The organism is Kribbella sp. NPDC051587 (genome assembly GCF_044453945.1).
Taxonomy (GTDB): domain Bacteria; phylum Actinomycetota; class Actinomycetes; order Propionibacteriales; family Kribbellaceae; genus Kribbella.
This window is the reverse complement of record NZ_JBITDE010000022.1, coordinates 9,178-66,848: the sequence shown is the minus strand read 5'-3', so window position 1 is coordinate 66,848 and position 57,671 is coordinate 9,178. Positions and strand designations below refer to the sequence as shown.

42 protein-coding genes (1 of these 42 running past the window's edge) are annotated in these 57,671 nt (G+C 67.4%); 28 read left to right on the top strand and 14 right to left on the bottom strand.

Translation table 11 applies throughout. The features are described 5' to 3' along the window. The 7 genes from ACIA49_RS40955 to ACIA49_RS40925 all read left to right on the top strand — a co-directional run. Positions 1-567 carry the final stretch of a LamG-like jellyroll fold domain-containing protein gene (locus tag ACIA49_RS40955; protein ID WP_396383763.1) on the top strand. It extends 2,916 nt beyond the left edge of the window, so only the last 567 of its 3,483 coding nucleotides appear in the window; the start codon falls outside the window, past its left edge; it ends in the stop codon at positions 565-567. A 15-nt stretch (positions 568-582) separates the two neighbouring features. Further along, a complete protein-coding gene (locus ACIA49_RS40950) occupies positions 583-7,410 on the top strand; it encodes a polymorphic toxin-type HINT domain-containing protein (RefSeq protein WP_396383762.1) in 6,828 nt (2,275 codons plus the stop codon). A gap of 12 nt (positions 7,411-7,422) precedes the next feature. Continuing rightward, entirely contained in the window at positions 7,423-7,848 is a 426-nt protein-coding gene (locus ACIA49_RS40945; RefSeq protein ID WP_396383761.1) for a hypothetical protein, read from the top strand. 133 nt (positions 7,849-7,981) lie between these two features. Continuing rightward, on the top strand, positions 7,982-9,772 hold the full coding sequence (locus ACIA49_RS40940) for a LamG-like jellyroll fold domain-containing protein (protein WP_396383760.1): 1,791 nt from the start codon (positions 7,982-7,984) through the stop codon (positions 9,770-9,772). A 106-nt stretch (positions 9,773-9,878) separates the two neighbouring features. Then, complete coding sequence (locus tag ACIA49_RS40935) at positions 9,879-13,391, top strand: LamG-like jellyroll fold domain-containing protein (protein ID WP_396383759.1); 3,513 nt, start codon at positions 9,879-9,881, stop codon at positions 13,389-13,391. Between the two features lie 36 nt (positions 13,392-13,427). Continuing rightward, positions 13,428-20,129 carry a polymorphic toxin-type HINT domain-containing protein gene (locus ACIA49_RS40930; RefSeq protein WP_396383758.1) on the top strand — a complete coding sequence of 2,234 codons (6,702 nt, stop codon included), beginning with the start codon at positions 13,428-13,430 and terminating at the stop codon, positions 20,127-20,129. Then, a complete protein-coding gene (locus tag ACIA49_RS40925) occupies positions 20,107-20,568 on the top strand; it encodes a hypothetical protein (RefSeq protein ID WP_396383757.1) in 462 nt (153 codons plus the stop codon). The genes ACIA49_RS40930 and ACIA49_RS40925 overlap by 23 nt, the downstream gene beginning before the upstream one ends. 394 nt (positions 20,569-20,962) lie before the next feature. On the opposite strand, the gene ACIA49_RS40920 is transcribed toward ACIA49_RS40925, so the two are convergent. After that, the gene (locus ACIA49_RS40920) at positions 20,963-21,463 is read right to left on the bottom strand and encodes a DUF402 domain-containing protein (protein ID WP_396383756.1); all 501 of its coding nucleotides are present in this window, start codon (positions 21,461-21,463) and stop codon (positions 20,963-20,965) included. Positions 21,464-21,610: 147 nt separating this feature from the next. Here ACIA49_RS40920 and dxs point away from each other — a divergent pair, with 147 nt between their 5' ends. From dxs to ACIA49_RS40895, 5 genes are all read left to right on the top strand, one after another. Next, positions 21,611-23,491, top strand: a complete 1,881-nt coding sequence (gene dxs / locus ACIA49_RS40915) for a 1-deoxy-D-xylulose-5-phosphate synthase (RefSeq protein ID WP_396383755.1) — start codon at positions 21,611-21,613, stop codon at positions 23,489-23,491. Positions 23,492-23,504: 13 nt separating this feature from the next. Beyond that, positions 23,505-24,842 (top strand): hypothetical protein, encoded by a 1,338-nt coding sequence (locus ACIA49_RS40910; RefSeq protein ID WP_396383754.1) that lies wholly within the window; start codon positions 23,505-23,507, stop codon positions 24,840-24,842. 83 nt (positions 24,843-24,925) lie between these two features. Further along, the gene (locus ACIA49_RS40905; RefSeq protein WP_396383753.1) at positions 24,926-26,281 is read left to right on the top strand and encodes a hypothetical protein; all 1,356 of its coding nucleotides are present in this window, start codon (positions 24,926-24,928) and stop codon (positions 26,279-26,281) included. Positions 26,282-26,367: 86 nt separating this feature from the next. Further along, positions 26,368-27,849 (top strand): APC family permease, encoded by a 1,482-nt coding sequence (locus ACIA49_RS40900; protein ID WP_396383752.1) that lies wholly within the window; start codon positions 26,368-26,370, stop codon positions 27,847-27,849. Positions 27,850-27,921: 72 nt separating this feature from the next. Beyond that, positions 27,922-29,217: a peptidase MA family metallohydrolase gene (locus ACIA49_RS40895; RefSeq protein WP_396383751.1), complete on the top strand. Its 1,296-nt coding sequence runs from the start codon at positions 27,922-27,924 to the stop codon at positions 29,215-29,217. Here the strand turns inward: ACIA49_RS40895 and ACIA49_RS40890 are convergent. Together ACIA49_RS40890 and ACIA49_RS40885 are read right to left on the bottom strand one after the other, a co-directional pair. Continuing rightward, on the bottom strand, positions 29,207-31,318 hold the full coding sequence (locus tag ACIA49_RS40890) for a 3-hydroxyacyl-CoA dehydrogenase NAD-binding domain-containing protein (protein WP_396383750.1): 2,112 nt from the start codon (positions 31,316-31,318) through the stop codon (positions 29,207-29,209). The genes ACIA49_RS40895 and ACIA49_RS40890 overlap by 11 nt on opposite strands. Further along, entirely contained in the window at positions 31,315-32,517 is a 1,203-nt protein-coding gene (locus ACIA49_RS40885) for a thiolase family protein (RefSeq protein WP_396383749.1), read from the bottom strand. The genes ACIA49_RS40890 and ACIA49_RS40885 overlap by 4 nt, the downstream gene beginning before the upstream one ends. A gap of 134 nt (positions 32,518-32,651) precedes the next feature. Here ACIA49_RS40885 and ACIA49_RS40880 point away from each other — a divergent pair, with 134 nt between their 5' ends. From ACIA49_RS40880 to ACIA49_RS40865, 4 genes are all read left to right on the top strand, one after another. Next, positions 32,652-33,314 (top strand): hypothetical protein, encoded by a 663-nt coding sequence (locus ACIA49_RS40880; protein WP_396383748.1) that lies wholly within the window; start codon positions 32,652-32,654, stop codon positions 33,312-33,314. After that, positions 33,311-33,994 (top strand): dienelactone hydrolase family protein, encoded by a 684-nt coding sequence (locus tag ACIA49_RS40875; RefSeq protein WP_396383747.1) that lies wholly within the window; start codon positions 33,311-33,313, stop codon positions 33,992-33,994. The genes ACIA49_RS40880 and ACIA49_RS40875 overlap by 4 nt, the downstream gene beginning before the upstream one ends. Further along, entirely contained in the window at positions 33,991-34,479 is a 489-nt protein-coding gene (locus ACIA49_RS40870) for a glutathione peroxidase (protein WP_396383746.1), read from the top strand. Before ACIA49_RS40875 ends, ACIA49_RS40870 begins: the two co-directional genes overlap by 4 nt. A 62-nt stretch (positions 34,480-34,541) precedes the next feature. Then, a complete protein-coding gene (locus ACIA49_RS40865; RefSeq protein WP_396383745.1) occupies positions 34,542-35,024 on the top strand; it encodes a VOC family protein in 483 nt (160 codons plus the stop codon). On the opposite strand, the gene ACIA49_RS40860 is transcribed toward ACIA49_RS40865, so the two are convergent. Both ACIA49_RS40860 and ACIA49_RS40855 read right to left on the bottom strand, forming a co-directional pair. Next, positions 35,021-36,283, bottom strand: a complete 1,263-nt coding sequence (locus ACIA49_RS40860) for an HRDC domain-containing protein (RefSeq protein ID WP_396383744.1) — start codon at positions 36,281-36,283, stop codon at positions 35,021-35,023. The two genes, ACIA49_RS40865 and ACIA49_RS40860, sit on opposite strands and share 4 nt — an antisense overlap. After that, positions 36,280-36,882, bottom strand: coding sequence for a DUF3000 domain-containing protein (locus tag ACIA49_RS40855; RefSeq protein WP_391541662.1), 603 nt, complete (start codon positions 36,880-36,882; stop codon positions 36,280-36,282). Before ACIA49_RS40855 ends, ACIA49_RS40860 begins: the two co-directional genes overlap by 4 nt. A 131-nt stretch (positions 36,883-37,013) precedes the next feature. On the opposite strand from ACIA49_RS40855, the gene hemE reads away from it, so the two are divergent. From hemE to ACIA49_RS40830, 5 genes are read left to right on the top strand one after another with little or no spacing between them, the layout of a single operon-like run. After that, positions 37,014-38,060, top strand: a complete 1,047-nt coding sequence (hemE, locus tag ACIA49_RS40850) for a uroporphyrinogen decarboxylase (RefSeq protein WP_396383743.1) — start codon at positions 37,014-37,016, stop codon at positions 38,058-38,060. Then, the gene (locus ACIA49_RS40845; RefSeq protein WP_396383742.1) at positions 38,047-38,550 is read left to right on the top strand and encodes a GNAT family N-acetyltransferase; all 504 of its coding nucleotides are present in this window, start codon (positions 38,047-38,049) and stop codon (positions 38,548-38,550) included. Before hemE ends, ACIA49_RS40845 begins: the two co-directional genes overlap by 14 nt. Beyond that, positions 38,547-39,956: a protoporphyrinogen oxidase gene (gene hemG, locus ACIA49_RS40840; protein ID WP_396383741.1), complete on the top strand. Its 1,410-nt coding sequence runs from the start codon at positions 38,547-38,549 to the stop codon at positions 39,954-39,956. Before ACIA49_RS40845 ends, hemG begins: the two co-directional genes overlap by 4 nt. Beyond that, complete coding sequence (gene hemQ / locus ACIA49_RS40835) at positions 39,953-40,648, top strand: hydrogen peroxide-dependent heme synthase (RefSeq protein WP_396383740.1); 696 nt, start codon at positions 39,953-39,955, stop codon at positions 40,646-40,648. The genes hemG and hemQ overlap by 4 nt, the downstream gene beginning before the upstream one ends. 29 nt (positions 40,649-40,677) lie before the next feature. Next, positions 40,678-41,025, top strand: a complete 348-nt coding sequence (locus tag ACIA49_RS40830; RefSeq protein ID WP_396383739.1) for a VOC family protein — start codon at positions 40,678-40,680, stop codon at positions 41,023-41,025. Positions 41,026-41,079: 54 nt separating this feature from the next. Here the strand turns inward: ACIA49_RS40830 and ACIA49_RS40825 are convergent, their stop codons facing one another. From ACIA49_RS40825 to ACIA49_RS40810, 4 genes are all read right to left on the bottom strand, one after another. Then, on the bottom strand, positions 41,080-43,053 hold the full coding sequence (locus ACIA49_RS40825) for an AAA family ATPase (RefSeq protein ID WP_396383738.1): 1,974 nt from the start codon (positions 43,051-43,053) through the stop codon (positions 41,080-41,082). Positions 43,054-43,081: 28 nt separating this feature from the next. Continuing rightward, complete coding sequence (msrB, locus tag ACIA49_RS40820) at positions 43,082-43,498, bottom strand: peptide-methionine (R)-S-oxide reductase MsrB (RefSeq protein WP_396383737.1); 417 nt, start codon at positions 43,496-43,498, stop codon at positions 43,082-43,084. A gap of 65 nt (positions 43,499-43,563) precedes the next feature. Beyond that, the gene (locus ACIA49_RS40815; protein ID WP_396383736.1) at positions 43,564-45,954 is read right to left on the bottom strand and encodes a lamin tail domain-containing protein; all 2,391 of its coding nucleotides are present in this window, start codon (positions 45,952-45,954) and stop codon (positions 43,564-43,566) included. 136 nt (positions 45,955-46,090) lie between these two features. Then, positions 46,091-47,686, bottom strand: a complete 1,596-nt coding sequence (locus ACIA49_RS40810) for a M4 family metallopeptidase (protein WP_396383735.1) — start codon at positions 47,684-47,686, stop codon at positions 46,091-46,093. Positions 47,687-47,847: 161 nt separating this feature from the next. Between ACIA49_RS40810 and ligD the strand changes: the two genes are divergently transcribed. Then, positions 47,848-48,909 carry a non-homologous end-joining DNA ligase gene (gene ligD, locus ACIA49_RS40805; protein ID WP_391541651.1) on the top strand — a complete coding sequence of 354 codons (1,062 nt, stop codon included), beginning with the start codon at positions 47,848-47,850 and terminating at the stop codon, positions 48,907-48,909. On the opposite strand, the gene ACIA49_RS40800 is transcribed toward ligD, so the two are convergent. From ACIA49_RS40800 to ACIA49_RS40790, 3 genes are all read right to left on the bottom strand, one after another. Next, positions 48,906-49,307 carry a hypothetical protein gene (locus ACIA49_RS40800; RefSeq protein WP_396383734.1) on the bottom strand — a complete coding sequence of 134 codons (402 nt, stop codon included), beginning with the start codon at positions 49,305-49,307 and terminating at the stop codon, positions 48,906-48,908. The genes ligD and ACIA49_RS40800 overlap by 4 nt on opposite strands. Before the next feature lie 99 nt (positions 49,308-49,406). After that, positions 49,407-50,162: an SDR family oxidoreductase gene (locus tag ACIA49_RS40795; RefSeq protein ID WP_396383733.1), complete on the bottom strand. Its 756-nt coding sequence runs from the start codon at positions 50,160-50,162 to the stop codon at positions 49,407-49,409. Between the two features lie 71 nt (positions 50,163-50,233). Continuing rightward, a complete protein-coding gene (locus tag ACIA49_RS40790; protein WP_396383732.1) occupies positions 50,234-51,016 on the bottom strand; it encodes an SURF1 family protein in 783 nt (260 codons plus the stop codon). Positions 51,017-51,073: 57 nt separating this feature from the next. Between ACIA49_RS40790 and moaA the strand changes: the two genes are divergently transcribed. Continuing rightward, on the top strand, positions 51,074-52,093 hold the full coding sequence (gene moaA, locus ACIA49_RS40785) for a GTP 3',8-cyclase MoaA (protein ID WP_396383731.1): 1,020 nt from the start codon (positions 51,074-51,076) through the stop codon (positions 52,091-52,093). A gap of 54 nt (positions 52,094-52,147) precedes the next feature. On the opposite strand, the gene ACIA49_RS40780 is transcribed toward moaA, so the two are convergent. Both ACIA49_RS40780 and ACIA49_RS40775 read right to left on the bottom strand, forming a co-directional pair. Next, positions 52,148-52,345 carry a hypothetical protein gene (locus ACIA49_RS40780; protein ID WP_396383730.1) on the bottom strand — a complete coding sequence of 66 codons (198 nt, stop codon included), beginning with the start codon at positions 52,343-52,345 and terminating at the stop codon, positions 52,148-52,150. A 186-nt stretch (positions 52,346-52,531) separates the two neighbouring features. Beyond that, positions 52,532-52,891, bottom strand: a complete 360-nt coding sequence (locus ACIA49_RS40775) for a DUF3099 domain-containing protein (RefSeq protein ID WP_396383729.1) — start codon at positions 52,889-52,891, stop codon at positions 52,532-52,534. A 155-nt stretch (positions 52,892-53,046) separates the two neighbouring features. Between ACIA49_RS40775 and ACIA49_RS40770 the strand changes: the two genes are divergently transcribed. From ACIA49_RS40770 to ACIA49_RS40750, 5 genes are read left to right on the top strand one after another with little or no spacing between them, the layout of a single operon-like run. Then, positions 53,047-53,259: a dodecin gene (locus tag ACIA49_RS40770; RefSeq protein WP_396383728.1), complete on the top strand. Its 213-nt coding sequence runs from the start codon at positions 53,047-53,049 to the stop codon at positions 53,257-53,259. A gap of 42 nt (positions 53,260-53,301) precedes the next feature. Next, entirely contained in the window at positions 53,302-54,006 is a 705-nt protein-coding gene (gene fabG, locus ACIA49_RS40765; protein ID WP_396383727.1) for a 3-oxoacyl-[acyl-carrier-protein] reductase, read from the top strand. Between the two features lie 35 nt (positions 54,007-54,041). Further along, complete coding sequence (gene fabI / locus ACIA49_RS40760) at positions 54,042-54,812, top strand: enoyl-ACP reductase FabI (RefSeq protein ID WP_396383726.1); 771 nt, start codon at positions 54,042-54,044, stop codon at positions 54,810-54,812. Continuing rightward, entirely contained in the window at positions 54,812-56,497 is a 1,686-nt protein-coding gene (locus tag ACIA49_RS40755; protein ID WP_396383725.1) for a Mur ligase family protein, read from the top strand. Before fabI ends, ACIA49_RS40755 begins: the two co-directional genes overlap by 1 nt. 38 nt (positions 56,498-56,535) lie before the next feature. After that, a complete protein-coding gene (locus ACIA49_RS40750; RefSeq protein ID WP_396383724.1) occupies positions 56,536-57,399 on the top strand; it encodes a hypothetical protein in 864 nt (287 codons plus the stop codon). Positions 57,400-57,671 lie beyond the last annotated feature (272 nt).

Genomic DNA, 57,671 nt, shown 5'->3' with positions numbered 1-57,671 from the left:
TTCACCGGCGCCGCCAGCGAGGCGCTGACGCTGCCGAGGCCGGTGGTCGATGCCGGTACGACCTTCTCGGCGGCCGTCTGGGTGAAACTGACCGACGCGACCAAGCCGGCGGTGATCGCTCGCCAGGCCGGCACCGATCGAGATGCCTGGCGCCTGGCCTGGGAACCGCTGGACGCGCTCGGCGGCCAATGGGTCTTCTCCAGAGCACGCGCGAACGGCACCGGCGAGGATCGTGCGATCTTCCCGGAGGACAACGACGCTGCGGTCAGCAACTGGCGGCTGCTGGTCGGGACGTACGACGCCAACGCCGCCGGCGCGACCAACCAGGATCCGCTGGGTGACATCGAGCTGACCGTCGACAAGACCCCGATGGACGGCGGGTCGGCTGCACACACCTCGCCGTACCGGCTGGGCAGCACGGTCGTCGGCAAGGGCCGCACCACCGGTAGCGAGTTCGCCGGCCTGATCGACGACTTCCGGCTGTACGTCGGCCCGCTGGTGGACAACGCGGTCTGTGTCGAATTCCCCGAACTGGGCGACGGCGTCTGCCCGCCGCCGGCCGGCTGACAGGAGAGCAGCAGCATGTCGAAGCGACTCGGTGGTCTCGTCACGCTCGTCGCCGCGAGCGCAATCCTGGCCGGCAGTCTCGTCAGCCAGGGCTCGACCGCGGCGACAGCGGCACCGGCATCCAAGATGCCGCCGCTGCCGGCCAGGCACGATGCGAAGGTCGGGGCGGCCGACCCGGCCGCCGCCAAGAAGTCCGATGCGGAGCGAGCGGCCGCGATGCGGCCCGCGGCCGCGCCACGCCCGGCGACCTGGCCGGTGCCGGGGGAGCGGGTCGTCCAGTTGACCGGCGCCTCGGCGGCGGCCAAGACGGCTCAGGCCGCCGACAGCGCGATTCGTCTCGTGCCTCGGGCTGGACGTACTGCCAAGACCGGCGCTCCGGCAGCGTCGGCGGCGCGCCTGCGTGTTCTCGATCCCGCGCAGGCGCAGGCCGCCGATGTGTCCGGCTTCCTCTTGACCATCGGTCGTGCGGACGGCGGCGCCGGTGACTCGCCGGCGGACCTGACCATCGACTATTCGGGCTTCGCGGAGGCGGTGGGTGGCAACTGGGCTTCCCGTCTCGAGCTCGTCGCTCTGCCGAAGTGTGCGTTGACGACGCCGAAGAAGCCGGGCTGTCTGACGCCGACTCCGGTCGGGTCGGTCAACAACCAGGACAAGCAGACGCTGACCGCTCCGGTCGCCGTAGGCTCCGAAGAGCGGGTCATGGCCGTGACCGCGGCAAGCGGTTCGAACGGCTCGAGTGGTGGCGACTACGCAGCCACCACGCTGACCCCGGCAGCGTCCTGGTCGGCAGGACGCAACAGCGGCGACTTCACCTGGAACTATCCGCTCCGGGTGCCGCCTGCGCCGGCCGGTCCGGTACCGAGTCTGTCGATCGACTACTCGGCCCAGTCCGTCGACGGCAAGACCGCGGTGGCGAACAACCAGTCCTCGTGGGTCGGCGAAGGATTCGACCTGGGGGGCTCGTACATCGAGCGCAAGTACGCCTCCTGTGAGGACGACGGTCAGACCGGCAAGTACGACCTGTGCTGGAAGTACGACAACGCCACCCTGGTCCTGAACGGCCAGGGCGGCGAACTCGTCAAGGACGGCACCGGCTGGCGCCTCAAGAACGACGACGGCTCGAAGATCGAGAAGGTCACCAACCCGACCGACAACGGCGACAACGACCGCGAGTCCTGGAAGGTCACCACGCTCGACGGCACGCAGTATTACTTCGGCCGCGAGCACGTGCTGCCGAACGCGACCGACCCGGTGACCAACTCGGTCTGGACCGTTCCGGTGGCGGGCGACGATGCGGACGAGCCCTGCCACGGCTCGACCTTCGCGACCTCGTTCTGCGACAACCAGGCCTGGCGCTGGAACCTCGACCTGGTCGTCGACCCGCACGCCAACGCGATGTCGCTGTGGTACGCCAACGAGACCAACTACTACGCCAAGAACGGCGCCACCACCGCAACCAAGCTCTACGACCGTGGTGGCTACCTGACGAAGATCCTGTACGGCCAGCGCTCGGACGCCATGTCCGCGACCGCACCGATGCAGGTCACCTTCACCACGCAAGAGCGCTGCCTGACGAACTGCACCTCACTGACGGCCACCACCAAGGCCAACTGGCCGGACGTCCCGTTCGACCAGATCTGTGCCGCCGGCGCGACCTGCAACAAGCCTGGCCCGTCGTTCTTCTCGCGGCGCCGCCTCGACACCGTCACCACCAAGGTCGGCGCCCAGGACGTCGACCGCTGGCAGCTCACCCCGGACTTCCCGTCACCGGGCGACAACATGTCCGGCCGCTCGCTGTGGCTGAAGTCGATCACCCACACCGGCGTGGCGCCCGGCGCGGCCGCGGCGCCCCTGACCGTGAGCTTCGAAGGCACCGGCCTCCCGAACCGTGTCGACTCCAACGACGACGGCATCTCGCCGATGAACAAGCTGCGGGTCGGCGGGATCTGGACCGAGACCGGCGCCAAGATCACCGTCGTCTACTCCGACCCGGAATGCATCGCCCCGGCCCCCGGCGTACCCGGCCACATGCCGGCGTCGGCGGCGACCAACACGATGCGCTGCTACCCGGTGCACTGGCAACCGGCCGACTCAGCGGAGCGCGACGACTGGTTCCACCGGCACGTCGTCACCCAGATCCGCGTCAGTGACGTCACCGGCGGCGCCGACGCGGTGGTCACCAACTACACGTACGGCGGCGGCGGTGCCTGGCACTATGCGGAGAACCCCCTCGTCCCGGCCAAGGAACGCAACTGGTCGGAGTGGCGCGGCTTCCGCACCGTCACCACGAGCTCCGGCGACCCGTTCCAGCCCGGTCCGAGGTCCCGCACCGTCACGTCGTACTTCCGCGGCATGAACGGCGACCGCGCGAGCACCACCGGCGGCGTCAAGTCCGTGACACTGCCCGACACCCAAGGCGGTTCCCGCGTCGACGCACCGGCCCTGGCCGGCCTGGTCCGGGAAGCGATCACCTACGCCGCCATCGACAGCAACACCGAAGTCACCGGAAACCTGACCGACTACTGGGTCCAGGAGACCGCCACCCAAACCGTCGACAGCGGCATCATCCGCCGCGCAAACCTCGTCAAGCCGTCTGCCGTGGCGGCCCGCATCGCGCGGGACGCAGGCCGCGCCGATCTCGTGCACGTCGGGAGTACGACGTACGACCCGGACACCGGACTACCGACGACCTCCGAAGACCTGGGGAATCCAGGAACGGCAGACGACACCTGCACGGTGACGTCGTACGCGAAGAACGCGGCCACCGGACTGCGCGGGGCGGTTTCGCGGGTCGTGGTGTCGCAGGGCCAGTGTGACGCGACCTCGGCGAAGCCACCGCAGGCGAGGTTCATCTCGGACGAGCGGACGATCTACGACAACGGCACACCGGGATCGGCTCCGACGAAGGGCGACGTCACCTCCTCGGAGCGGGCTACGGGCTACAACACCGCCGGCGACCCGGTCTACCAGCAGACCGGATCGACGACGTACGACGTTCTCGGCCGTCCGAAGACGCACAGCGACGCCCTCGGCCGGACGTCGACGACGGTCTACACGCCGGCCGGCGTCGGCGCGCTGCTGCAGACGGTCTCGACCTCGCCGCCGATCGTGCCTGGTGACCCGAACAGCAAGACGCTCACCACCAAGACGACTTATCGTCCGGAGTGGGGCGCCCAGACACAGTCCGTCGACCCGAACGGCAAGATCACCGATCTGGAGTACGACGCCCTCGGCCGGACGACCGCGGTGTGGTTGCCGAACCAGTCGAAGGCCAACAAAGAGCTGCCGAACATGCGGTACACGTACAGCCTGTCGGCAACAGCACCGTCGTACGTGCGTACCGACGACCTCAACCTCAGCGCGAACGGTTACCTGTCCGGGTTCGCGATCTACGACTCCCTGCTGCGGAGCCGGCAGACCCAGACGGTCGCACCGAACGGCGGCCGCCTGATCAACGAGACGAAGTACAACTCGCGTGGTCTCCCGATCATTCAGAACAACGACCTGTGGAACTCGGCGGCGCCTTCAGGAGCGCTGGCCACCGTGTTCGACGCGGAGGTCCCGAACGAGACACTGACGACGTACGACGGTGTCGGCCGCGTCACCGAGTCGAAGTTCCAGGTCTCCGCCCAGCCGCAGTGGTCCACCCGGACGATTTATGGCGGTGACACGGTCACCACCCTGCCGCCGAACGGCGCGCCGGCCACGAGCCTGATCCAGGACACGCGGGGCCGGGCGATCGAGAACCGTGAGTACGAGGGGTCCTCGGTCACACCTGGGTTCATCTCCACGAAGTACACCTACGACGCCGCGGGGCGGATGACGCAGCTCACCACGGCCGGGTCGACCTGGACCTACGGATACGACCTGCTCGGCCGTCGGATCACCTCGACCGATCCCGATGCCGGGACGTCGTCGTTCGAGTACGACGCTGTCGATCGGCCGGTCGCGGTGACGAACGCGAACCAGAAGAAGCTGATCACCAGCTACGACAACCTCGACCGCAAGACCACCGTGCACGAAGGCTCCAAGACCGACGCGAACCTCCGGCTGAGCTGGGACTACGACGCGACCGGACAGCTAGGACAGCTCTACCAGAGCAGCCGCTATCCCACCGGCAAGTCGGATCCGGCGTACAAGTCGAAGATCACCGCACGCAACGTGCTCTACAAGCCGACGGCGACGTCCCTGGTCATCCCCGCGTCCGAGGGAGACCTGGCCGGCACCTATCAGACGACGATCGGCTACCTGCCGGACAACGAGACGGTCGACTGGACCAACGTCCCCGGTGGTGGGGCGGTCGGCTCGGAGAAGCTGAACTACACCTACAACAACCTCGGCCGCCCGGTCTCGATGAAGAGCGGCGACGCCGTGTACGCGAACGACGTGAAGTACACCGCGACGGGTGATCCGGAGCGCTACGAGCTCGGCGACCAGCACAACATGGACATCATCAACACGTTCGAGCCGGGGACACGGCGGTTGCTGACGAGCACCTCCGGCGACGTCGAGATGGTCGCGAACCACGAGTACAAGTACGACCAGGCCGGCAACCTGCTCAAGGACGACAACAAGGTCGGCGGGGACGCGCAGTGCTACAAGTACGACGCGCATGCCAGGCTGACCGATGCCTGGTCGCCATCCAGTACCGACTGCGCCGCGGCCCCATCCGTGGCCGGCCTCGGCGGACCGGCGCCGTACTGGCAGTCCTGGACCTACACCGCCAGCGGTCTCCGGCAGACCCAGACCGAGCACGCAGCGACCGGGAACACCACTGAGACCTACACCTACGACACCGCGCAGGCCCACACGCTGAAGTCGATCACCACCACCGGCGCGGCGCCCAAGCCGGTTGCCAACTACACCTTCGACAACGCGGGTAACACGACCCAGCGACCGGACCCGACGAGCGGTGTCGAGGCCTTGACCTGGAGCGCCGAGAACAAGCTTCAGAAGCTCAGCAGCGTGGCCGGCGACACGTCGTACGTGTACGACGCCGACGGCAGCCTCATCCTGCGCAAGAGCCCGGGGGAGACGACCCTGTTCGTCGGCTCGCTCGAGCTCACTCTGGACACCTCGACCAAAACCGTCACATCCAAGCGCACCTACTCGATCGACGGCCTGGACATCGCCGTTCGGGCCAGCGTCACCGACCTCAAGTGGCTTGTCCCCGATCACCACGGCACATCGAATGTCGCGGTCGACTCCAAGACCCTGGCCACGACGAAGCGCTACACAACCCCCTTCGGCGAAGCCCGCGGACCCGAGGTCGCCTGGCCCGACAACCACGGCTTCCTCGGCAAACCCGAAGACAAGGCCACCGGGCTGACCACTGTCGGGGCGCGCGAATACGACTCGTCCATCGGACGCTTCCTCAGCGTCGACCCGATGATGGACACCGCCGACCCGCACCAGATGCTCGGCTACACCTACGGCAACAACAACCCCGCCACCATCTCCGACCCCACCGGCCTGATGAACGACTGCGACTGCCACGGCGGTGGCGGTGGCGGGGGTACGACAACTACGACGGTCACCACCACCACCGGCGGCAACGAGCAAGGCACGAACCACGGCTCCTCGGGCGGCGACAACGACAACGACAACGGCAGTAGCGGCAACGACAACGACAACTCCGGCGGCGGAGGCTGGAAGGGCTTACTCCATAAGGTCGGCCACTCGGTCGAAAAGGCCATCGGCCGACCCGAAAACCCCTGGGGCCAGGTAACTCTCGGCATCGGCGCCGGCGCTATCGACACCATCAAGGGCGCCGCTACCTCCGGATGGCAGAGCTACCAGTGCTACAGCGCCAATTTCAACGCCTGCGCCTCCCAGGCGAAGTCCCTTTACACGATGGTCCGCGACCCCTCCGCCGTAGCCAAAGCCATGTGGGAGCCCATCGGCCAGGACTTCGCAGCCGGCAACACCCAAAAGGCCAGCGGCCGCATCATCGAAGCCGCCGCAGAACTCCTCATCGGCTCCCACGGCGCCGGCACCCTCGCCTCCGCCACCGCCAAAACAGCCGAAGCCGCAGCGGCAGCAGCTGCCCGCGAAACCGCCGAAGCAGCAGCCAAAGCAACCGCCGCGGCCGCAGCCAAGGAAGCCGCCGAGAGAGCAGCAGCCAAAACGCCCAAGGCCTTCTGCAGCTTCGCAGGCGCCACCGGTGTCCTGATGGCCGACGGCTCCGCCAAAGCCATCAAGGACATCAAACCCGGCGACAAAGTCCTCGCCACCGATCCCACAACAGGCGAACGAGCCGCTAAAACCGTCCTGCAGGTCTGGGCCCACGCCGACACCCTGACAGACCTCGTCGTCGCCGGCGGCAAAGTCACCACCACCGAGGACCACCCCTTCTGGTCAGTCACCGACGGCCAGTTCGAGCGAGCCGACGAGCTGGCGCCAGGGGAGAAGATTCTCAGCTCGACCGGGCATCCCGTCCTGATTGCGGGCCTTGCCCCGGAGACTGCTCATCGAGCGCAGGCCTACAACCTGACAGTCGCGGAAATCCATACGTATTATGTGTTGGCTGGGGCAACGCCCGTCCTGGTGCACAATGCCGGCGGCGGCGACGATTTCAACCAGTCGATGAACAAGGCGCTGGACTGGCTCGAACCTCGCGGATTCAAGGCTGAGAGGCCGACGATCGGGAAGTTCGGCACCATCCAGGGCAAGCCCATTGGCATGCAGACGAGCGACGGCAAGACCGGCTTCCGAATCGAGTTCGACCAGCGCAGTGGCGCGCACATCAACGTGTGGTCCGGAAAAGAGAAAGGTCCGCACTTCACGTTCGACGCCACCGAGTCAGAGGTCACGAAACTGCAATCTTTGCACGGGTGCCATTGATGGAGGACTGTTGTGGCAGGCAACTACTGGGAAGACGAGGTGTACTCGGCGGCACCGCTGAGTGGCCTGGAGCGAACGAGCACCTCAAACGTCTTCGACTGGCTCGGCCGCACCTTTCTCTCCGATGGAGGGAAGATCGACTGGCGCTCGGTGGAAGCCGGACACACCCATCAGAGATTCGGCGACGAAGAGTCGCTCGTTGCTGCGGCATTGGCGGAGATTTCTCAGCGAGTTCAGCCGAGTTCTACCGTCGAACACGTCGGGGACGGGCTGTCGCCGTACGGTGTGCGCTTTGCCGGGGGTGAGGCAATCTCGGTCGCTGCGGTGCTATTGGAGATACCGGAGCATCACTACTTCCTGGCCGAAGACCGGGCCTGGATCGTCGTGGTCTCGACCGAAGGTGACTTGGACGTCGTAGATCGCGTCGTCGCTTGCTGAAGTCCCCGCCTGGCCACTGCGTCCATCGGCGCTGACTCGACTCGCTGCAACTTCGTGCAATTTTGTGGACACGCTCCGTCCCCGGGCGACAGGATGACTCGCTGGTCAGAATGCCGCCCTGGGGAGGGACCACATGAAACACGCACGCCTGCTGTCAGTCCGCCGACGTCTGACGTTGGGGGTCACGGCCGCGGTTGCCTTGCTGGTCTCCGGATTGCCGGGTGCGGCCGCCGCGGAGCCGCCTGTCCCGCCGTCATCTCCGACGGTGACCGCCGTGTATCAGGGTGCGCCGGTCGAGAACTGTGCGAACAAGCCCTCTTGCCCAGACTCCGTGGTCGTAGGGGAGAAGGTGACCTTCACGTTCACCGCGACCTCAACGGATGTGGTGGGCTTCGACTACTCCGACAACGGAAACGGTCATCCGTCGCTGATGGGCTCGACCGTGACAGTCGACGTGATGGTCGGAAGCGCGTCCCTCCTACTCGTGGATGTGCAGGCGTTCAACGAGATCGGTCAGCGCAGCACCACCGTGCACTTCCGCGTCGGCGTCGGTCGTCCGGCGGGGCCGATCGGGTCCTGGTCCTTCGATGACGGCAGCGGCACGACGGCCGCCGACGGCCCCGGTCTGACCCACCCGCTGGCTTTGTCGGGCGCGGCGTTCGAGGCGAACGGGCGGCTCAAGGGCGCTTTGGCTCTGGACGGCTCCAACGACTTTGCAGCCGCCAGCGAGTCCGTGGTCGATACCTCGCGGAGCTTCTCGATCTCTACGTGGGCTCGTCCCACCAGCGCGTCCAAGCTGGGAGTCGTTGCTGCCGTCAACGGTACGAACTCGGCCGCGGCCGGCCTTGGTTATGACCCGGCCACGAAGCGCTGGGTCTTCGCGCGATCCTCGGCCGATGTGAGCAAACCGACCGTCTACAAGGCGTCTTCGAAGGAAGCACCCGTCAACGGTGCCTGGTCACACCTGCTGGCGACGTACGACGCGACCACCGGTGCCCTCAAGTTGTTCGTCAACGGCCGCCTGCAGCAGGAGACCTCGTCCCCGATCGCCAACGCATGGAAGGCAACCGGCGCCCTGTCCGTCGGCCGGGGCCTCCTGGGCGGCGCGGCCAGCGGGTACTTTGCCGGCTCGATCGACAACCTGCAGACCTGGCAACGGGTCCTGCTGCCCGAAGAAGTCCTGCAACTCCAGGACCCCCGTGAATCAGGCAGCGCGAACACCCCGGTCATCACCGGCAATGCGGCGTACTGGCCGCTCGACGCCGCGACCCGCGGCACCGATCAGGTCTGGCGCTCACCAGAAGCCATTCGCGGCGCCGATCTCACCGTGTCCGGCTTCCGCGGTACCGACCAGTCCAAGGCCTTCGTGGATGACGCCGACCGCGGCAAAGTGCTCGACCTCACCGGCTCGACAAAGGAAGCCCTCACCCTCAACCGCGCGGTCGTCGACGCCAGCGCGAGCTTCGCGGTAGCCGTCATGGTCAAGGTCACAGACCCCTCCAAACCAGGAGTCCTCATCCGCCAAGGCACCTCGACCAAGGACACCTGGCGGATCGCCTACGAGCCCATCGACGCCACCACCGGCCGTTTCACCTTCGCCCGCGCAAACGCCGACGCCACCACCGAAACCGTAGTCGCCACCAGCGACACGGATATCTCAGAACTCCAATCCTGGCACCTGATCGTCGGCCAGTACCGCCTCAACGACCGAGACCCGAGCCACGACGAGATCTCTCTGAGCGTCGACCTGCGGACCCAAGACACGGCGACCTTCACAGCCCCCCGCCGCGACGGCACCACAGCCCTCGGCCACTCCAGCCCAGCCTTCGCAGGCCAACTCGACGACGCCCGCATCTACACAGGCGTCCTCTCACCCATCACCGCCTGCGCCGACTACCCAGGCCAGCGCAACTGCGGCCTGTAAACCGGCAACTGTATGGGTCGTTTGTATGGGTTGTCGCTGGTGGTGACCGATCGGTTCCATCAGAGTTAGCGGTCTCGGGATAACGAACAACAGTGGGGTGGGGAACGTGAGGCGGGGATCTCGTGCTGCTCTGGCGCGCCATGAGCGCGGCCGGACTTCGGTGGCCGTACTGGCTGCAATAGCAGTCCTGACATCAGGTCTGCAGGCAACTCCGACGGTGGCTGCGCCACCACCGGTTCCGAAAATCGGCCGCAACGCGCAGGAAGCGGCCAAGTTCGCCGCCGCGGGTGGCGCTCCAGTGGAGATCGCCGACCGGACGACCGAGCTGTCGCAAACCTTCGCCAACCCGGATGGGTCCCTGACCGCAAAGTTGTCGAACGCTCCGGTTCGGGTAAAGCAAGGCGACGCCTGGCGAGCAGTGGACACCAACCTCGAGTTCCGTCCGGACGGCACGGTCGGGCCGAAGGCTGCGATCTCGCAGATCACCCTCTCCGGTGGGGGTAACAGTTCGATCGGCAAGGTCGGACTGCCCGAGGGCGCATTCGAGCTGAAGTCACCGTGGCAGCTGCCTCGGCCGACGTTGTCCGGCTCGATCGCGACGTACGCCGAGGTCGCACAGGGACTGGACCTGGTCGTCGAGTCCACCTCGGAGGGACTGAGCTACAACGTCGTCGTCAAGACCAGAGAGGCGGCCTCGAACCCGGCACTGCGCTCGATCCACTTCCCGGTGACGACGCAGGCCCTCTCGCTCCGGACCGACAGGGAGGGCGGCCCGACGTATGCTGATGCCAGCGGACGGCTGGTACTGACGGCCGGCGACGCGATGATGTGGGACTCTTCGCAGTCCGCTCAGGGAAAGCAGACGGTGGCGAAGCGTTCGTCGGCGAAGCTGGTCGACGACGGTCCGGCCGGTGCGCACGCGGCCGAGATGGAGCTTCGAGGCGACTCATCCGGCCTGACCCTAGTCCCCGACGCGGGCATGCTTACCAGCCCGTCGACGGTCTATCCGGTCGTACTGGACCCGGTCACCACAACGCCCACCAAATCCGCCTGGGCCGCTGCCTGGCAGCTCTACCCCACGACGTCGTTCTTCAAGACGACCCACAGTCTGGGCGTTGGGTACGAAGACTACGAACAGCACAAGATTGTCCGGTCCTTCTTCCAGTTCGTCACAACCGCCTTCCGGGGCAAGAAGATCCTCAGCTCCAAGCTGCGCACCTTCGAGGTGCACTCGGCGAGCTGCTCGGCCCGCTCGGTCAGCGTGACCCGAACGACCACGATCACGGACCGGACCACTTGGAACAACCAACCTGGCGTTCAGCTCGCGGTCACCAGCCAGAGCTTCGCGAACGGCTACAGCTCGTCGTGCCCTGACAAGTACGTCGAGTTCCCGGTGACGAACTCGATGGCCGACACCGCGGCCAAGGGATACACCACCTCGACCTTCCGGCTCGCAGCCACGGACGAGACCGACGGCATCGCCTGGAAGCAGTTCAGCTCCCTCGGCGAGCTCGAGGTCACCTATGTCTCGCCGCCCGCCATCCCGACCAGCGTCGGCCTCAAGGACCCGAACGTCGGCTGTGACAGCGCGACCTCGTACGTGAACGTTGGCTCGAAGAACCTTCAGTTCACCGCGACGCCGAAGCTGTCGGCCACGGATCCTGGTGCGCGCGTGCAAATCGAGTTCTGGTTCTACAGCACGACCGGAAATCCGTTCCTCTCGAGGCGGACTGGGCTCGACAGTCCGAACACACCATTGACAGTGACCTTGCCGAACGCCACCTTCGCCGATCAAGGCCTCTACCATTTCCGCGCCAGAACGATCTATCCCTATGCCACGGGCGCTGAACTCAAATCGGTGGATTCGGCTTTCTGCTACTTCAAGGTGGACAAGTTCGCGCCTGGTCCGCCGATGGTGACTGCCAAGTTCGGCGCTGACACGGTGAAGAACTGTGACGTCGAGAACCCGTGCGAGGCATTGCCGCCACCGGGGGCACCGATCTCGTTCACGATTAAGGCTGCTTCTGCGGACGTCGTGAAACACGAGTACTGGTTCCAGGGGGCTTCGTCGAAGACCACTGTGACCGGGAACACGGTCATCATCAATATTGTGCCTACTCAAGAGGGGCACAACCGTTTGCACTTTCAGAGCTTCGATGGTGCTGGGCACGGCAGCGGCGAAATCACCGACTTCGTGGTGAACGTGAAGAGCGCATCGCCGCCGATCGCGGACTGGTCCTTCGACGAGCCGTCAGGGACCACTGCCGCCGACCAGGCCACTCCGGCACACGCCCTGACCTTGTCGAATGGGGCCAAGTTCGACGACGCCGGACGGTCGGGAGGTTCGCTGCAACTGGACGGTGTGGACGACTACGCCGAGACCTCGGCACCTGTGGTCGATACCTCGAAGAGCTTCACCGTGTCGGCCTGGGCCCGGCTGTGGACGACGAAGGAGGCGGTGGTGATCGGGTCGGCCGGCAACATCGGCAGCGCCTTCGAGTTGCGTTACTCGCAATCATTGAATCGCTGGGTGTTCGTACGCTCCAAGACAGATACAACGACGCCCATCGCCGTACAGGCAAAGTCTGACGAGCCCGCGGTGCTCGGCGCGTGGACGCATCTTGTCGGCGTCTACGACCAGGGGCTTGGGAAGGTTCAGTTGTACGTCAACGGCCGGTTGCAGACCGCCGGAAACGTGCCGTATCCCGATTCGGCCTGGAAGGCGACCGGTCCGCTGAGTATTGGTCAGGGGCATTACAACGGCGTCTTCACGAATCGGTTCGTCGGCTCTATCGACTCGGTGCAGATCTGGCAGCGTGGTCTGAACGCCGAGGCGGTGATGGCCGCTGCCGATCCACGCAAGGACGACAAGGTCGTGACCGGGCTGGCGGCGCATTGGCCCCTCGACAGCGCCTACCTGGCCAGTGACCAGGTTTGGCGGACGGGCGACCTGGTGTACGCCGCGAACATGCCGATCAGCGGATTCGGAAGTTCGGCCGACCAGTCCTCCGCGTTTGTGACAGACGACGAACGCGGACCGGTTCTGTCCTTCAGCGGCTCGGCGAATGAAGCGTTGTCGCTACCGCGGCCCTTCGTCGACGCCGGAACAAGCTTCTCAGCCGGTGTCTGGGTGAAGCTGGCCGACCCGGACAAGGCCTCGGTCGTTCTCCGCCAGGCCGGAGCGGATCGCGATGCCTGGCGACTCGAGTGGCGACCGGTGGACGAGGTCAGCGGCGAGTGGGTTTTCACCCGAACGCCAGCCAACTCGACAGAGCCGGACATCGCGGTCTATCCGGAGTCGAAGGATGCAGTGGCAGGAGACTGGCGACTGTTGATCGGCGCGTACGACGCTGCAGCTCCGGACCAGGTCAACGGCGGGGCCCTCGGGAAGATCACGCTGAGTGTCGACAAGGGCACGATCGACGGCAGCGAGCATCGGCACACCTCGCCTTACCGGCTGGGCAGCACTGTCGTCGGCAAGGGCCGAACCGTCGGCGGCGAGTTCGCGGGCTGGATCGACGACATCCGCCTGTACACCGGTGCTCTCGACGATCGCTCGACCTGCGCCGAATACCCCGATCTCGGCGAGGACGTCTGCCCGCCGGTCACCGAAGGCTGATCGATGTCTGCCGCCCCGCGAGTGAGGAAGCTTTCGATGAAGTTCACTGCAGCACGCCCTCGGCGTTCCTGGCCGGTTGTGGCAGCGCTCACAGCAGGCGCGGTGTTGGTCTCGGGCCTTCAGCCCGGGGCCGCGCCGACCGCGGCCGCTAGTTCGGTCCTGCCGCCGCTCCCCAAGGCTCGGGATGTCGAGACCCACCAGCTGGAGACCGCGAGGGTGCAGAAGGCCACCGCCGAGCGGGCAGCAGCCGAACGTCCGACGGCCGCGGCCCCCGCGCCGACCTGGCCGACCGCTTCCGAGCAGATCCTCTCGGCGACCGCGCCGGGAGCTTCGTCGTTCGGTGTCAGTACGGCACGGACCGCGAAAGGCCGGACGCCGGCGACGGTCCGCCTACGCATCTTCGATCATGCGGAGGCCGAGCAGATCGGCATCGAGGGTGTTCTCCTCACGGCGGCCCGTGCCGACAACCTGCTTGAGCAGGGCACGACACAAATCGAGATCGACTACTCCAGGTTCGCCGATGCCTACGGCGGTGACTGGCGGAACAGGCTCAAGCTGGTCGCCCTGCCAGCCTGCGTCCTCACTACGCCCAGCAAGGCGGGCTGCCTGACGCAGACCGACCTCGGGTCGACCAACGATCTGCGGCGGCAGAAGCTGTCCGCACCGGTTGCGGTCGACTCGAACGCTCGGGTTCTCGCCGTTACCGCCGACTCCTCGTCGACCTCGGGTGACTACACCGCCACCAGTCTGGCCCCTGCATCGAACTGGGCGGCGGGCGGTTCGAGCGGCGACTTCACCTGGTCCTACCCGCTTCGCGTGCCGCCTGCCACCGGCGGTCCGTCGCCTAGCCTCTCGTTCTCATACTCCGCGCAGTCGGTCGACGGCCGAACCGTTGCCTCGAACAATCAGCCGTCCTGGGTCGGGGAAGGGTTCGAGCTCAGCGAGTCCTATGTCGAGCGCAAGTACGCCAGCTGTGACGACGAGGGACACACAGGCAAGTACGACCTGTGCTGGAAGTACGACAATGCGACCCTCGTGATGAACGGCAAGTCCAACGAGCTGGTGAAGTCGGGCAGCGGCTGGAAGCTCAAGGACGACGACGGCTCGAAGGTCGAGAAGGTCGTCTCCCCGAACAACCCCGACAACAACAAAGAGGTCTGGAAGGTCACCACGCAGGACGGGACACAGTACTTCTTCGGCCAGAACATCGTCCCCGGGGTGAGCACACCGACCAATTCGGTGTTCACTGTTCCGGTGTCCGGTGACACCGCCGGGGAGGAGTGCTACAACGCCACGTTCGCGAACTCCTTCTGCGACCAGGGCTGGCGCTGGAACCTCGACTACGTTGTCGACCCGCACGGCAACGCGATGACGATGTGGTACGCGAAGGAGACGAACTACTACGCCAAGAACGGGTCGACGACCGCCAACGCGGCTTACACCCGCGGCGGCTACCTGCAGACGATCAAGTACGGCCAACGCTCGGACGCGCTCACCACGACAGCCCCGATGCAGGTCGACTTCGTTACGCAGGAACGGTGCGACAAGCAGGACAACTGCAGCTCGCTGACGACTACGACCAAGTCGAACTGGCCGGACGTGCCGTTCGACCAGATCTGTGCCTCCGGAGCGACCTGCACCAAGCCCGCGCCGACCTTCTTCACCCGACGTCGGCTCGACACGATCACGACCAAGGTCCTGAAGGGAACGTCGTACCAGGAGGTCGATCGGTGGCAGACCTCGGTCGACTACCGGGGCGACTCCCTGTCGGGCAAGTCCTTGTGGCTGCAGTCGATCACACACACTGGGCTCGCCGCTGCCGGTGAGACTGCGGCGACGCCGCTGAAGGTCACCTTCGGCGAAGCGCCGCTGGCTAACCGGGTCGACGACAACGGCGACGGCGGCGACGGCCTGCCACCGATGATCAAGATGCGGGTAGGCAACATCTGGACCGAGACCGGCGCTCAGATCACGATCAAATACTCCAGTCCCGAGTGCATTCAGGGCAGCAAGATGCCCACCTCGCACGACCGGAACACGCTGCGCTGTTACCCGGTCAAGTGGACCCCACCCAAGGAGCAGGAGGAGCGCGACGACTGGTTCCACCGGTATGTCGTTAACCAGGTCCGCGTCAACGACCTGACCGGCAACTCCGACGCCGTGGTCACGAACTACACCTACTCCGGCGGCGCTGCCTGGCACTATCAAGACAATGCCTTCATCCCGAAGAAGGAGCGGGACTGGGCGGAGTGGCGAGGCTACGAGAGAGTGACGGTCAGCCAAGGCGACCCCGCCCAACCCGGTCCGCGGTCTCGCGAGGAGACGACCTACTTCCGTGGAATGAACGGTGACCGGCTCGCTGGTGGCGGCGCCAAGTCCGAGACTGTCCAGGACAGAACCAACGGCGCCACCCCCGATGTAGCTGCGCTAGCCGGCCAGGTCCGGGAGACAGTCACCTATCAAGGCGCCGGCAGCGACACCGAGATCTCCGGCGCGATCACCGACTACTGGGTGAAGCCGACGGCAACTCAGACTGTTGAGGGGGCCAGCACGCCCACAACCACCGACGACCTGACCTTGACAGCAGGTTTCGTCCGTCCTTCGGCCACCCGATCCCGAACGGCACGTGACGCTGGCCGTCCGGCCCAGCTCCGTACGGTGACGACGTCGTACGACGATTCAACTGGCTTGGCGATCACGAGCCAGGACGAGGGCGACGCGGCGAAGTCCGCCGACGAAACCTGCACGCTGACGAGCTACGCGTCGAACGCGGTCAAAGGCCTGATCGCCTACCCGTCGCGCATCGTGACTTCGAAGGGTCGGTGCGACTCCGGCTCGGACACCCCCGGCAGCGATCGCGTGCTGTCCGACGTCCGAACTATCTACGACGGGGGTGACTTCGGCGCTCCCGTTGTACAGGGTGAGGTCAGCTCGACACAGCGCCTGAGCAGCTATAACGCAAGCGGTGTCGCGCAGTACTCCACGACTATGACCACGACGTACGACGCCCTGGGGCGGCCGACCTCCACGACGGACGCGCTGGGGCGCGTCACCAGCACGGCGTACACACCGGCAGGCCAAGGCGCGTTGACGGAGACCGCTGTTCAGACACCGCAGATTTCTGGCACGAACACGACGCGGCTGAAGACGATCACGTCGTACCTGCCCGAATGGGGAGTCGCGTCCCGAGTTTCCGATGCCAACCAGAAGGTCACCGATCTGTCCTACGACAAGGTGGGACGGTTAACCGGCGTCTGGCTGCCGAACCGCTCGAAGAGCAAGCCGGAATCCCCGAACACAAAGTACACCTACAACTTGTCGAGTACTGCGCCGTCGTCGGTCCGTACCGACGCGCTGAACATCACTGCCAACGGCTACAACACGAACTTCGCGATCTTCGACTCCCTGCTGCGAGTCAAGCAGACCCAGATCCCCGCGGTGAACGGGGGCCGGATCCTCAGCGAGTCGAAGTACAACTCGCGAGGCCAGGTCGTCATCGAGAACCGTGACATGTGGGACGACGACTCCGAGCCGACCGGCACCTTCGTATCGGTGGCCGATGCGGCCGCGCCGGCGGAGACGGAATCGATGTACGACGGAGCCGGCCGCCTGATCGCCTCGACGTTCGCGTCGATGGCGCAGGACAAGTGGACAACGCGCAAGGTGTACAGCGGCGACGCCGTCACGACCCTGCCCCCGGTAGGTGCGCCCGCGACCACCGAGATTACCGATGCCCGTGGAAAGGTCGTCGAGCGGCGTGAATACGACTCGAACGTCGTCACGTCGGGCTATATCCCGACGAACTACACCTACGACCTCGCCGGTCGCCTGACCAAACTGGTCAGCGGCGGTTCGACCTGGTCCTATTCCTATGATCTGTTCGGTCACAAGGTCGGAACGACGGACCCGGACGCGGGCGCGGCGACCTACGGCTACGACGTGGTCGACCGCCTGGTATCGACGACGAATGCCAAGCAGGAAACGCTGCTGACGACGTACGACAACCTCGACCGCAAGGTGACCCTGCACGATGGCGAGAAGACCGACGCGAAACTGTTGGCCAGCTGGCTGTACGACGGCGCGGGGAACTTGGGCCACGCGCTCGGGTCGATCCGATACACGCTCGGCAAGATGGGGCCGCAGTACAAGAACCTCATCGTGTCCCGGAACGTGCTCTACAACCCGACCTCGACCAGCGTGGTGATCCCGGCGGCCGAGGGCGACGAACTCGCCAAGACCTACACCACGAACACGACGTACTCACCGGACGCGCAGACGCCGAGTTCCAACTACCTTCCCGGCGGCGGTCCGATCGGGACGGAGACGGTCAATTACACCTACACCCGGCTCGGTCAACCGTCGTCACTCACCGGCGGGTACGGGACCTACGCGAAGAGCGTCAAGTACACCGAACTGGGCGATCCTGAGGCGTACGACCTCGGCGACGATCACGACCTCGTCATCCAGCAGCCGTTCGAGCAGGGCACTCGCCGCCTTCAGCAGATCTGGGTGGCCCGCGCCGACACGATCCACTCGCAGCGCCTCTTCACCTACGACGACGCTGGCAACCTGCTCAAGGACGAGAACAGAGTCGGCCCCGACACCCAGTGCTTCGACTACGACGGCCACCGCCGCCTGACCGCAGCATGGACCCCGGCCAGCAGCAACTGCAACCCGGCTCCCACGGTCTCCAACCTCGGAGGCGCGGCACCGTACTGGCAGACCTGGACCTACAACATCAACGGCTCGCGCAAGACCGAGACCAACCACACCACAGCTGGCGACACCACCGCGACCTACACCTACGCGGCTAACCAGGACCACGCCGTCTCTAAGGTCGCTACCACCGGCGTAGCTGCAAGGCCCGACGCAAACTACACCTACGACGCTGCAGGCAACACCGGCACCCGGCCTGGCATTGATAGCGAGCAGCAGTCCCTCAACTGGAACCCCGAGGGCAAGCTGACCAAGCTCACGAGCGAGGCCGGTGACATCAACTACCTATACGGCGCCGACGGGACCCTGCTACTCCGGAAGTCGCCGAAGGCGACAACCCTCTACGTCGGCTCGCTGGAGATCACCGTCGACTCCAGTTCCAGCGTCAAGGCGATCTCTGCTCGGCGTACCTACTCCGTGGGCGGCCGCGATGTCGCAGTCCGCTCCACCGTGGACAAGCTCGACTGGCTGGCGACCGACTACCACAACACGTCCCAGTTGACGATCACCGACGACACGCACACCCCCACGACGCGCTACGCCACCCCCTTCGGCGCCCCTAGAGGCACCGAACCCATCACGTGGCCCGACACTCACAACTTCCTGGGTAAGCCGGAGGACAAGACAACGGGTCTGACCCACATCGGCGCCCGCGAGTACGACCCGACGCTGGGTCGCTTCATCAGCGTCGACCCAGTCCTCGATCCCTCCGACCCTCAGTCCCTTCTTGGCTACGCCTACGCACACAACAACCCCACCTCCTTCAGCGATCCGACGGGCCTGTGTGCACTGGATGAGGGCGAGACAAGGTGCGGCTCACATCCGACTCCGACTCCGCCGTCCACAAGCACCGGCAACAAGCCCAAACCGCCGTCGACGGGATCGAGCCAGTCGAACCAGCATCAAGCCAACGAGACAACGCGCCAAATTCTGCAGGCGATGCAAGGCAACACCCCTGCAGTCAGGACAGCCGCTGCATTCTTCGGCGCGCTCAACCTTCCGGCGCTCATGACAGAGTCGGAGGAGCACCACGCCGAACTGAACCTCTGCGGCTTCCTGCCTGGCGTTGGGATGGGTTGTGACATTTTCAATGGGGGCTGGTACCTGAAGGAGGGCAATAGAACCGAAGCAGTTTGGAGCTTCGGCTCCGCGGTAATGGGAGCTGGAGATCTTGCGGCTGGCGCTCGGACAACACGAAAAGGCGTCAAGGCTCTTGAAGATGCCGCCAAAGCTGCGGGTGATTTCTGTAGTTTTGCTGGAGCGACGGCCGTGCTGATGGCCGACAGAAGCCGAAAAGCCATCCAAGAGATCAAACCGGGCGACAAGGTGATCGCCGCCGATCCAATCTCTGGTCAAGCGTCCACTAAACGCGTCCAGAAAGTCTGGGTACACGATGACACCTTGATTGACCTTGCCGTCGACGGTGGCAAGGTGACCACTACGGAAGACCATCCATTCTGGTCGGCGACAGACGGACGCTTTGAGCGTGCGGACGAACTTGCACCGGGCGAGGAAATTCTCAGCTCAACGGGTCATCCGGTACATGTTGTGGGCTTGGTGCCGCGCAGTGCTCGCGGTGCGCTTGCCTACAACCTCACGGTTGAAGGCATCCATACCTATTACGTTTCGGCGGGGAGGAATCTGGTACTGGTTCACAATGCCGGTCCCGGATGCGGGGTTGTGCGGCTTGGGCCGGGAGTTCATTCGGCAGATGCGTTGAAGGCATTCCATCCGTCGGCACCTGAAATCGAATACGTATTCGATCCGTCGACCCGGAAGTTCCTCGCTGGTGACCCGTCCGACCTAGGGCTCGTAGGTAGCCCGCATCAGCAGTTGGCCAGGGGCCTAGGTGCGGATGAAGATACTGTGCTAGGCGGTACGCTGTTCCGCGACCAAGGGCGACTCGTGTTCACCGAGAACAGCGGGCACTACGGCCATAGGTGGACAGACGAGGCTCGCCAACAATTCCAGGGCCTCCTGGACGACTATGGAGTTGACTATGACTACAGGAAATGGGGCTAACGTGAACGATTGGACGCCTGTGGTCTACCGAGGAGACGGTGCGTGGATCGGGGTCATGTCGGGCGGTGAACTCGGCGTCGGCGTGGAGGCCGCGGGGAGGGCGACTTTGGAAGGCTCCAACTATCAGCCGATGTGGCCGTTCATGGAGCGTGGATTGTCCGAGTGTCTGGATACGTTCTCCCGGGCTTGGCCGAGCCTCGGCGGTGGGAAGGTGGCTACCCCGGAGGAATTGATCGAGCTCACTGTTGAGACAGCTTGGGACTCAGGTAGGGAGTACTGGATGCAGCACTCGTCGGCTTGGGTCCTTCAAATGGCTGAAATGTCGGCTTTCGACCCGGAGAGGATCCGCGGCGTTGTGGCCCGAATGTTGGTCTCAGATGGTCTTGCAGCTGATCTGAGGACTTCTCTGCAGAGCATTGTGGCGCGTAGCGAGTCCTAGTCTCATTGATGCCGAAGTGTGATCGCATCTCGGGTGGATCAGACGCTGGCATTTGGGCATCCCGACAACCGGCGCCGCGGGGCGCCCGAGGCGAAAGCCAAACTGCTGTGAGTGAAGAGCACTAGGCGGGAGGTTCTCATGCGTGCTCCGCGATCGGGAGCTCAAGTAGTAGGGCCGACTGGAGCGCTGAGGCTGGGTGCCCTGGGGTGTTCGGCCGCAGCGGGGCGCCCCGAGGCGAGTCGATGGCTTTGCAGGAAGCTGCAAGTTTGCTGTTAGGGGTGGAACGAACGCGGAGTGTGGTTGAGGATGGGTGGGGTCGCGTTCCGAGAGGGCGCGGGTTGATCGGCCCTTGTCGGCTCAGGGGGGCTCCTAGCCGGCGGGGGCCGGTTGCTGTCTAGAGGGCTTTGACGGCGGCCAGGTAGGGCTGGTAGGCGGTGGTGAAGGGCTCGGCGAGTGTGATGTTGGCGGCTAGCCAGGTGCAGGTGGCTTGGGCGGTGGCGACCACTTGCGGGGGATAGCCGAACCTCACCCGGTGGGCTTCGAACTCGTCTTCGTCCATGACTCGTACGGCGCCGGTGCGGAGTAGGCGGATGTCCAGGTCCAGGTCGACGAGGGTGACGGTGTCGACGCCGAACTCGGCGGGCATGGTGACGTCGCAGTAGATGCGGGTGGCGTGCGGGTCGTCGTTGAAGAGGGCGGACCACCATTGGCCGCGGGGGAAGAGGCGGACGCGGTGGTGGTCGACAGTGATCCAGGTGCCGTCGGCGCGGCGGGCGCGCTGGCCGGGCACGGAGCCGACCCAGAGGCCGTGTTCGTCTTCGCCGAGGTGGACGGCCTCCATCAGGCGATGGGGGGTGCCGTCGTACTTGGTGAACAGTGTGGTCACCTGCTGCATGCGGTCACTGTAGGGGAGACCCCGAACTAATCACTGTCAGTGAGCGTCTCAGGAACTGAGATTATCGGCACGTCCGCACCGAGTTCGGATTCGGGCGGGTGCGTGCATAGACTCAAGCGTCCGAGGACGACCTGCGGAAGGGGCTCGATGCGCGTGCTGGAGACGGTCGGCGGGCCGGCTGATCTGAAGAAGCTGACGCCGGAGGAGCTCACCGATCTGGCGGCGGAGATCCGGGACGTGCTGGTGGAGACCGTGTCGCGGACCGGTGGTCACCTCGGCCCCAATCTGGGCATGGTGGAGATCACACTGGCCATGCACCGGGTGTTCGACTCGCCGACGGACCGGTTGATCTACGACACCGGGCACCAGACGTACGTGCACAAGCTGCTGACCGGCCGGGCGCCGAAGTTCGACAGTCTGCGGCAGGAGGGTGGCCTGAGCGGCTACCCGAGCCAGGCGGAGTCCGACCACGACATCGTCGAGAACAGCCACGCGAGCACGAGTCTTTCGTACGCCGACGGCCTGGCCAAGGCGTACCGGATCCGCAAGGAGGACCGGCACGTCGTCGCGCTGATCGGCGACGGCGGGCTGACCGGCGGGATGGCCTGGGAGGCGCTGAACAACATCGCCGCCGCCAAGGACCTCAAGCTCGTGATCATCGTCAACGACAACGGCCGGTCGTACAGCCCGACCGTCGGTGGGCTGGCGACGCACCTGACCGCGCTGCGCACGAATCCGCGGTACGAGAAGATCCTCGACCTGATCAAGAAGAACCTCGGCCGGACGCCGTACGTCGGTCCTCCGATGTACGAGGTGTTGCACGGGGTGAAGAAGGGCCTGAAGGACATGCTGGCCCCGCAGGGCATGTTCGAGGACCTCGGCCTCAAGTACGTCGGTCCTGTCGACGGTCATGACCGGGAGGCGATGGAGGACGCGCTGCGCAACGCGAAGGCGTTCGGCGGTCCGGTGATCGTGCACGCGGTGACCCAGAAGGGCTTCGGGTACGCCGCTGCCGAGCAGGACGAGGAGGACAACTTCCACCAGATGCGTCCGGCCAACAAGCCACGCGGGTGGACGGATGTGTTCGCCGAGGAGCTGGTCCGGATCGGCCACCGCCGGCCGGACGTGGTGGCGATCACCGCCGCGATGATGAACCCGACCGGCCTGAACCAGTTCGCGCAGGCCTTCCCCGAGCGCACGTTCGATGTCGGGATCGCCGAGCAGCACGCGGTCACCAGTGCCGCGGGCCTCGCGATGGGTGGGATGCACCCGGTCGTCGGCCTGTACGCGACGTTCCTCAACCGGGCCTTCGACCAGTTGCTGCTCGATGTCGCACTGCACAAGTGCGGCGTGACGTTCGTGCTCGACCGCGCCGGCGTAACCGGCGACGACGGCGCGAGCCACAACGGCATGTGGGACATGTCGATCGTCCAGGTCGTGCCGGGCCTCAGGCTCGCCGCGCCGCGGGACAGCACACGGCTGGTGGAGCTGCTCAACGAGGCGATCGACGTCAACGACGCACCGACCGTCGTGCGGTATGCCAAGGGCGAGGTGTTCCCGGACATCGACCCGATCGACAAGGTCGGTGGCCTCGACGTCCTGCACCGCTCGGGCACCGACGTACTGGTGGTCGGCATTGGCTCGATGGCGGCCACGGCGATGGATGTCGCCGACCGACTGCAGGCGCAGGGGATCGGCGTCACCGTGGTCGACCCGCGCTGGGTGAAGCCCGTCGATCCGCAGCTGATCGAGCTGGCGCCCAAGTTCAAGCTCGTCGTCACGATCGAGGACAACGGCCGCGCCGGTGGCTGCGGCGTGATGATCGCCCAGGCCCTGCGTGACCACAACGTCGGTACGCCGGTGCGTGACTTCGGCATCCCACAGCAGTTCTTGGATCATGCGAAGCGTGCGGCGGTGTTGCAGCAGATCGGCCTCACGGGCCAGCAGATCGCGCGGGACGTCATCGAGGCCATCGCCAGGACGCAGGGTGAAAAGATCGGTGAGCCGGCTCAGCCCGGCGGAGCCTGAGCAGGCGCCCTAAGTGGGCCGCCATGCAGCGCCGGCGCGGCGACGGGCAGCGGGACGGGCCCGTACGCCGTTGTGGCCGTTCCTGCTGTCCTTCGTGCTGATCGCGGTGGCGGTCGCAGGTGGCCTGGCGCTGCACCAATCCCGCACCGAGGCGGAACAGCCGGCGGCGGCCGGTCCGAAGACCCCGGACATCGACCTGGCGGCCAGGTCCGCGGCCGTCGACAAGGTCCTCAAGCGCCGCTCCGCGGCCGTCCTCCAGGACGACGAGGCGGCCTTCCTGGCCGATATCGATCCCGCCAACCAGAGCCTGGTCGCGCGCCAGCGCATCCTCTTCACCAACCTGAAGCAGTTCGGCTTCGCCAAGCTCGCCTATCAACAGCTCTCCCAGCAGTACGACGACGCCGTGACCACCAAGTACGGCCCCTCGACGTACCTGGTGGCCGTCGCGATGACCTACCAGATCCGCGGCATCGACTCCGTCCCCGTCCGCTCGATGCTCGGCTATACCTTCAGCGAACGCGCGGCCGGCAAATGGACCCTCGTCTCCGACCAGGACCTCGACAAACGCCTTCCGCGCGGTTCACACGAGGAGGCCTGGGACACGGGCGACGTGCTGGTGAAGCGCGCCGCACGGGTGCTTGTGGTCGTCGAGAAGGGGCAGCAGCAGCTGGCGACCAAGCTGATCGGGATCGCGACCAGCGCGGTGAAGGCGGTCAGCAAGAACTGGCCCGGCGGCTGGACCGGCTCCGGCGTGGTGATCGCCCTCGACGACAAGATCGTCCGTGGCGCCGACTACACGGTCCCGAAGAACGCCGAGGACGCGCTCGCGATGGCCACCTGGGTCTACCGCACGCTCCCCGGCGAGGTCAGCGGCGAAGGCGAACGCGCCGACTCGTACGTCGTGATCAACCCGCACAACCGCACCAGGATCGACGCCCGAACCCTCGCGCACGAGTTCACCCACGTCGCCACCGCCCCGTACGGCGCCTATGCGCCGCGCTGGCTGGTGGAGGGAGCGGCGACGTACGTCGAGTTCCTCCCGATGGACGGAGCCCAGGATCTGGCGCTGCCGAAGTACCGGCAGGAGGTCCGGACGAAGTACCTGGCGAAGGCCAAGAGCCTGCCGGCCGACGCGGTCTTCTTCCAGCACCCCGACAGTTCGTACCCACTGTCCTGGCTCGCCGTCGACTACCTGTTCGAGCGCTTCGGTGGCACAGAAGTCGCCACCCTGTATCAGGAACTGGCCGCCCTGGGCACGAACCAGGCGGAGCGGGACCGGATCATGACCGAGCATGTCGGCCTCACCGAAGCTGCTCTGTTCCGGGCCTTGAAGACCGCCGCCGCTTCGTGACCGGCGTGTTGGTGGCGGATCGCGGCGAACCGAGTAAGGTGGCCGAGCTGTAGACAGACGGGCCCTCGGAGGAACGACCCGACGTGAGTGCGACCATCCCTAGCGCCCCACCGCCAGGCGCTCCGGCTGGCCCCCGCCGATGGCTGGGGTTGCTGCTGGCGGTAGCGCTCGTGTCCGGCGGTGTGGTCTACGCCGTCGGCGAGCGGTCCGAGGACGCCCAGGCGCGGCTCGCCGCGACCCCGGAACCACCCAGTACGCCGAGGTCACCGTCGAAGGCGTCGATCGCGGCGACCGCCCGCCGGGTGGCCATCGACACGATCCTGATCCGCCGCGCCCAGGCCGTCGAGAAGGGCAACCTGGCGCTGTTCCTCAAGGATCTGGACCCGTCGAACACCAAGCTGATCGCCCAGCAGAAGATCCTCTTCGCGAACCTGGTCGAGATCGGCTTCACCGAGCTCGGCTACAGCCAGGCCGAGGAGCGATTCGATCCGGCGGTCGTCAAGGCCCGCGGGCGGGCGACGTACCTGGTCCGGATCCTGATGCGCTACCAGATCCCGAAGGTCGACGTCGCCCCGGTGACGACCGAGCTCGGGTACACGTTCATCAGCCGGGCCGGCCGCTGGGTGCTGACCGATGACGACGACCTGGACAAGGACCTCGGTCCCGGCGCGCACCGCGAGGCGTGGGACCTGGGCCGGATCGAGGTACTGCGCGGACCGCGGGTCCTGGTCGTGGTCGAGAAGGGCGACGCGGCCCGCGGGCGCAAGATCCTGACCGAGGCCGCCGAGGGACTGACCGAGGTGCGCGACTACTGGCCGCGCCGCTGGCGTGGGTCGGCGCTCATCATCGCGCTCGACGACACCGACGTACGGGATGCCCGCTTCGCCGACGAGGACATCGAGTCGGCGGCGAGCGCCGGGTCGACGTTCTCGTCGCTGCCCGGTCAGGACACCGCCGACGGCACCGTGGCCGGCGCCTACATCGTGATCAACCCGAACCAGCGCGACCAGGTCGACGAGATCCTGCTCTCGCACGAGCTCACCCACGTCGCGACCGCCGACCTCGGTGGCTACGAGCCGCTCTGGCTGGCCGAGGGCGCCGCGGAGTACGTCTCCTGGAGCGGCATCGAGGCGATCAGCGGGCCGGGCGAGGTCTCCAAGTGGGAGCAGGAGGTCATCGACCAGGCGATGCCCACGCTGCGCGCGCTGCCGACCGACGCCGGCTTTTACGAGAGCTCCGCCGACGTGTACGGCGTGAGCTGGCTGGCCGTCCGCTACCTGGTGCAGCGGATCGGTCTGGACGCGGTCGAGGAGCTCTACGAGGACATGGCTGCCCATGGCATCAATCAGGTGTCGCGGGACCGGATCCTGCTCAGCCGCAGTGGTCTCACCGAGGTCACGTTATGGACATCATTACGGACATACCGGCCACAACGCTGAGTGCCGAATTGACCTCGCGGTGTCAGAGGGGCAGGCTCGGAGGGTTCCGTCCAAGTCCTTAAGTGGACGCAGTCGAGGAGGCGCAGATGAGTCTTGTGCGGAAGAAAACGATCGAACAGTCGATCGCGGACACCGACGAGCCGGAGTACCAGCTCAAGAAACGCCTCACCGCCCTGGACCTGACGGTCTTCGGGATCGGCGTGATCATCGGTGCCGGTATCTTCACGCTGACGGGCCGGGCCGCCAAGGCCTACGCCGGCCCGGGTATCGCCCTGTCGTTCGTGCTGGCCGCGTTCTGCTGCGCGCTGGCCGCCCTGTGTTACGCCGAGTTCTCCTCCACCGTCCCGGTGTCGGGGTCGGCGTACACGTTCTCGTACTTCTCCCTCGGTGAGATCTTCGCCTGGATCATCGGCTGGGACCTGCTGCTCGAGCTGATGCTCGGGGCAAGCGTCGTGGCCCAGGGCTGGTCGACGTACGCCGCACTGTTCCTGGAACAGATCGGCTTGGGCTGGCCCGATTCGATCGGCCCGGACAGTCATGTGAACGTGCTGGCGATGCTGCTGGTGCTGGTCCTGGCGACGCTCGCCACGATCGGGATCAAGGAGTCGCTGCGGGTCAACCTGTTCCTGGTCGCGATCAAGCTGTTCGTGGTGCTGTTCGTGATCATCGCGGGTCTGTTCTACATCAAGAGCTCGAACCTGACCCCGTTCATCCCGCCGAGCGTGCCGACGCCCGACTCCCACGTCACGATCACGACGCCGCTGTTCCAGGCGCTGTTCGGGTTCACGCCGTCGACCTTCGGTGTGATGGGCCTGGTCTCCGGCGCGTCGCTGGTGTTCTTCGCGTTCATCGGGTTCGACGTGGTCGCCACCACCGCCGAGGAGGCGAAGAACCCGCAGCGCGACCTGCCGCGCGGCATCATCGGTTCGCTGGCGATCTGCACGGTCCTGTACGTCGCGGTCTGCATCGTGATCACCGGCATGGTCAAGTACACCGACATCAGCGGTGAGGCCGCACTGGCCGAGGCGTTCCGCTCGGTCGGCCGGGGCGGGTTCGCGACGCTGATCTCGGCGGGTGCGGTGGCCGGTCTGACCACGGTCGTGCTGACCCTGATGATCGGTGCGGCGCGGGTCGTGTTCGCGATGAGCCGCGACCACCTGATGCCCCGTCAGCTCGGCAAGACGCACCCCAAGTGGGGCACGCCGTACCGGCTGACGATCGGTATCGGTGTCGTGGTCGCGATCGTGGCCGGCGTGACGCCGATCGGCAAGCTCGAGGAGATGGTGAACATCGGCACGCTGGCCGCGTTCACCCTGGTGTCGATCGCGGTGCCGCTGCTGCGCAAGAGCCGCCCGGACATCAAGCGCTCCTTCACGGTGCCGTGGAACCCGGTGATCCCGATCGTGGCGGCGCTGATCTGCATCTACCTGATGCTGAACCTGTCGCTGGAGACCTGGCTGCGGTTCGCGATCTGGATGGTCATCGGCTTCCTGATCTACGCGGTCTACGGCTATCGCCGCAGCCGCGTCGGCATCGAGCAGAAGACCGGGGAACAGATCAAGGCGTGATCGTCTCCGCTCCGATGGTCGGCCGGCTCTGAGGGTAGGATCAGCCGACCATCGGAGGGGGAGCACGCAGCAATGAAGCATCCGAGGCGCCTGGTCGCCGCGGTGACGACGCTGGCCATCGCCGGTGCGGTGGCAGTGGTCGGCGTTCGGTTGCAGCAAGGCGCGGCTGCGCCGGGCAGCAGCGCGGCCGCGATCAAGGCGACGCCGTCCAGCCAGCTCACGGCCGAGCAGACCGCGCAGCGCAAGCAGGAGATCAACAAGCTGCTGAGCGCGCGAGCGACCGCCGTACGCAAAGGTGATCTGAAGGCGTTCCTGGCTGCCGTGAACACCAAGGACGCCAAGCTGGCGGCCCGGCAGCGGACGTTGTTCGCCAACCTCCGGCAGTTCGGGTTCACCCGGCTCGAGTACTTCCTGGCCAACGAGCACCAGGTCCCGCGGCTGACCGAGAAGTACGGCCCGACCGCGTTCTCGTCGCGCGTGATGATGCGCTACCAGCTCACCGGCCTCGACGCGAAGCCGGTGCAGACCGACGTCGCCTACACCTTCGTACGGCGGGGGACCGGCTGGCTCCTGGTCGAGGACAACGCGATCGACGAGGTGCTCAGTCGCGACGGCCATCGGCAACCGTGGGACTTCCAGCCGATCACGGTGGTTCGCCGCGGCAAGGTCTCGGTGGTCGTCGCCCAGCGCGAGGCCGCCCTCGGCCAGAAGATCGCCGCGACCGCACAACAGTCGGTCAGCGGCGTACGGCGGCATTGGCCGCAGCCGTGGGACGGTTCGGTGATGGTCGTCGCGATGCCCGAGCCGCAGGTGATGGCGATCTTCTGGACCAACGGATTCGGCCGCGGCTGGACGATCGCGGCCAAGGACGTTCCCCTGTTCGACGGGGATCCGGTCGGCCGGACTCCGGCCCGGGCGGCGGGCTCGCGGATCGTGGTCAACCCCGAACAGCGCAAGAAGCTCGACAAGGACCTGCTCGCGCATGAGATGACGCACGCCGCCTCGGTGCTGCTCGGCAACGAGGCGCCGATGTGGATGGTCGAGGGCTACGCGGAGTACGTCCGCTGCGCGGTGATCGAGGACGACCCGGGCTGGACGGTCGATCCCTACCGGAAGAACGTCCGCAAGACCCTGGCGTCGATGAAGGCGCTGCCGGGTCCGACGGAGTTCGCCACCAACGGCGACCGGTCGTACGGGCAGAGCTGGTGGGTGATCGAGTACCTCGTCGACCGGTTCGGCGTACAGAAGGTCGCTGCCCTGTACGCCGATCTGGCCGCTCACGCGACCGGGGCCGACGCCATCGTGAAGAAACACACCAAGATGACGCCGGCCCAGTTGCTGGCCGCGGTCAAGAAGTTCAGAGGCTAGCGAGACCCTTGGCCAGGAACCTGCTGCCGTTGACCTTCTCGGAGATACCGGAGCGGTCCAGGTACGGCGTGATCCCGCCGAGGTGGAACGGCCAGCCGGCGCCGAGCAGCAGACACAGGTCGATGTCCTGCGCCTCGGCCACGACACCCTCGTCGAGCATGATCTTGATCTCCTCGGCGAGGGCGGTCAGCACCCGCGTGCGGAGCTCGTCGGCGGTCGACGGCTTGTCGCCGACGGTGACCAGAGCCTCGATCTCCGGGTCGACGACCGGCTTGCCCTCGGGCCAGAGGTAGAACGAAGGCTTGCCCGCGGCAACGACCTTGGCCAGGTTCTCCGACACCGCGAAGCGATCCGGGTAGGCCCGGTTCATGGTCTCCGCGACGTGCAGGGCGACCGGCAGGCCGACCAGCTGCAGCAGCACGAACGGCGGCATCGGCAGGCCGAGCGCCGACAATGCCTTGTCTGCCTCAGGAATCGGCGTCCCCTCGTCGACCGCCGCGCTGACCTCACCGAGGAAGCGCGTCAGTAGCCGGTTCACCACGAACGCCGGTGCGTCCTTGACCAGCACACACGACTTCTTCAGCGTCTTGCCGACCGCGAACGCGGTGGCCAGCGTCGCGTCGTCGGTCTGCGCGGCCCGGATGATCTCCAGCAGCGGCAGCACGGCGACCGGGTTGAAGAAGTGGAACCCGACCACGCGCTCCGGGTGCTCCAGGTCCGCGGCCATGTCGGTGATCGACAGCGACGAGGTGTTGGTCGCGAGGATCGCGTCCGGGCGGACGATCTTCTCCAGGTCGGCGAAGATCGTCTTCTTCAGCTGCAGCTCCTCGAAGACCGCCTCGATCACGAAGTCGGCGTCGGCGAAGACCGCCCGATCCACCGAACCCGTGACGAGCGCCTTCAGCTGGTTGGCCTTGTCCGGCCGGATCCGGCCCTTGCCGAGCAGCTTGTCGATCTCACCGTGCACGTAGCCGACACCGCGGTCGACACGCTCCTGGTCGAGGTCGGTCAGCACGACCGGCACCTCGAGCCGCCGCGCGAACAGCAGCGCCAGCTGACCGGCCATCAGGCCCGCGCCGACGACGCCGACCTTGGCCACCGGACGCGCCAGCGACTTGTCCGGCGCACCCGCCGGGCGCTTGGCCCGCTTGTTCACCAGGTCGAAGGCGTAGAGGCCGCTGCGCAGCTCCTCGCTCATGATCAGGTCGGCGAGCGCGTCGTCCTCGGCCGCGAACCCGCGGTCGCGATCGTTGTCCTTCGCCGCCGCGATCAGATCGAGAGCCCGGTACGGCGCGGGCGCCGCGCCACTCACCTTGACGTCGGCAAATCCCTTGCCTCGGGCAACGGCTGCGTCCCAGACGTCGCCGCGGTCGATCTCGGCGCGCTCGACGGTGATCTCGCCGGTCAGTACCTTGGAGGCCCAGATCAGCGACTGCTCGAGGAAGTCGGCCGAGTCCAGCAGGACGTCGCCGACCCCGAGCTTGACCGCCTCCGGACCGCTGAGCATCTTGTTCTGGTTCAGCGCGTTCTCGACCACGACCTTGACGGCCTTGTCGGCACCGATCAGGTTCGGCAGCAGGAAGTTACCGCCCCAGCCCGGGATCAGGCCGAGGAAGACCTCGGGCGTCGCCAGGACGCCGGCCGCGACCGAGACGGTCCGGTACGACGCGTGCAGCGCGACCTCGAGGCCGCCGCCCAGCGCGACGCCGTTCACGAAGGCGAACGACGGCTTGCCCCCGTCGACCAGTTTGCGCATCACGCCGTGCCCGATCTTGCCGAGCGCCAGCGCCTGCTCGCGATCGGTCAACTTCGGTACGCCGGTCAGGTCCGCGCCGGCCGCGAGGATGAACGGCTTGCCGGTGACGCCGATCGCGACGACCTCGTCGCGGGCCAGCGCCGCGTCGATCGCCGCGTTCAGCGAGCCCAGGCCCTTCGGCCCGAAGGTGTTCGGCTTGGTGTGGTCGTGCCCGTTGTCCAGCGTGATCAGCGCGAGCGTCCCGGCCTTGTTGGGCAGTACGACGTCCCGCGAGTGCGCCAGCGTCACAACCTCATCGGTCGAGAGCTCAGACGCGCTGTTGATCAAAGCCTGCAAGTCGCTCATGCGGCTGCGTTCCCTTCCCAGTTCGGGTTCTCCCAGATGACCGTTCCACCCATGCCGAGGCCGACGCACATCGTGGTCAGGCCGTAGCGCACCTCGGGCTTGAGCTCGAACTGCTTGGCCAGCTGGGTCATCAGCCGGATGCCGGACGAGGCCAGCGGGTGACCGTAGGCGATCGCGCCGCCGTACGGGTTGACCCGCGGGTCGTCGTCGGCGATGCCGTAGTGCTCGAGGAACGCCAGCACCTGGACGGCGAACGCCTCGTTGACCTCGAAGGCCTGGATGTCGTCGATGGTCAGCCCGGCCAGCTTCAGCGCCTTCTCGGTCGCCGGCACCGGACCGAAGCCCATCACCTCGGGCTCGACGCCGACGAAGCCGTACGAGACCAGCTTCATCTTCGGCTTCAGGCCCAGCTCTTCTGCGGCCTCGGCCGAGGTGATCAGCGCGGCGGTCGCACCGTCGTTGATACCGGCCGAGTTGCCCGCGGTGACCCGGCCGTGCGGCCGGAACGGGGTCTTCAGCTTGGCCAGGTCCTCCAGCGTCGTGCCCGGGCGCATCGGCTCGTCGGTGCTCGCCAGCCCCCAGCCCAGCTCGGCCGAGCGGGTCGCGATCGGCACCAGGTCCGGCTGGATCAGGTCGTTCGCGTACGCCTTGGCGGCACGCTCCTGCGACAGTACGGCGAACGCATCCGTCCGCGCCTTGGTGATCGACGGGTACCGGTCGTGCAGGTTCTCCGCGGTCGACCCCATCACCAGCGCGCTGGTGTCGACGAGCTTCTCGGAGATGATCCGCGGGTTCGGGTCGACGCCCTCACCCATCGGGTGCCGGCCCATGTGCTCGACGCCGCCGGCCACGACGACGTCGTACGCGCCGAAGGCGATCCCGGACGCGAGCGTGGTGACGGCGGTCATCGCGCCGGCGCACATCCGGTCGATGGCGTAGCCGGGCGTGGTGTTCGGCAGACCGGCCAGCAGGGCGGCCGTCCGGCCGATGGTCAGGCCCTGGTCACCGATCTGGGTGGTGGCCGCGATCGCGACCTCCTCGACCTTCTCCGGCGGCAGGCCCGGGTTGCGGCGCAGCAGTTCGCGGATGCACTTGATCACCAGATCGTCGGCGCGGGTTTCGGCGTACTGGCCCTTGGCCTTGCCGAACGGGGTGCGAACGCCGTCGACGAACACGACATCGCGGATCTCACGGGGCACGGGAGCGCTCCTCTTGGTAGGGAAAGCTAGCTCGATACTACTCGTCGGTAACAGAAGCGCCCAACCGCCACGCGTTGTGCGGCTGCTCACACAGGCGCATGCTGAGACGACAGGTACTGATCGGGAGCTGTTCTATGAACAACCTTGAGCTGTCAGTCCCGGTTCTCAGCCGGGGGAAGCACCGCAATCCGCGCAAGGGCGCGTGCTTCATGGAGTTCGCCTCGTATCTGGCGGGGGAGCCGTGGTCCGACCATCCGAGCTGCACGCACGCGCTGCTGGCTGGGGTGGCTCGCGATGTCAATGACTGTACGTCGGACGCCGGGCGCACCCGGCTGGCGCCGTTGATCCCGTCGGTGATCGGGCTGACGCCGGACGACCCACACGTCGTACCGCGGGTGACGGCGCGGTGCATCCAGCATGCGCTGCCCGTGGTGTCGCAGGAGCGGCAGTACATCCTGGCCGTCGCGCTGATCGTGGGGGAGCGGCAGTTGGCCCTGCTCGACGGGCGGCCGATGGACGATCTGGAGCCGGCGTCGCGCGAGGCGCTGGAGTCGGTCCCGGCCGCGACCAAGTGGGCGCGGACCTTCACCTCGCGGGCTCATCGCGGTACGCCGGACTTCGCGCGCCGTACCGCACCGCGGGCCGTGTCGTGTGCGGTCGAGGGGATCTCGCAGGCCTGCGTGTCGAACCCGGATGAGCGGCTGTTCAATCTGCTGACTGCGGCCATCGGAGAGACCAAGGCCTGGGTACCCGTGAAGGAGCCAGTTCGGCACGAGGTCGTACGCTTCACCGTGTGACTCGTGCTAATAACCTGGAGATCGATACCGGCTCAGGATTGATGCTAGTCCACGAGTGGGGTGACCCTAACTCGGCCACACCCGGAATCCTGTTGCTGCAGGAGATCTTCGGGGTCTCGCCGTACATCGAGCAGCGCGCTGCGGAGCTGTCCGCGCTCGGGTACTACGTGATCGCCCCGGAGATCTACTGGCGCCTGGATGACGTCGACCTGAGTGACGAGGACGCGCCCGATCTACTCGAGCGCGCGGTCGGCACCATGCAGCGGCTGGACTGGGATCAGGCGGTGGTCGACTCGGTCGCCGCACTCGAATACCTGCGCGGCCGCGATCGTCGTACCGGCATTGTCGGCTTCTGCTTCGGCGGCGGGCTGGCGTTCAACGTCGCCGCGGTGTCGTCGCCGGATGCGCTGGTCAGCTACTACGGCTCGGCCCTGCCGAACCTGCTGCACCTCGCTCCCGACGTGACCGCGCCGAGCCTGCATCACTTCGGTGACGCCGACGACTACATCCCAGTGGACGTGGTGGTGCCGGCGCTGGTCGGCGCCGAAGTTCACCGTTACCCGAAGGCCGGACACGCCTTCGACAACCCAATGCCTGCCTTCCACGACACCGACGCCTCGGCGCTGGCGTGGGAGCGCACTGTCGAATTCCTCTCTCGCACTCTGCAAGGAGCTTCATGACCCTGTACGACATCCCGCTGACCACGCTGTCCGGTGCGCCGACCTCGCTCGGTGACTACAAGGGCAAGGCCGTTCTCGTGGTGAACGTGGCCTCCAAGTGCGGCCTGACGCCGCAGTACGAAGGTCTCGAGAACCTGCAGAAGACCTACGAGTCGCGCGGCTTCACGGTGCTCGGCGCGCCCTGCAACCAGTTCGGTGGTCAGGAGCCCGGTACCGCCGAGGAGATCGACACCTTCTGCTCCACCACGTACGGCGTCACCTTCCCGATGCTCGACAAGCTCGAGGTCAACGGCGACGACCGCCACCCCCTGTACGCCGAGCTCACGCAGACCGCGGACGCCGCCGGCGAGGCCGGTGACATCCAGTGGAACTTCGAGAAGTTCCTGATCAGCCCCGACGGCACGGTCGCGGCGCGTTTCCGCCCGCAGACGACGCCGGAGTCTCCTGAGGTCGTTTCGGCGATCGAAGCCCAGCTCACGAAGTAGAGGCCATAACCTGTCCTGTTCTGCTCCTAGCGTGGCGATCACCAACCACGAAGGAGCAGAACATGACCGTGCCGCACATCCCCGAGGGCTATCACTCGGTCACGCCGTGGATCATCGGCCGTGACACCGCCGGCTTGATGGATTTCCTCGCCGGGGCCTTCGGCGCCGTCGATCTCGGCGGCCGCGTCGTCGACGACCAGGGCCGCATCGGCCACGCGGAGATGCGGATCGGCGATTCCGTGGTGATGATGTTCGACAAGCCGAACTGGACGCCGACCCCGGCGTTCCTGCGTCTCTACGTCCCGGATGTCGAGCAGACCTTGAAGAACGCGGTCGCCGCCGGCGGCACCGTGATCACCGAGCCGACTCATCTGTTCTGGGGTGACGTCGTCGCTCGCGTGAGCGACCCCTTCGGCAACCTCTACTGGCTGCAGTCCCGCATCGAGGTCGTTGACCCGGACGAGATGACCCGCCGCCTGAGCGACCCGAAGTTCATCGCCGCCATGGAGTACGTCCAATCCGCCCTCTTCGACCCGGCCGGCTAGTCGAGGTTTGTGGCCGGCTCGGTGGCGATGGCGTCGGTGAGGACGGGGGCGGTGAGGGCGATCTGCCAGTCGCGGGCGTGGTGGTCGCGGAGGAAGGTGGAGACCGCGGTGAGGTCCGCGTCGGCTGGTGGGGTCCAGGCGAGGCGGCGGATGGTGTCGGGGGAGAGGAGGTTCTCCGTCGGCAGGCGGTGGGCCTCGGCGATCTCGGCTACGGCGCTGCGGGCGGCCGAGAGGCGCGCTGCGGCATCGGGGTCGCGGTCGGCCCAGGCGCGGGCGGGAGGCGGGCCGTCGTACCGGGGGCCTTGTTTGGGGAGTTCGGTGTCGGGGAGGCGGCGAGCGTGATCGATCGCCTCCCACCAGGTGCGCATGTGGCGGTGAGCGCCGCGACCCTTGAAAGCGGTGAGCTTCTGCAGGGTGTCGCGGTCGGTCGGCATCGCGGCGGCGGCCTCGACGATGGCGGCGTCCGGCAGGATGCGGCCGGGGGAGATGTCGGCGGACTCGGCGATCTGGTCGCGCGCCTCCCACAACGCCCGTACGACGGCGAGGCTGCGGCGATTGCGGACCCGGTGCATGCCCGAGGTCCGGCGCCACGGATCAGGCTTCGGCTCCCGCGGTGGTGCGGACAGGATCGCGGCGAACTCCTGCTCGGCCCACTCCCACTTGCCTTCACGGCGCAGCTCGGCCTCGATGGCGTCGCGGAGCTCGATCAGCATCTCGACGTCCAGAGCGGCGTACACGAGCCAGGGCGCGGGAAGCGGGCGGGTGGACCAGTCGGCGGCCGAGTGCTCCTTGCGCATCCGGTAGCCGAGGACCTCGCTGACGAGTGAGGCCAGGCCAACCTTCGGGTAGCCGAGGAGGCGGCCGGCGAGCTCGGTGTCGAAGACCTTGCGCGGGACCATGCCGACCTCGGCGAGGCAGGCCAGGTCCTGGTTCGCGGCGTGAATGATCCACTCCGCGTCGACGATCGCGTCACCGAGAGCGGACAGGTCACCGAACGGGATCGGGTCGACCAGCACGGAGCCGGAGCCCTCGCGACGCAACTGGACCAGGTAGGCCCGGTGCGAGTAGCGGTAGCCGGATGCGCGCTCGGCGTCGACGGCGACCGAGCCGGTACCGGACCGGAAGGCTTCGATCACCTCGGCGAGCGCAGGATCGGTGTCGATGACCTCGGAGAGGCCGTCGCGCAGTTCGAGGAGGGGCAGTTCCGGCGCCGGATCTTCCTGAGCGGCCGGTTGCTGCTGTGGGTCGGCCTGGCTCATCGGCCCCGCTGACCGCGCCGGGTCGGCATCGCGACCACTCCCGGCGGAACCGGCGGCAGTCCGGCCGCCGTACAGAGCGTTTCACCCCACGCCTCGGCGTGTTTCGTCACGTCCACCAGTCCACCAGGTCCGGGCACCGGGCTCCAGGATGCACGGATCTCGATCTCCGCCGTCGCCTCGTCGTCGGCCATGCCGCCGAAACTCTCCGATACCACGCGGGTGACGGTACCGCTCGGGGCCAGGTATTCCGCACCCCGGTCGGCCAGTGCCTCCATCAGCCAGGTCCAGCCCACGCCACCGAGCAGCGCGTCGGTCACCATCTCCGGTTCGACGGCAGCACGCACATACGCGACACAGCGGAAGGTCGACTGCCAGGCGTCGTTCCCGGCCGGGTCGTAGAGGACGACGAGCCGACCGGTGGCGACATCGTCGCCGTCGATCGTCACATCGGCGCTGACCGCGGCCGCGTGCGGAGCGATCCGTTGCGGTGCGGGCATCTCCTCGACGAATACTTCGGGCCGGAACCGGGCACCGCGTAACTGCGCCACGGCCTCGGTGAACTCCGCGGGTGGCGCGTCGACCTGCTTGCGGGCACCCATGCTTCGCAGCCTACGACTGATTACGCACCGACGCCTGTTTAGACGCGCCGGTAACCAACCGCAGTCGCGGACAAAACCGGAACCCCCCGGGCCCGGAAAACCCGTTCGGCACCGCGTGGGATCATCGTGACGTGCCTTCGACGCCTGCCCGTTCCCCCTTCCTGCTCGCCGCCCGAGGCGAACCCGGCCCGCACACCCCGGTGTGGTTCATGCGGCAGGCCGGCCGCGCACTGCCCGAGTACCACGCGGTCCGCGAGGGGACCACAATGCTCGAGTCGTGCCTGCGCCCCGACCTCGTCGTCGAGATAACGCTGCAGCCGGTACGCCGTTACGGCGTCGACGCGGCGATCTTCTACTCCGACATCGTGACGCCGCTGAAGGCGACCGGCTTCGGGGTCGAGATCAAGCCCGGCGTGGGTCCGGTGGTCGCGGACCCGATCCGCGACCTGGCCGGGCTGGCGGCGGTTCGCCCGGCGACTCCGGCCGAGCTGTTCTACCTCACCGAGTCGGTCCAGGAGCTGGTGCGGCAGCTCGGTGACACCCCGCTGATCGGATTCGCGGGCGCGCCGTTCACCGTGGCGTCGTACCTGGTCGAGGGCGGGCCGAGTAAGGACCACGCGAAGACGAAGGCGCTCATGCACAGCGATCCGAAGCTGTGGCATGCGCTGGCCGATCGGCTTGCCGATGTCGCGATCGCCTGTCTGGTCGCGCAGGTCGAGGCGGGCGCCTCGGCGATCCAGCTGTTCGACTCGTGGGCCGGTGCGTTGTCGCCGCGGGACTACGAGCAGTTCGTCCTGCCGCACTCGGCGAAGGTCTTCGAGGCGCTTTCGGCGTACGACGTACCGAAGATCCACTTCGGGGTGAACACCGGTGAGCTGCTCGGCCTGATGAGCGCGGCCGGTGCCGACGTGGTCGGGGCCGACTGGCGGGTGCCGCTGGACGAGGCCGCGCGCCGGATCGGTGGCGCGAAGCCGGTGCAAGGCAATCTCGACCCGGCGCTCCTGCACGCGGGCTGGGAGGTGCTCGAGCCCGAGATCGATCGCATCCTTGCCGAGGGCAAGGCGGCTCCGGGCCACATCTTCAACCTCGGTCACGGTGTTCCGCCGAATGCCGATCCTGAGGTGCTCGGACGCATCGTCAAGTACGTCCAGGCGAAGTCGGCTCGTGCTGCTGTCTGAGTACGGCGTCACTGTCGAACAGCTGGGCGTGGATCACGCGGACGCGCTGCTCGCCTTCGAGCTGGAGAACCGCCGGTACTTCGCGGCCGCGATCGCTGACCGCGGTGACGAGTTCTTCGCGACCTTCGCGGACGGGTTGCGGGCGCGGCTCGCGGAGCAGGCGACTGGCGAGTGCCGGTTCCACGTGCTCGTGGAGGCCGACGGCGCGATCGTCGGCCGGGTGAACCTGGTCGACCTTGAGGACGGGTCGGCCGAGCTGGGCTACCGGATCGCCGAGCGTGCTGCAGGGCGTGGGCTGGCGACCGCCGCCGTTCGGGCGGTCACGCAGCTGGCGGTGAAGGAGTACGGCCTGCGCCGATTGACCGCCGGTACGGCGCAGGCCAACGTCGCCTCGCGGACCGTGCTGGAGCGGGCGGGATTCAAGTTGGTCGCGGAAACCCCAGGTGTGCGGCCGCAGGCCGCGTACGAGCTGAGCTTGGAGGGTTTGTGAGCCGGGTTGTTGTGGTGGGCGGCGGGATCAGTGGGCTGGCGGCTGCGCACGCGTTGGCGACTGGGCCCAATCCGCCGCGGATCACGGTCCTCGAGGGCTCGCCGCGGCTCGGCGGGAAGCTGGCCGGGGCGGAGATCGAAGGCGTGCCGGTCGACCTGGGCGCCGAGTCGGTGCTGGTACGGCGGCCTGAGGCGCTCGACCTGATGAAGGCGCTCGGGCTCGGTGACGAGGTGGTGCACCCGGCAACGACCTCGGCCGGGCTGTGGGTCGGGGACCGGATCCGCGCGATCCCGCCCACCGTGATGGGTGTGCCGGTCGATCCGGCCGCGTCTGCCGACGTACTGGGTGAGGCTGCCGCTGAGCGGGTCGCGCACGAGGCCGAGCTGGCCCCGCCCGCGTTGACCGAGGACGTGGCGATTGGGCGGTTCGTTGCCGAGCGCATGGGTTCCGCGGTGACCGACAAGCTGATCGATCCGCTGCTCGGCGGGGTGTACGCGGGTAAGGCGGAGGAGATCTCGCTGGCGGCCGCCGTCCCGGATCTGTATGCGAAGTTGCAGACGGCGCCGAGCGTGCTCGCTGCCACTGCTGAGCTGCGGGAGCTCGGTCAGAAGCGCGCCGGCCAGCCCGTGTTCGGCGGCCTCGTCGGCGGGATCAACCGCCTGATCACCGCGCTGGAGCAGGACCTGCTCGCTCGCGGCGTGGTCATCCAACGACAACTCACGGTACGGCGGATCACCCGCACCCCGGATGGTTATGAGCTGGAAGCCGGTCCCGTCCCCGCGCCGACGTACCTGACCGCGGACGCCGTGATCGTGGCCACCCCCGCAGCCCCAGCGAGCCGGATGCTGGCCGGATTGGTGCCCGAGGCATCGACCGAGCTGGCGAGCATCGACTACGCGAGTATGGCGATCGTCACGCTGGCGGTGCGCAAGGAGGACTGGCCGGCCACAGCGACCGGTTCCGGCTTCCTTGTCCCGTCGGTGGAGCAGCGCACGATCAAGGCCGCGACGTATTCGCATGCCAAGTGGCAGTGGTCGAGCGCCGCCGGGGGAGACCTCGCCGTACTGCGGACCTCGGTCGGCCGGCTCGGTGAGGAGTACGTGCTGCAACGCTCCGACGACGAACTCGTCCGCCTCGCGACCAGCGATCTCGGGCAAGCGATCGGCCTGCAGGGACCCGTCGTCGGGTCTCTCGTCACCCGGTGGGGCGGGGGCCTTCCGCAGTACGCCGTCGGTCACCTCGACCGGGTCGCGAGGATCGAGGCGGCGGTGGCTGATCACCCCGGGCTGGCGGTCGCCGGAGCGGCGTACCGGGGTGTTGGGATCGCAGCTTGCGTGGCGTCGGGTGTGAAAGCGGCCACCCGGGTGCGTGGTTTCACCGATTCATTGGAGACAATGGCCCCGTGACGGAGAAGCCGAAGGCGCGCGAGCTGAACAATGTGATCCGCTACACGATGTGGTCGGTCTTCAAGGTGGAGACCCGGCTCGGTGACGTGGACCGCGACGAGCTCACCGCCGAGCTGAACGAACTGGTCGGCAAGCTGGCGGCCGACGACGTGGTCATCCGCGGGTTCTACGACGTCGAGGGGCTCCGCGCCGACGCCGACTTCCTGGTCTGGTGGCACGCGCCGACCTCGGACGCGCTGCAGCAGGCGTACCACGCGCTGCGCCGCTCGCGGCTCGGCCGGCACCTCGCGCCGGTCTGGTCGCAGCTCGCGCTGCACCGGCCGGCCGAGTTCAACAAGAGCCACATCCCGGCGTTCCTGGCCGACGAGGAGCCGCGCGCGTACGTCTGCGTGTACCCGTTCGTCCGCTCCTACGAGTGGTACCTGCTCCCCGACGAGGAGCGTCGCTTCATGCTCGCCGAGCACGGCAAGATGGCCCGTGGCTACCCGGACGTCCGGGCGAACACGGTCGCCTCGTTCGCCCTCGGCGACTACGAGTGGATGCTGGCCTTCGAGGCCGACGAGCTGCACCGGATGGTCGACCTGATGCGCGACCTGCGCGCCTCCACCGCCCGCCGGCACGTGCGCGAAGAGGTGCCGTTCTACACCGGCAAGCGGACCGAGCTGGGCGAGCTGATCGCCAACCTGGCGTGATACACCGCAAGGCGTTCCCGGTGCTCTACGTGAGCAACGTGCGAAAGTCCGTCGAGTTCTACGCCCTGCTCGGCTACGAGATGACGTATCAGTTCCCGCTGGAGGGCGACCCGCACTACGTCGGCCTGGAGCGCGGCGACTCCTCCCTGGGGATCGCCGACTCCAACTGGCCGGAGGCGCAGCTCGGCATCACCGTCGGTACGGCGCCCCGCTTCGAGCTGTTCGTGTACGTCGACGACGTCGAGGCCGAGGTAGCAGTCTTCCGCGCCGCCGGTCACCCCGTCCTCCAAGAGCCGGCGACCATGCCCTGGGGCGAACGCCAGGCCTACCTGGCCGACCCCGAAGGCAACCCCGTAGCCCTCGCCACCCCCATCTGAGCCGTAACGTCCGAAGAACCGGAGGCGGGCCCTCCGATCCTTCGGACGTTGTGATCAGGTACCGGGCTTTTGGAAGAGGTAGTCCTCGGCGCGCATGGACATGGGCGGGCGGACGTCTTCGGGGAGGAGCTCGCGGAGGTCCTTCTCGGTGAGGGCGTCGGGGTCGCGGGTGGATAGGCGCGTGGCCTGGTTGGAGATGGCTTCTTCCAGGACGTTGCGGATGAAGCGGCCGTTGCCGAAGTTGTGGCCTCGCGGCGACGGCGGAATGATCGAGCGGACCACGTCCAGGACGTCGTCGCCATACGTCATGCCCTTGTAGCGCGCCTGCAGCTGGAAGATCTCGACCAGCTGGTTGGTGTCGTACTCGGCGAACGACAGCAGCTTCGGGAACCGTGACGCCAGACCGGTGTTGGACTCCATGAACCGCTGCATCTCCCGGTGGTACCCGGCGACGATCACGATGCAGTCGTTGCGGTGGTCCTCCATCAGCTTCAGGATCGTCGCGATCGCCTCGAGTCCGTAGTCACCCGGGCTGTTCTCCGGGACCAGCGTGTAGGCCTCGTCGACGAACAGCACGCCGCCGATCGCCTCACGGAACTTCTCCGCGGTCATCGGCGCCGTCGTACCGGTGCTGGATCCGACCAGGTCGGACCGGTCGACCTCGACCACGTGACCCTTCTCCAGTACGCCGAGCTGGTGGTAGATGCGGCTCAACAGTCGCGCGATCGTGGTCTTCGCCGTACCGGGCTTGCCGACGAACACCATGTGCCGGGCGCGCTCGTGGCTGGGCAGCCCGAGCTCCTGGCGGCGCAGGTTGGTCTTCACCTCGGCCACCATCTTGCGGACCGAGTCCTTCACCGACTCCAGCCCGACCAGCGAGTCGAGCTCAGCCAGCGGATCGTTGGTGAAGTCGACCGGCCCCAACGTGACCGGCTTCTGCTCCTTGGGCGTGCCCTGGACGTTGTCCCACGCGGACGAGAGCGACGTCTCCTTCTCCTCCACCGCGGCCGTCGGCCGGCGATCCCGGTCGAGCAGCCGGAAGAGCGCATCCAGATCAGGGATCAGCGGATCCGGCCACGGCGCGTCCCCAAGCGCACCCGACAGGTGCACGGAGACGCGCGTCGCTGCCGCAGCCCAAGCCCGGGCGGCAGCGCGCTGATCATGCCGTACGGCGCGCGCCAGCCACTCGGTGTTCGTATTCAGCCATGCCTGAGGGCGGAAGCCGGTCCGGGCGGATGCGAAGGCCTTCTCGACGTCGTGAGCCGCCGGACCGAGGATCTGTGCCACTCCCGGCGGAAGGTTGGTGAGCCGGCCGGCCAGGATCATCCCGGCCATCAGTTGGGCGAAGTCGCCGGCATCCTCGTCCGGGATCGTCATCAGCAACTTGGCGTGCGCGTCCCGCAGCGAGTTCAGCGAGTACTTGAGCGCAGCGTTCGGACCGGCCAACTCAGGCAGTACGGCGAGTTCAGCCGCTGTGAGCGCGGTCGTCCGCCAGTACTGGATGATCGTCGGGTAGTCCGCCGTCATGTGGATGTGGATCGCCTCGCGGTCAGCGAGGACCCGGTCGAACGCGGCCGTCAGCGCCTTCGCACGAGCGGCCAGCGGAGGCGCGTCGACGAACATCGCCACCACATCCCGCGACACCTCGACCGCGTGCTTACGACCCTGCTCGCGGAAGCCCTGCGCACCCGCCAGCACTTGCAGCGGCCAGTCGGTCGCCGCAACCCGGACGATGTGCCCGGCACCACCGAGCTGGTACGGCGTCCGCTGGAACTCGCGCGTGAGCACCGCACCGAGATCGGCATGATCGCCATGCAGGACCGGGATCCACCCGGCCAGCAGCGGCGCCACCTGAGCGGTGAACCAGACGCCGGCCGGCGTCCCCTTCGCGAACCCCGCGAAAGCGTCAGGACGCAGCGGCCGCAACGACCGCTGGTCCTGTCCCCAGCCGTGCATCCTCTGCCGGACGGCCGTCACCCAAGCCCCCGGCACCTCCCATGACTGCTCAGCACCCAGGACATCCAGCACCGTTGCAGTCTAGTGGTCTAGCAGCCGATCACTCCGGCTGCAGGCTCAGGCTGACGCTGTTGATGCAGTAGCGCTGGTCGGTCGGGGTGCCGTAGCCCTCGCCCTCGAAGACGTGGCCCAGGTGCGAGCCGCAGTTCGCGCAGCGCACCTCGACCCGCTTCATGCCGAGCGTGGTGTCGGTGATGTATTCGACCCGGTCCTCGGCCAGTGGCGCGAAGAACGACGGCCAGCCGCAGTGCGAGTCGAACTTGGTCTCGCTCCGGAACAACTCGGCGTCACAGGCCCGGCACTTGTAGACACCGACGGTCTTGGTGTCGGTGTACTCACCGGTGAACGGACGTTCGGTCCCGGCCTTGCGCAGCACCTGGAACTCGGCGGGGGACAGCTGCGTCTTCCACTCCGCGTCAGACTTCTGTACGGCGTACTGCTTGGTGGAATCAGTCACATCACCAGTATCGGTGGTCCGGGCAAGAAAACCCCGCCCAGACCACCGACGTAAGGCTCACGCAATCAGTGGATCCAGGACGGGAGCGGGATCACCCGCACCACCTGGGGGTCGTGGTCACTGATCTGGTCCGGGAACTCCGCGCTCATGTGCACGACGTCGTACGTCGAGGCCGGCCGGAGGTTCTGGGAGATCAGGATCTGGTCGAGGATCTGGCTGTTGCCCTCGAACACGTAGCTGTAGCGCTCCGGCAGCGGCAGCGTCCGGGGCATGTCGATCAGTGCGGTCTTGCCCGCGCCGACCAGGATGTTCGTGGTCTCGGAGAAGTCGAAGTCGTTCAGGTCGCCGAGCACGATCACGTTCGCGCCCTTGTCCTTGGCGAACAACTGGTCGACGAACCCACGGACCGCCTGCGCCTGCTCGTGCCGCTTGGGCGCGGACGACTGGACGGGCGGCTGGGTCCGGCCCCACAGCGGCGTGTCGCCGCCCTTGGAGCTGAAGTGGTTGACCACCACGAACAGGCTCTGGCCGAGCCAGGTGAACTCGCCCGCCAGCGGCACGCGGGTCGCGGCCCAGGCCGGGTTGGCCGGGTCGACGCGGCCGGGGGAGGCGCTCAGGTGCGGCCGGCCGAACCGGTCGGTGGTGACCGTGGTCGCGACCGTCGAACCGCCGCCCGCGCGGTCGACGAACTTGACCGGCCGGTCGGTGCGGTACAGGAACGCGACCCGGATGTTGCCGCCCGGCTCGCCACCCTCGGCGTTGTTCACCGGGTCGATCTGGCGGTAGGCGTACTTCGGTCCGCCGGCCTTCACGATCGCCGCGGTCAGCAGGTCGAGCGTGACGTTGGCGGCCGTCGTACCGGAGTTGGTCGCACCGTCGTTGTCCTGGACCTCCTCGAGCCCGATGATGTCGGGCGACGCGAGGTTCTTGACCACGGCCTGGGCGAGTCCGTCGAACTTGGCATCACCGTCGGACGGGTCCAGGTTCTCCACGTTGAAGGTCGCGACCGAGACCTGGAGCAGCGAGGACGCCTTGGTGGCCTCCCGCTTCACCCCACCGTCGATGACGGTCGGCGTGGTGGTCGGCAGCAGCTTGAAGTTGCCGAACGCATAGTCGACGACACCGGCGACTGTCCCGGCGAGCTTGTCGCCGGTCTTGGCGTCCGGGATCGGGACGAGCAGGTCGTCGAGCAGGATCCGCTCGGGGTTGCTGTCGGTCGGCTGCAGCAGGATGCCGCCGCGGACGGTCCGCAGACCGGACCCGGCCGGTACGACGGACAGCTCACGGAACGAGCTCGTCGGGCCGGTCACCTCCGGCGTGTTGATGCCCGTCCACATGCCCTCGAGCGACTCCCAGAAGTCCAGGCCGTCCTGCGCAGGGTCGAACGTGCCGGTGGTCTCGACGTCACCGGACGAGTCGTTGTCGATCACGGTTGCCGGGGGAACCCGTCCACCTGGACCGACGATGGTCGGAGCCGGTACGGCGGCCTGCCCGGTGACCGTGATCTTCGCCTGCGTCAGCTCGGTCGTGGTGAGGTTCGTGACCCCACCCGAGCCGCCCGGCCGGAACTCGGACACGGTGCCCGCGACGTTGAGCGCGTCACCGACGTTGACCGTCGGCGCCGAGCTGGTGAAGACGAACAGGCCCTCACTGGTCGCCGGGTTGTCGTCAGGCTCGGTGTCCTGGAACCAGAAGCCGTTGCCGCTCTTCGCGATCACGACACCGGTCACGTTGCGAACCGGCTTGCCGTTCAGCGGCGAGAGGTGCGCGGCGCCCTGGATGTCGTGGATCTTGGCGTCGATCGGGTCCGGCGGCGGCGGGGTGTTGGTGAGCAGCTTGGGCGACGGCGCGACCTCGGCGAACTCCGCGGCGTTGTTGTCGGCATCCGTGGTCGGCACCTTGCGGGTGGCCGAGGTGGTGTTCGAGGTACCCGGTGCGGCGGCCGTCTCGAAGTCGTTGGCGGCGCCGTACCCGACGAAGTCGATCACGCCGGGCGCGGTGGCGCAGCCGGTTGTGCAGCTCAGGCTGGTGGCCGTATTGACCAGGGCGACCTTGCCGGAGGCGGCGGACATGTTCACACCGCCGGTGGCGTCCGGCGTCGGCAGCGGCTGCCCGTTGGCGCCGCCGGACGCGCCCTGCGCGAGGTACACCGCGCCAGGGGCGATCGAGCCGGTCAGAGTGATCTTGTTGGTCCACGAGGTACCGGCCGCGGAGGCGTACTGGATCGTCCAGCCGGTCAGGTCGACCGGGGCCGCGCTGTTGTTGGTCAGCTCGACGAAATCGTTCGTGTACGGCGCACCGCTGTTGCCGCCACCGCCGTACACCTCGGTGATGACGACCGAAGTGGACGCGGCGCCCGCCGGTACGGCGCTGAAGACAGCCGCTCCGGAGGCGATGAGTGTTGAAGTGATCACCAAAGCACCCAGGCGGCGCTGTGATCGGATGAGGGCAGACATGTCGCGGATTCTCACACCCGGACAGGTCCCCGCCAAGGTCCAATACGTGAACAGCTGGTTGTTGCTCACGAGGGCACGGGGGATCATTCGCCGGTCCTGTCCGCCCCAGTGGGACAGGACCGGCGAATTCACCGCACTAGTTGACGCTCACCGCGGTCCAGGCCGCGGCCACCGCGGCCCGCTCGGGGCTGCTGGCGCCGTACAGGTCGGTGGCGGCGCTCAGCGTCGCGGTCCGGGCCTGGGCGTAGTTGGTGCTGGTCGTCATGTAGACGGTCAGCGCGCGGTACCAGATCTTGCCGAGCTTGTCGTGACCGATGCCGGTCAGCGTCGAGTTGTTGCAGGTGGTGCCGTTGTGCGGCAGACCGCCGATGCTCTTCGGGCCGGTGCCCTCGGCGAGCAGGTACGCGAAGTGGTTCGCGACGCCGCTGGAGTAGTGCACGTCGAGGTTGCCGACGCCGGACGACCAGCAGTCGGCCGACTTGCCGTCCTTGCTCGGCTGGTCCATGAAGCGCAGCGCGACGCGGTCCTTCATGATCCGCTCGCCGATGTAGTAGTCACCGGGGTCCGCGGCCTTGTTCGAGTAGAACTCGACGAGCGTGCCCATGATGTCGCTGGTCGCCTCGTTGAGGCCGCCGGACTCACCCGAGTAGGTGAGGTTCGCGGTGGCGGAGGTGACGCCGTGGGACATCTCGTGGCCGGCCACGTCGATCGAGACCAGCGGACCGGCGGCGACGTTGTCGCCGTCGCCATAGGTCATCTGCTTGCCGTCCCAGAAGGCGTTGACGTAGTTCGAGCCGTAGTGCACGCGGCTCGGGACGCCCTTGCCGTCGTTGAAGATGCCGTTCCGGCCATGGGTGTTCTTGTAGTAGTCGAACGTCGTCGCGGCGCCGTAGTGAGCGTCGACAGCGGCGCTCGCGCGGTCGGCCGTCGTACCGGTGCCCCAGTGGTTGTCGGCGTCGGTGTACTTGGTCGGGACGATGCAGCCGAGGCCGAACAGCTGGCACAGGATCGACTCGGTCTTGTTGTTCGCGTCGCCGGTGAAGCCGCCGCCGCGGACCGGGTCGGTCAGCGTGAAGCCACCGGTCGCGGGCGTGGTGTCGAGCGGCACGGTGCCGGAGTACAGGCTCTGCCCGTCGCCGGTCGCGGTCTCGATGTGCTGCTCGGTGACCAGCTTGGCGCCGGTCAGCGCGTCCACTGTGGTGGTGATGTGGCTCGGCGTCCCGTCGGCCTGGGTTCCGGTCGTGGTGACCAGGTAGGCCAGCCGCGGCGCGCCCTTGCGGGCCTCGATCACCAGGGCGGGCTTGCCCTCGGCCTTGAGACCCTTGCCGAGTGCCTTGCTGGTCGCGGTCGCGACGCTGACCTTGGGCGTCCGGTCGACGTTCGCACTGCGGGTCAGCGTCTGGCTGATGCCCTGCCAGACTCCTTCGTCGGTCTGGTGCACGACGACATCGCCACCGAGCACCTTGAGGCCGCCGATGCTGCGGTCCATCCGGACGTGAGTGGCGCCGTCCTTGTCGACGATCACATCACGTACGGCGAACGCGTCGGCGCTGGTCGCCTTGAGGGCGGCGAGGTGATCGCCGAGGGCGGCCTTGGCCTGGGCGACGGCAGCGGCCGGGGTGGGGACAGGGGCTGCCGTGGGCGCACCGGTGGCGGTGGTGGCCGACGTCAGCCCGAGGGCGGTGGTGGTCGCAACTGCGGTGGCAGCGGCGAACAGGGCGGATCTGTTCATCCTCGCGCTCCTTGGTCAGCGTCCCGGGGGCCTCACGCCCCAGGAACGAGGGTGCACGAACGTTACCGCTCAGTTACCGGGTGTGGCCAGGGTTTGCGAAAAGCTGCCTTTCCGGCGAAATCTTCAGCGTTTGGTCGGTGCTGGGCGGTAGCGTCGCGGCCATGGCGGCGACCAAGGCGATCGAGCTCGAGATCGGTGGGCGGCAGGTCCGGGTGAGCAACCCCGACAAGCCGTACTTCGCGGATCGCGGGCTGACCAAGCTCGACATCGTGAACTACTTCGTCGCGGTCGGCGACGGCATCCTGGGTGCGCTCCGGGACCGGCCGACCACCCTGGAGCGCTGGCCCGGTGGCTGGTTCGAGGGCGCCAAGCTCTCCACCCGGGCGGACAACCGGGGTGACGCGTTCTACCAGAAGCGGGTGGCCAAGGGTGCGCCCGAGTGGGTGGAGACCGCGACCATCAAGTTCCCGAGCGGCCGGCCCGCCGACGAGGTCTGCCCGACCGAGCTCGCGGTGGTCGCCTGGGCGGTCAACCTCGGCACGCTGACCTTCCACCCCTGGCCGGTACGGCGTCCGAACGTCGACAACCCCGATCAACTGCGGATCGACCTCGACCCGCAACCGGGGACGGACTTCAAGAGCGCGGTCGCGGTGGCCCCGGCGCTGCGCGAGCTGCTCGCCGAGCACGGCCTGGAGGGCTTCCCGAAGACCTCGGGTGGTCGCGGTCTGCACGTCTACGTGCCGATCGAGCCGCGCTGGGACTTCATCCAGGCCCGGCGGGCGGTGATCGCGCTCGGGCGCGAGCTGTCCAAGCGGCTGCCCGACCAGGTCACGGTCAACTGGTGGAAGGAGGAGCGCGGCGAGCGCATCTTCATCGACTACAACCAGATGGCCCGCGACCGCACCATCGCCTCGGCGTACTCGGTCCGGCCGAACGAGCGGGCCCGCGTCTCCGCGCCACTGCGCTGGGAGGAGCTCGAGGACGTCGTACCGAACGACTTCGACGTGCTCACGATGCCGGCCCGGTTCGCCGAGGTCGGAGACCTGCACGCCGCGGTCGGCGAGCAGGCCTTCTCCCTCGACTCACTGCTGGAGCTGTCGGCCAAGCACGAGCGTGACCACGGCGAGGCCGATCTGCCCTATCCGCCGGAGTACCCGAAGATGCCCGGCGAGCCCAAGCGCGTGCAGCCCTCCAAAGACCGGGACCGCCCGAAGGACGACTAGGCGGTGCCGTCCTTGTACACCGGGTGGTAGTCGGTGCTGCCGTTGACCTTCACGACCCAGACGCGGACCGGCGTTCCCTCGGGAGTGATATCGCCGCTGGCCCAGCCCGAGCAGTAGTCGGCGGGGTGACCGCGGGTGCTGACCTTGCGGTCGATGTCACCGTCGCGGCCGATGTCCAGCCGCACCTCGATGCCCCACCCGTCCGCCTTCACGTCGCACGCCTGGATCGAGTCCCCGGGTTCGCCGTCGCTGCCGGGGTCCTGCTGCCAGGACCCCCAGCCGCCGCCCTCGTAGGCGCCGTAGCTGAACGACGCGGCGTTCGCGACGCCGCTCGTGGTGACCACCAACGCAAAGGCGCCGAGCAGTACGCCGGCGGTCCGGATCTTGGTTCGTCGCATGGATCAGTCCTCCCAGGGGGCGAATGAGGCTGTTAGAAGATAACAGCGTCCCTGTGATCTGTGCGAGTAATTACCAAGAATTGATGTGAAGATCCCGTCCTACAGGGAGCGGAGGGCCCCGCCGTCGACGGGGATGACGGCGCCGGTCAGGTAGGACGCGGCGGGGGAGAGGACGAAGGCGGCGACGCGGCCGAATTCGTCGGGGTCGCCGTACCGGCGCAGCGGAATGGTGCGCTCGGCGCTGCGCCGGGCCGCCTCGGAGTCGCCGCCCTTGCTGTCGAGCTCACGCAGCCGGTCGGTGGCGATCCGGCCGGGGAGCAGGCTGTTGACGCGGACTCCGTTCGGGCCGAGCTCGTCGGCCAGGGTCTTGGCGACCATGGCGAGACCGGGGCGCAGCCCGTTCGAGATCGCCAGGCCCGGGATCGGGGCCTTCACCGAGGTCGACAGCACGAACGCGATCGAGGTCCCGTCCGAACCGGCCCGGGCGACCGACTTGGCGATCCGCAGCCCGCCGAGGAAGACGCTGTCGAAGGCGGCCTGCCAGTCGGCCTCGTCGGAGTCCAGCGCCGTGCCGGGCTTCGGGCCACCGACGCTGATCAGGGCGCCGTGCAGCGCGCCCCACTTCGCGATCGCGGTGGCGGCCAGCCGCTCGGCGCTCTCCGGGTCGGCGTTGTCGACCGGGATACCGACCACGTTCTCACCGAGCTCGGCGGCGGCCCGGGCGATCTTCTCCTCGCTCCGGCTGGAGATGACGAGCCGGGCTCCGTCGGCGGCCAGGGCCTTCGCGGTGGCGAAGCCGAGGCCGGTGCTGGCACCGGTGACGATGTAGATGCGGTCGCGCAGTCCAAGGTCCACGGCACCATCCTGCCTCACGACCGCCGGCTCTGCATCTCGAAGTTCGTGGCCGTCGGCAAGCGTTCGTTTGGTTAGTCCCGACCGACCGCGGGTTCCGGTACGTCGTTGCGCTCGGCAACAACTTCGCCGGCGGCGTTGGTGGCCGGCCGCCGGGTGAAGTAGATCAGGCCGCCGACCGCCAGCAGCGCGAACAGGAACCACTGCAGGGCATAGAAGAAGTGCGGCCCGTTGTCGATCTCCGGCCCGGGGAACTTCCCGAACGCCGGGTCGTTGGCCGGGACCTGGCTGTCGACGGTGAGATAACCGTCGTACAGGTCCAGACCAAGAGCCTTGGCGTACTCGGGGCCGTTGATCAGCCGCGCCGTCCCGTTGTCCGGCGTACCGCCGTTGGTGTGCCCACCACGCTCGCTGCGCTGCAGCCGGCCGGTGATCGTCACCTCACCAGCCGGTACGGCGGGCACGTTGCCCGGGGCGAGTTCGGCGCCCTGGCGGGCCAGGAACCCGCGGTCGATCAGCACGCCCTTGCCGTCGGGGAGGATCAGCGGCGTGATGATTTCGAATCCGGGCCGGTCGTTGACGTTGCGATAGCGCAGAACTATCTGCTTCGAGGCGTCGAAGCGGCCGGTGACGACCGCGGTGCGCCACGCGTGCTGGTCGCCGACCACGGCCTGCGGACCGACGATCTGGTCGATCGGCGCCGGCGGCGCGGCGAGATTCGACCGGGTGACCTGGTTGCGGGCCTCGCGGTCATGCAGCCGATGCAGTTGCCAGCGGCCGAGCTGAATGCACACCGTGGCCAGGACCAGGATCGTCAGCGCGGCGCCGAGCCAGCGGACGTTCATCAATCGACGCACGTCTCGAACTTAAGCCATGCCCCCTAACCCTCGACGCCCGGCACGTACTCTGGGCGGGTGACCGCGACCCCAGAGGTGACTCAGGCAGGACTGGCGGACACCTACGGCCGGATCGCCACGGATCTCAGGGTCTCGCTCACGGACCGTTGCAATCTGCGCTGCACCTACTGCATGCCGGAAGAGGGGCTCGACTGGCTGGCCAAGCCGGAGCTGCTCACCGACGACGAGATCGTCCGCCTGGTCGGCATCGCGGTCACTCAGCTCGGCGTCCGCGAGATCCGGTTCACCGGCGGTGAGCCACTCCTGCGCCGCGGCCTGGTCGGCATCGTTGACCGTACGACGGCGCTCACGCCGCGGCCCGAGGTGTCGTTGACCACGAACGGCATCGGGCTGGCCCGGCAGGCCGTCGCGCTCAAGGCGGCCGGTCTGGACCGGGTGAATGTGAGTCTCGACACCATTCGGCCGGACACCTTCCAGCAACTCACCCGGCGGGACCGCCTGAAGGACGTGTTGGCCGGCATGGCCGCCGCTCAGGAGGCCGGTCTGTCGCCGGTCAAGGTGAACGCCGTACTGATGCGGGGTGTCAACGACAGCCACGCTCCGGAGCTCCTGCAGTTCTGCCTGGACCATGGCTACGAGCTGCGGTTCATCGAGCAGATGCCCTTGGATGCTCAGCACGGTTGGGATCGCGCCACGATGGTGACCGCGGACGAGATCCTCGAGCGGCTCGGGGAGCAGTTCGGTCTGGAACCGACCGACGCGGCGGCCCGGGGTAGTGCGCCGGCCGAGATCTTCAGCGTCCGTGGGGGACAGCAGACGGTCGGGATCATCGCGTCGGTCACCCGGCCGTTCTGCGGTGACTGCGACCGGGTGCGGCTGACTGCCGACGGTCAGGTGCGCGACTGCTTGTTCGCCCGGACCGAATCAGATCTGCGGACCGCAATGCGCGCCGGTGCCGATGATGCGGAACTCGCGGATCGCTGGCGGCGGGCGATGTGGAAGAAACTCCCCGGCCACGGCATCAACGATCCTGCGTTCCTGCAACCCGCCCGGCCGATGTCCGCCATCGGTGGCTAATCAAGCCAGTACCGAAACCGCTGCGGGGACCGAATCAGGAAATGCAGTTTTTCGCTAAGCCTTGGTGAATGGTTCGACGTCGCGAAGGAATCCGCGCCGGTCCAGGAAGTCCGACAAGGTCGCCTTGTGCTCGTCACACGCCAGCCAGGTCTTGCGCCGGTCAGGCGTGTGGATCTTCGGGTTGTTCCACAGCACCGCCCAGGTCGCGGCGTTGCCGCAGCCCTTGGACGAGCAGATCTCGGGCATTGCCATTCCTGATCCCTCAATAATCAATAGCGTGGGGAAATGATCCGCCCCCGGCACAAATGAAGCGACGTCGGACAGCCACGGGGGGAGCCGTCCGACGCCGCATCAAGAGGCTGAATTCCAACAGTGAACTTCAGCGCACGCGGGAGATTCTGACACGGAACCCGGCGAACTTTCCAGTCCCGGCACAGATCACTTTTCGGTGTCGGTCCGTCGCACTGGTTCTTCGTCGGGTTCGACCCGGATCACGGGGCCCGGTGAGGCCTCCAGCGAGGGCCGCTCGGGAGCGACGTACGGGGTGCCGCCGTCCTGCGTCGCGGTCCTCGCGACGTTGGCCAGCACGACCGCGAAGTACGGCAGGAACACCGCACCGACGACGAACAGCCAGCGCCACGGCGACGGGGTGAACACGGCCAGCACGAAACACGCGACCCGCAGCGCCATCATCGCGGCGTACCGGATGATGCGGCTGTCCAGGTCCTCGGAACGACCGGGCTGGGCACTGGTCACCGAAATGACCGTTTCGCCGGGGCGTTCACGACGTTTGGACATCTATCCTCCTCACCATCAACCACGGTACGCCGCGTCACCTAGCCGGGTGCAGGCAGGACTGGAAGGGCATGTCACATGACCGAGCGAAGCGAGGGCATCAATCCAACACAGACCGCTCGTGCCTCAGCGGCGCCCGGAGCGAAGCGAGGACGACGATGAGTAATCGCACCTACCGCGTCACGGAGCTCGTCGGTACGTCGAAGGAGGGGGTGGACGAGGCGATCACGAACGCGATCACCCGGGCCGGCGAGACCCTGCGGCACCTGGACTGGTTCGAGGTGACTCAGATCCGCGGGCACATCGTCGACAACCGGATCGACCACTACCAGGTCGGACTGAAGGTCGGTTTCCGGCTCGAAGACTCCTGAGGATAGCGTTCGGCTACGACTGGCAACGGGTGAGGAGTTCTTGTGGGCAGGTCTGTGTTGGTGACCGGTGGCAACCGGGGAATCGGTCTGGCGATCGCGACTGCGTTCAAGGAGGCCGGTGACCAGGTCGCCGTGACCTACAACAGCAGCCCGCCGCCCGAGGGGTTCCTCGGCGTCAAGTGCGACATCACGAACCAGGAGGAGGTCGACGCCGCGTTCGAGACCATCCAGGACCAGCACGGTCCGGTCGAGGTACTGGTCGCCAACGCCGGCATCACCCGCGACACGCTGCTGCTGCGGATGTCCGACGACGACTGGGACTCGGTCATCGACACCAACCTCACGGGGTCGTTCCGGGTCGCGCGGCGGGCCGCCAAGGGGATGCTGCGGCTGCGCAAGGGCCGGATCGTCTTCATCTCCTCGGTCGTCGGTCTGCTCGGCCAGGCCGGTCAGGTGAACTACGCGGCCAGCAAGTCCGGTCTGGTCGGGATGGCGCGCTCGATCGCGCGCGAGCTCGGCAGCCGCGGGATCACGGCCAACGTGGTCGCGCCGGGATTCGTCGAGACCGACATGACCGCCGTCCTGCCGGAAGAGACCTCGAAGCAGTACCTCAGCCAGATCCCGCTCGGCCGTTTCGGGCTGACCGAGGAGATCGCGCACGCGGTCCGCTGGCTCGCCTCCGAGGAGGCCGGGTACATCACCGGCGCGGTGATCCCGGTCGACGGCGGCATCGGTATGGGCAACTAGTCAACAACCTCGCTGCGAACGAAAGGGGGAAGCCGGTGGGCATCCTCGACGGCAAACGGATCCTGGTCGCCGGGGTCACCCTGGACTCCTCGATCGGCTTCGCCACGGCCAAGGTGGCGCAGGAACAAGGCGCCACGGTGCTGATCTCGAACTTCGGCCGCGCGCTGAGCATCACCAAGCGGATCGCGAAGCGGCTTCCGGTCGAACCGCCGGTGCTCGAGCTCGACGTGACGAACGCCGATCACCTGGCCGCGCTGCCGGACGCCGTACGGGAGCATGTCGACGGCCTGGACGGCGTCGTGCACTCGATCGCGTACGGGAACCCGGAGACGATCCTCGGCGGCAAGTTCCTCGAGGGTCCGTGGGACGACGTGGCACAGGCGGTCCACGTCTCGGCGTACTCGCTGAAGTCGCTCGCGACCACCTGCGCGCCGCTGATGCCGCGGGGGAGCAGCGTCGTCGGGATGACCTTCGACGCGACCGTGGCCTGGCCGGGCTACGACTGGATGGGTGTGGCCAAGGCCGCCCTCGAGTCGACCAGCCGGTACCTGGCCCGCGACCTCGGTGCGCAGGGCATTCGCTGCAACCTGGTCTCGGCCGGCCCGCTCAAGACCCTGGCCGCCAAGGCGATCCCGGGCTTCGAGAAGTTCGAGGAGCCCTGGCTGGAGCGCGCCCCGCTCGGCTGGGACCCGACCGACCTCGAACCCACCGGCAAGACCATCGTTGCCCTGCTCAGTGACTTCTTCCCCTCCACCACCGGCGAGATCATCCACGTCGACGGCGGCTACCACGCGATGGGAGCGTAGTGTCCACTTCCCTGGTTGAGCTCCGTGTCCTGGACGGCGCCAACCTCTACTTCAGCCGCGCGGCGGTCAAGCTCACGCTCGACGTCACCGCGCTGGTCGACGCCCCGGCTCCGGCCGCGAAGGCGTACGCACAGGCGGTCGGCCTGGGCGCCACCCGGCCGGGCCGGATCGGCTCCGGGTTCCGGCAGCGGTTCGCGATCCGCGTGACCGGACACGTCGTACGGCGGATCGCGCGCGAGGCAGGCATCGGCCGGATCGGCGTTCGGGTCCGGCCCGAGTCCGACAACCACCGGCTGGTCGTGGCCTTCCCCTGGGCCCACGAACAGCGGGCGCGCGCACTCGCGGCCGCGATCGTCGAGGTGCTGGACGCGTTCGGTGCCGAGCACCTGCCCGAGCTGATGGCAAGCGTCGGTGAGCGCGTGCGCAACGAGCCGCCCGGCAACGTGCCGCCGACCATCCGGCCCAAGGTGCCGGTCGTCGCGGTCACCGGGACCAACGGCAAGACCACGACCTCACGGATGATCGCGCACATCGGCCGTGCGGCCGGGCTGCACGTCGGCTGGTCGAGTACCGACGGCGTCTACTTCGACGGCGAGCTCGTCAAGTACGGCGACTTCTCCGGCCCGAGTGGTGCCGGACAGGTGCTGTCCCAGCCGGGGATCCAGCTGGCCGTCACCGAGACCGCGCGCGGCGGAATCCTGCGCCGGGGTGTCGGTGTCGTCTCGAACGACGTCTCGGTCGTCACCAACGTCACCGCGGACCACCTCGGCCTGGGCGGGATCGACACCGTCGACCAGCTCGCCGAGGTGAAGGCGGTCATCACGCACATCACCCGCCCGCGCGGCTGGTGCGTGGTGAACGGCGACGACCCGCGGACCTTCGCGATGCGGCTCGGTTCGCCGGCCAAGTGCTGGGTGTTCTCCCGCGATCCCGACTCGCCGTCGATCCGCACCGTCCTCGACGAAGGCGGCCGGGCGACCACGGTGCTCGACGGCTTCATCACGGTGCTTGACCAGGCGACCGACCCGGAGCCGCTGCTCAAGGTCGTCGACGTACCGATGACGTTGTCCGGTCTGTCGCACTACAACGTGGAGAACGCGCTCGCGGCCGCCTCGGCGGCTCTCGGGCTCGGGCTGCCGCGGGCGGCGGTGATCGAAGGGCTGAGCTCGTTCGCGCCGAACGAGAACAACCCGGGCCGGATGAACATGTACTCGCTGCGCGGCTTCACCGTGGTGATCGACCTCGCGCACAACGAGGCCGGCCTGGAAGCGCTGCTGGAGATCATGAACGGCGTGCGCCACGAGGGTGGCAAGTTGCTGCTCGCGCTCGGTTCGCCGGGTGACCGGGCCGACGACATGGTCTCCGCTCTCGGCGCGATCGGTGCGCGTGGGGCCGACCTGGTCGCGATCGGGCACAAGAGCGAGTACCTGCGCGGACGGCCGCCGTCCGAGCTGGAGGCCGTCTTCCGCGAGGGAGCCGCGTCGGTCGGCGTCGAGGAGGTTCCGGCCTTCCCGACGGAGCTCGAGGCGGCGCAGTTCCTGGTCACTCAGGCGCAGCCGGGTGACGTGGTCGCGGTGATGTCTCTGCAGGATCGGGCGAGTCTTGACGGCTGGTTGCGGTCCGAGGGAGCTACCGTCGACACAGCGGAAGACTTGAAGAACAAGGTCGAGAGAGCCCAGCACTAACCCCGTCCGCCTCGGTTGGGGTGGGAACGGGGATGTGAATGCGCTACCTGTGGTCGATCCCGGCTGCTGTTGTCGCCTGGTTCGTGGGTGGCTTCTCCGCCGCGTACCTGAAAGGTCTGCCGGGCGGTGCGACGCTGTTCGTACCGCCCCGGCTGGATCTGTTGCTGCTGGGCGGATTCGCCGGGGGAGTCCTGGCCGGTCTGCTCGTCGCGCGCGTGCGCGCCGTCGTACCGGTCGTCCTGATCGTTGCCGCGGGCACATGGTGGCTGAGCGGCAACCCCTGGAATGAACGCGGTCTGCTGATCTCGTTGCTGGTGGCAAGTGCCGTCGGCGCCGTCTTCGGTGCCCAGGGCACCAGAAGCTCCGTGGTCGCAGCCTTCGCTCTCGCTCTCCCGATCGCCTGGTACGCGCTCCGTCCGGCCGGCCAACTGGCCGACTTCAGCTGGCTCTGGCAGCTGAACGGGCTCCTTGTCGGCGCCGGGCTGGCCCTGCTCCTGTACGGCGCCTGCTGGCTGCGCGGGTGGCGTTCGGCGTACTTCTGGGTGCCACTCACCGCTTGGTACCTCGCATCCTTCGGCGTCGTCGCCGCGATCCAAGCCGTCGACCGCGCACCGGCCACCCAGACCCTGAACGCAACCGTCGACGCCGCCATGAAGGCGTTCTTCACCTCCTTCGAGCCTCTCCTGCGCGAGTACGGCGCCTGGCTCGTCGTCGCCGTCCTGCTCGCAGTCCCAATGGTCGCCCTCAAACTCCGTGCCCTGCCCCCGGTCCCGCCGCCGCCCGACCCGTACGCCGACCGCACCAACGACGCCGTACTGGGCGACGACCTCGACTGGATCGACCGCGAAGAACCCCGCCGCCGCCTCCTCTCCCGCCGCAACACGCCCGAAAGCGCCCTCTAACCCAAGCCGACCCCGTACGTCGCGCACCCACCCCGACGCCCTTCGGCGGCCCCCAAGGGCTGCCCACCCCAACGCTCCACCGCCCACCATCCCGCCACCGCGCGAACCCTCCACGTGGAGGGATATCCCCTCAGCTGGTGGGTTGCCCCCAGCAAATCTCAGCGGGCAACCCTCCAGGTGGAGGGATATCCCCTCAGCTGGTGGGTTGCCCCCAGCAAATCTCAGCGGGCAACCCTCCAGGTGGAGGGATATCCCCTCAGCTGGTGGGTTGC

What these genes read in the sequence shown, in the direction of transcription:
- ACIA49_RS40815 (WP_396383736.1), bottom strand. Translation starts at nt 45,954, where the DNA reads ATGTCTGCCCTCATCCGATCACAGCGCCGCCTGGGTGCTTTGGTGATC.
- ACIA49_RS40750 (WP_396383724.1), top strand. Translation starts at nt 56,536, where the DNA reads ATGCGCTACCTGTGGTCGATCCCGGCTGCTGTTGTCGCCTGGTTCGTG.
- ACIA49_RS40775 (WP_396383729.1), bottom strand. Translation starts at nt 52,891, where the DNA reads ATGTCCAAACGTCGTGAACGCCCCGGCGAAACGGTCATTTCGGTGACC.
- ACIA49_RS40880 (WP_396383748.1), top strand. Translation starts at nt 32,652, where the DNA reads ATGAACAACCTTGAGCTGTCAGTCCCGGTTCTCAGCCGGGGGAAGCAC.
- ACIA49_RS40895 (WP_396383751.1), top strand. Translation starts at nt 27,922, where the DNA reads ATGAAGCATCCGAGGCGCCTGGTCGCCGCGGTGACGACGCTGGCCATC.
- ACIA49_RS40855 (WP_391541662.1), bottom strand. Translation starts at nt 36,882, where the DNA reads ATGGGTGCCCGCAAGCAGGTCGACGCGCCACCCGCGGAGTTCACCGAG.
- ACIA49_RS40890 (WP_396383750.1), bottom strand. Translation starts at nt 31,318, where the DNA reads ATGAGCGACTTGCAGGCTTTGATCAACAGCGCGTCTGAGCTCTCGACC.
- ACIA49_RS40925 (WP_396383757.1), top strand. Translation starts at nt 20,107, where the DNA reads ATGACTACAGGAAATGGGGCTAACGTGAACGATTGGACGCCTGTGGTC.
- ACIA49_RS40810 (WP_396383735.1), bottom strand. Translation starts at nt 47,686, where the DNA reads ATGAACAGATCCGCCCTGTTCGCCGCTGCCACCGCAGTTGCGACCACC.
- ligD (WP_391541651.1), top strand. Translation starts at nt 47,848, where the DNA reads ATGGCGGCGACCAAGGCGATCGAGCTCGAGATCGGTGGGCGGCAGGTC.
- ACIA49_RS40780 (WP_396383730.1), bottom strand. Translation starts at nt 52,345, where the DNA reads ATGGCAATGCCCGAGATCTGCTCGTCCAAGGGCTGCGGCAACGCCGCG.
- ACIA49_RS40940 (WP_396383760.1), top strand. Translation starts at nt 7,982, where the DNA reads ATGAAACACGCACGCCTGCTGTCAGTCCGCCGACGTCTGACGTTGGGG.
- dxs (WP_396383755.1), top strand. Translation starts at nt 21,611, where the DNA reads ATGCGCGTGCTGGAGACGGTCGGCGGGCCGGCTGATCTGAAGAAGCTG.
- ACIA49_RS40865 (WP_396383745.1), top strand. Translation starts at nt 34,542, where the DNA reads ATGACCGTGCCGCACATCCCCGAGGGCTATCACTCGGTCACGCCGTGG.
- ACIA49_RS40900 (WP_396383752.1), top strand. Translation starts at nt 26,368, where the DNA reads ATGAGTCTTGTGCGGAAGAAAACGATCGAACAGTCGATCGCGGACACC.
- ACIA49_RS40870 (WP_396383746.1), top strand. Translation starts at nt 33,991, where the DNA reads ATGACCCTGTACGACATCCCGCTGACCACGCTGTCCGGTGCGCCGACC.
- ACIA49_RS40860 (WP_396383744.1), bottom strand. Translation starts at nt 36,283, where the DNA reads ATGAGCCAGGCCGACCCACAGCAGCAACCGGCCGCTCAGGAAGATCCG.
- ACIA49_RS40770 (WP_396383728.1), top strand. Translation starts at nt 53,047, where the DNA reads ATGAGTAATCGCACCTACCGCGTCACGGAGCTCGTCGGTACGTCGAAG.
- ACIA49_RS40920 (WP_396383756.1), bottom strand. Translation starts at nt 21,463, where the DNA reads ATGCAGCAGGTGACCACACTGTTCACCAAGTACGACGGCACCCCCCAT.
- ACIA49_RS40800 (WP_396383734.1), bottom strand. Translation starts at nt 49,307, where the DNA reads ATGCGACGAACCAAGATCCGGACCGCCGGCGTACTGCTCGGCGCCTTT.
- ACIA49_RS40950 (WP_396383762.1), top strand. Translation starts at nt 583, where the DNA reads ATGTCGAAGCGACTCGGTGGTCTCGTCACGCTCGTCGCCGCGAGCGCA.
- ACIA49_RS40930 (WP_396383758.1), top strand. Translation starts at nt 13,428, where the DNA reads ATGAAGTTCACTGCAGCACGCCCTCGGCGTTCCTGGCCGGTTGTGGCA.